Source organism: Pseudomonas fragi (genome assembly GCF_025426255.1).
GTDB classification, from domain to species: domain Bacteria; phylum Pseudomonadota; class Gammaproteobacteria; order Pseudomonadales; family Pseudomonadaceae; genus Aquipseudomonas; species Aquipseudomonas kulmbachensis.
The window spans coordinates 854,246-911,916 of record NZ_CP104861.1 but is presented as its reverse complement, the minus strand read 5'-3'; the positions used below and the strand labels follow the sequence as shown (position 1 = coordinate 911,916).

Sequence of the window (57,671 nt, the reverse complement as noted above, 5' to 3'; positions counted from 1 at the left end):
CACCGCTCCGGCAACCGTCAGCCCGGTAAGGATCATCGGATTGCGTGCCACCAGCCCGCCCACACCGGCGGCCACAATCAACGTGGCCAGCAAATGTCCGGAGAGCATGCCCGCCACCGCAGGCGTAACCAAGCGCCCGCGCATGCCCGCAGAGATCGCGTAAGCCCAATCTGCACCGGGTGTGATGATGAACAAAAACGACACCGCCCAAAAAGCGGCCAACACGCTGAGAGTCACAAGAATTTACCTTCTACGCTGGAACCTCGATGGCTTTTGAAGGGCACGACCCTTCACCTCTGTCACCGATAAAAGCGCCAGCAGGCAAAAGAAGAATAAGGAAATGCTGGTAGGATTATCTTTCGTTTATCCCAACCAGAAGCAATCACAAGGGAAGGTTCTTCCACGTGGATCGAATTGACAGAAAGATTCTTGCGCAGCTTCAAGCCGATGGCCGACTTTCGCTCACTGAACTGGCCGAACGCGTTGGCCTGAGCCTCTCGCCCTGTCATCGTCGCGTGCGTGCGCTGGAAGACTCTGGCGTGATCCTGGGCTACCGCGCCCTGCTGGCGCCGAGCGAGCTGGGGCTGAATTTTTCCGCGATGGTGTTCGTCACCTTGCGTGAAGTCACCCGCCAGGCGATTGCAGATTTTGAAGCAGCGGTGATCGAAACCTCGCAAATCGTCGACGCGCAAAGGCTGTTCGGTGACCCGGACTATCTGCTGCATGTTGTTGCAGCCGACCTTCCGGCCTTTCAGCAGCTTTACGATGAGCGCCTGACCTCACTGCCCAACGTTCAACGCCTCACCTCGACCCTCGTGATGAAGCGGGTTATTCAAGACAGAATGCTGCCGTTGTAAGGGCACATGGAAGTGGATAGCTGATTACCGCGGCTAAACGTGTAGGCGCTGACGAGTAGAACGAGGCTGCATTCGACTGCGTAGCCGTCGTAAATCCTGAGTACCGGATTTACGACGGCACACCGCCGTGTCTGAATTTAACGACGACTACGTCGCCGATCGCCGCCTCGCCGGAGCTCGACCGCGACTACAAAATCCAGCATGTTGCTGCGCTCACGCCAACTGCTGGCGCATTGCCAATTCAACCCCGCGGATCTCGGCCAGGCCCTTGAGGCGACCGATCAGCGAGTAACCAGGGTTGCTCTTGCGGTGCTGGTCATCCAACAACTGATGGCCGTGATCAGGACGCAACGGCAAACGTGGGCCGCCCTCGCGCTCACGTCGCAGGTCCTCGGCAACCAGCGCACCGATCACCCCGACCATATCCACATCGCCGCCCAGGTGGTGCGCCTCATGGAAGCTGCGCGGGTCTGCCTCGCGGCGGGTTGAGCGCAGGTGGGTGAAGTAAATGAATGGCGCAAATTGCTTGGCCATCGCCACCAGATCGTTGTCTTCACGCACGCCGTAGGAACCGGTGCAGAAGGTCAGACCGTTGGCCGGGCTGGGGGCTGCGTCCAGTAACCATTGCGCGTCGGCGGCGGTCGACAGAATACGCGGCAGGCCCAGCAGCGCCCGCGGTGGATCGTCCGGATGGATCGCCATGCGCACCCCTACTTCTTCTGCGACCGGGATGACCTCACGCAAAAAGTGCCCCAGATGCTCGCGTAACCTGGCTTCGTCGATATCGGCGTAGGTGCGCAACAAGGCGCGGAAATCGTCCAGACTGTAATGTTCTTCGGCACCAGGCAGACCGGCAATCAGGGTGTTGACCAGTTGCTCACTCTGCTCAGGTGTCAGGCTCTCAAAGTAAACCCTCGCCTGCTGGATATCGTCGGCGCTGTACTCGGCCTCAGCCCCCGGACGCTGCAGGATAAACAGATCGAAAGCGGCAAAAGCGGTCTGGTCAAAACGCAGCGCCCAACCACCGTCGTCCATTTCCCAGGCCAGGTCGGTACGGGTCCAGTCGAGCACTGGCATAAAGTTGTAGCAGACGATATCGATGCCGCAGCTCGCCAGGTTACGCACGCTTTGCTGGTAGTTGGCGATGTACTCGTCACGGCGGCCGCAACCACGCTTGATGTCTTCATGCACCGGGATGCTTTCCACAACCGACCAGGTCAGACCGGCGTTTTCAATCATCTGCTTGCGTGCCGCAATCGCTTCCACCGGCCAAACCTGGCCATTGGGGATTTCGTGCAACGCGGTGACAATTCCGGTCGCTCCGGTCTGGCGCACATCCGCCAGCGAAATCGGGTCCTGGGGGCCAAACCAACGCCAAGTCTGTTCCATGTCTATCTCCCTTTTTGTTAGTTGTGTGCCGCTAGAGTTTTTAAATGACTGGCCATACCGTTGCGCTCCAGTGCGCGATAAGCGCCCTGAACCGCATCGCGAAAATCTGCGCGCGCCGACAGTACGACCGGGAATACCTGCTCCAGATCGAGGAACGCATCTACCCGCTGGGCACCGTCAAAACGCCCGGCCAGGTCAGCGAAAGTTGCGCTCAGCGGATCGTCGACCACATGGGCATCTCTGCCGGGCAAGGGCTGTGTGCAGTAGCGAATCCAGGCCGCAATACCCAACGCAATGCAGTCCATGCCGTGCCCCGCATCGAGCAGTTCCTGCGCGCCTTGCAACCAGCGCTGCGGCAGTTTTTGCGAGCCATCCATGGCGATCTGACGCAGTCGATGTTGCAGGCTGTCGTTGGCAAAGCGCGCGCACAGGTCGCGGCCATAACCGGACACGTCGATCTGCGGCGGCATATCCAGAGTCGGCGCGGCCTCCTGGGCCATATAGCGCTGGATAAACCGCAGCAGATGAGGATCGCTGATTGCCTCGAATACCGTCTCGTGCCCCGCAAGCAAGCCAATATAGGCCAGCAGTGAATGGCTGCCGTTAAGCATGCGCAGCTTCATGGTTTCAAAGGGCCGCACGTCAGTCACCATCTGCACGCCCTCCACCTCCCAGTCGGGACGGCCCTGGGGGAAGTGATCCTCGATCACCCACTGGCTGAAGCTTTCACACACCACTGCCGCGGGGTCCTGGCAACCAAGTTGCTCCAGACCGCTGAATGCCTGCGCGTCCATGGCCGGAACGATGCGGTCGACCATGCAACCGGGAAAAGCCACGTGCTGCTCGATCCACTGCGCCAGCTCGCTGCCTTTAACCGTCAGCCCCATGACTGCCTGGCGGGTGCGCTGGCCGTTGTCCGGCATGTTGTCGCAGCACAACACGGTAAATGCCGGGATACCTGCCACATGACGCCGACGCAACGCCTCCAGCACAATCCCCGGAGCGGTGCGCGGCGTCTGGGGGTGGGCAAGGTCGTGGATAATCGCTGAATCCTGCAGGCGTAACTGGCCCGTGGCCGGGCTCAGGCAATAGCCCTTTTCGGTCACAGTCAGGGTGACGATCCGCGTGCGCGGGTCGGCCATGCGCTGCAACAACAGCTCCAGCTCATCACCGCCATCACCGGCATACAGCGCTTCACGCACCACTGTGATCTCACGCAACGTCACCTGTTCACGGTCACGATACTCGGCCACGGCATAGCGGCATTGTTGCGCGCGCAACTGCTCGACCAAAGCGCGATTGGAACGCAGGTTGGCACTGCACACCCCCCACTGGCTTTCACCGTGACGATTGAGGTTGCGCTGCAAATAGACCGCCTGGTGGGCGCGATGAAACGCCCCCAACCCCAGATGCACGATGCCGATTTCAGCCGCGGTTGGGGCTGAAGGAACGCGTTGAACGACAGACATCAACCTTCTCCTCAAGGGTGGCTCAGGGCCGAACGTGGCACGGTTGCTGGCGGCACGGACTCATCGATCACCGGCAGCGGTTTGACATAGCGCGCCACACACACGGCTCCGATGATGGTCAGCAGCCCCGCCAACAGGAAGGCACTGGTGAACGAGCCGCTGAACTGCACCAGAAAGCCGGTCAGGGTCGGGCCGATAATGCCCGAGGTATTGGCCAGCAAGTGCATGAAGCCACTGACACCACCGACGCGAGCAGCAGGCACCGTGTCCTGGATGATTGCCCAGTAGATCGCACCGGTGAGGTACAGAAAGAACACCGCCAGAGCCACCAGCGCGACCGCCGGATACAGGGTTTTGACGATCCCGGCAAAGCCGATGCACACCGCACACGCCAACAGACAGGTGACCAGCACCACTTTGCGCGAAAACATCATTCGCCCGGTTTTCTTGAACACAAAGTCGGAAATAAAGCCGCCCAGCGCCAGGCCAAGGAAGCCCAACACCCAGGGAATAACCGTGGCGATACTCATTTCTTTGACGTTCAGGCCGTGGGCCATGGTCAGGTAGCTGGGGAACCAGGTCAGGAAGAAGAACAGCGTGTAGTTGTACGAGAAGAACGCCAGCGAGGTGAACAACACTGTCGGTTGCTTGAGGTAGTAACGCAACGGATGAACCGGCTGAGCCGCCATCGCGCTCTGGCCTTCGCCCTGGGCAATTTCTTCGGCGACCTTACCGGTAGGCTTGTCCTTGACGAACTTGTACCAGACCGCAGCCCACACCAGGCCCACCAACATGATGATGACGAACGAGATTTTCCAACCGTAGCTGATAGCGATAAAGCCCACTACCGGCCCGGAAATTGCGCCACCCAATGGGGTGCCGGACATCGAGGTGCCCAGTGCCCGCGCCCTTTGTTTGGGGGTGTACCAGTTGTTGACCATCTTGCTCGTGGTCACGCTCAGTGGGCCTTCGCCCATGCCGAACAGGATGCGGATAAACACCAGCGACATGAAGCCGACGGTCAATACCGTCAGACCACTGAACAGCGACCACAGCACCATGGCCAACAGCAGCGTGGTTTTCGCGCCGTAGCGGTCGGCCGCCCAGCCGCCGATAAAGTTGAATGCCGCATAACCGACGAAGAAACTACTGAAAATCATGCCCATTTCACCCGTGGTCAGACCGTAGTCTTTCTGGATGAAGGGGGCTGCCACGGACAATGCCGAGCGATCCAGGTAGTTAATAACGCCTGCCAGGAACAGCATGATGATGACTAACGTACGACCTTGACCAAACATTGGAACCTCCCGCTTGTTGTTTTATTCGGTGAGGGTGCCCGCTGGGGCACGTGTATCTGTGTGCGGTACGCAAAACTCGTAGCAGCTGCCGAAGGCTGCGTCCGGCAGCGAAGCTGTCGTAAGGTCAGGCTCCTGGGTGTATCAGGCAAACCTGGAACTCTGGATTTACGATTGCTGCGCAACCGAACGTAGCCTGCGGCAACTGCTACGAAATCTCCTTGGCGCTCAGTTGCACCAGCACCTTGCGAGTCTGCTCGGGGTGGTTTTCGATCAACGCGATCGCCTCCGGCATTTCATCGAACTGGATGCGGTGGCTGATCATTTCCTGGACCTGCAACTTGCCACTGGCGATCAGCTCGATCACCCGCGCGAACTTGCGGTTGTTAAGGCGCGAACCGACCAACGTCAGTTCTTTCTTGATCATTTCCAGCTGCACCAGATCGGTTGGTGTGGTGCTGAAACCCAGTAAACCGATACGCCCGGCCGATGAGGCTATGCGCACCATTTGTGGCATCAGCGCCGGAATGCAGGCCGCATCGACAATCAGCGGCACGCCTTCGCCACCGGTCAGTTCGCGCATCGTCGCCTCAACGTCCACGTCCTTGCCGTTAAGGGTGCGGCTGGCGCCAAAGGCGCGGGCGGTTGCCAGGCGTTCGTCAATCACGTCGGTCACAGTAATGTCGGTCAGCCCCAACGCACGGGCCATTTGCACCAGGGTCAGGCCGATCACGCCAGCGCCGTAAATCAGCAGGCTGTCGCCGGGGTGCGGCTGCATGCGGTCAAGCACGTTCAGGGCGATGGAGTACGGTTCCACCAATGCGGCATGGCTGAGGGACATGCTCTGCGGCAGGCGATGGACATTGCTTGCTGGCACGCAGACCTGCTCACTGAAACCACCGTCGCGGTGTACGCCAATCACTTGCAGCTGGGTACAGACGTTGGGCCGATTGATGCGGCACGGGTAGCAGGTGCCGCAGCTGATCACCGGATCGATGCACACGCGGTCGCCGACCTTGATCTGCTCCACGTCCGCGCCGACGTCGCTGACCACGCCAGAGAACTCATGACCGGTTACCCGGGGGAAGCGCACAAAGGCGTTCTGCCCGTGAATGATATGCAGGTCCGAGCCGCAGATACCGGCATAGGCCACGTCAACCTTGACCTCATTGCGCGCCAGTTGCGGGGTATCAACCTGGGCCAGGCCGAACTCAAAGGGAGCTCTTACTTGAAACGCTTTCATCGGGTAACTCCTGCCAAGGCATGACGCCCAGTTTTTTATAGTTATTTAACAGTCGTGCTAAACGCTTTTAAGCCGTGCTTACCAGTGCCACAGCGTGCCGTCTTCGAGTCGATTGACCGGCAGGCTGGCGCGCTTGTAGGGGTATTTGGCGGCGAGTTCTTCATCGATATCCACGCCATGCCCCGGAGTTTCACCGGGAGTGAAATGACCGTCTTCAAAGCGATAGGCGTGAGGAAAAACCTCATCGGTCAGCGGGTCGTGAGGCATATGTTCCTGAATGCCAAAGTTGGGCACCCAGGTATCGAAATGCAGCGCCGCACCCATGGTGACCGGCGACAGATCGGTGGCGCCATGGAACCCGGTGCGAACCTGATAAAGCGCAGCAAAGTCGGCGATCCGGCGCACATGGGTAATGCCCCCGGCGTGGACCAGCGTGGCGCGGATATAGTCGATCAACTGTTCCTGAATCAGCTCGCGGCAGTCATGAATCGAGTTGAATATTTCACCCACGGCCAATGGCGTGGTGGTGTGCTGGCGAATCAGGCGGAAGGCTTCCTGGTTCTCGGCCGGGGTGCAGTCTTCGAGCCAGAACAGATTGAACGGTTCAACGGCCTTGCCCAAACGCCCGGCTTCAATTGGCGTCAGCCGATGGTGGACGTCATGCAGGATGTGCAAGTCATCGCCAAAGCGTTCGCGTACGGCGGCAAACAGCTTGGGCACATAGTTGAGGTATTTGGCGGTGTCCCACACATGCTCGGCGGGCAGATCGCTGTCGGCCGGTTCATAACGTTCGCCACTGCGCTTGGCGACGCCATAGGTGGTGGCGATGCCCGGAATCCCGCATTGCACGCGAACCGCCTTGTAACCCAGTTCAACATGGCGGGCGACTTCGGCCAGGCAACCTTCGATGTCCTTGCCCGTGGCATGCCCGTACACCATCACCCGCTCGCGGCTCTTGCCGCCGAGCAACTGGTACAAGGGCATATTGGCGGCCTTGGCCTTGATGTCCCACAACGCGACGTCAACGGCAGCAATCGCGGTCATTGTCACCGGGCCACGACGCCAGTAGGCACCGCGGTACAGGTATTGCCAGATGTCCTCGATACGCTGGGCATCACGCCCGATCAGCGCTGGTAGCACGTGCTCTTCGAGGTAGGCAACGACCGCCATTTCCCGGCCATTCAAAGTGGCATCGCCGATACCGTAGACACCGGAGTCAGTGACAATTTTAAGGGTAATCAGGTTGCGACCCGGGCAGGTGACGATCACGCGCGCTTCAACGATTTTCATGGGTTCAGGCCTCGGCGACAGAAGAAAATACAGGCATGTACAGGCTCGGCATGGCGGCTGCGGGGATCAGCGCACCGGGATGCTGCACCACCTCGGCGGCCAGCGTATGACCCCAGCGTGCAGCGTGCTGCGGCTCGCCGCCTTGCAAGCGACAAGCAAGGTAAGCCGCACTAAAGGAGTCGCCTGCCGCCGTGGTATCGACGATCTGACGCACCCGTTCTGCAGGCACCTCGAAACGACCTGCGGCACACTGGATCAAGCACGAATCCGGGCCACGCTTGAGGGCCACTTCACCTACTCCGAATTGTTCATAGGCGCTGAATAACGCCTCGTGATCGGCATAACCGAACAACGCGGCATCATCGTCCCAGGTGATCAGGGCCAGGTCGGTCAGGCGCAGCATGTCGCTGTAGGCCTGGCGCGCGGAAGCCGCATCGGGCCACAAATGGGGACGGTAGTTGTTGTCGAAGACAATGCGCGTGCCGCCCTCACGGGCCAGGCGCAGGGCCAACATCAGGCGTTCGCGGCCGCCGGGGGTGAGGATCGCCAGGCTGATGCCGCTCAGATACACATAGTCATAATCAGCCAGGGCGCGCAGTACTGCGTCCGCTTCAGGCCCGTCGAAAACCCGCCGGGCGGCGGCTTCGCCACGCCAGTAGGCAAAGCGACGCTCACCCTGGTCATCGGTCTGGATGAAATACAGCCCGGGCAGCGCATCCTTGATCACCCGCACATGCTGATCACCGACCCCTTCGTCGCGCCACAACTGGCGCATGGCGTCACTGAACGTGTCTGCGCCGATGGCGGTTACATAGTCGGCAACAATCCCGTTGCCTGCCCCCAGACGGGACAGATAGACCGCGGCGTTGAGCGTGTCGCCGCCGAACGTCTGGCTGAAAACCGCACCCGGCTGGCCGCGCATCTCAATCATGCACTCGCCCACCAGTGCCACCCGCAGGGGCTGGGTCAAATTGGCCTGTGGGCAATGCCCGAGGGTTACCGTCATCACTGCGCGCCTTGTTTTTATGGGTCGCTTTGCGTCAACGCAGGCACTGGATGGTGACCTTGCGTCGAGCTGTTTATTGTTTTCGGAACGGCGTTTCATTTTTTGCTTGAGGCCGAGTTTAATCAAATTCCTTACACCGTCAAGAAAAATGAAACAGCGTTTCGTTCTCCTACGGTATATCCTTGTTTTTTTTAAAATTGCGTTGGAGCCTTCATGGACAACAGCACCACTCAGAACAACGAACTGGTCTCCGCGGTCGGCCGGACCATGGCTGTACTTGAAGCCCTGGCCGAGCATCCCGAAGAAAGTGGCGTGTCAGAAATCGCGCAAAAACTGGACATGTCAAAAAGCACGGTTTACCGCTTTTTGCAGTCACTGAAAGCCCGTGGCTATGTGGTTCAGGATGCCGAAGATCGCTACCGGCTCAGCGTGCGACTGTTCGAACTGGGCGCCCAGGCCTTGCCTCATCTGGATATCGTGCGTGAAGCAGAACCGGGCATGCGCCGCATCAATGAACTGACAGGCGAAACCGTGCACCTGGGCATCCTCGACGAAGGCAGCATCGTCTACGTGCACAAGATCGACTCCAAATACAATCTGCGCATGTACTCGCGCATCGGCCGCCGCGCCCCGCTGTACTGCACCGGGATCGGCAAGGTGCTGATGGCCTGGCTGGAAGAAGATGAGTTGCTCGCGCACTTGCGCGAAGAAAGCTTCGAACGCCGCACCGCCAATACCCTCATCACGGTCGAGTCGTACCTGCAAGAACTGGCGGTGGTTCGTGAGCAAGGCTATGGCGAAGACCATGAAGAGTTCGAAGACAACATGCGTTGCCTGGCAGCTCCCATCCGCGACCGTTTCGGTCACGTCATTGGCGGCATGAGCGTGTCCTTCCCATGCTTTCGCTTTCGCGAAGAGCTGAAACAGGACTACGTCAAACAGCTGATGGAGGCTTCGCAGCAGGTGTCGAGCCAGCTGGGGTGGCATCCGGAGTAATCGCAGCCATCGTGATCGTGTAGTGGTGTTCACGATGGCCGCCCAAGCAAATACGAATAAAACGCATATGCGGTAACCACCTTGAATACGATAGACTTTCCGCTGCCAAAACATCGGCAACGGACCAGCCTCTCGTACAAGGATCGTCATGCTCAAACACACACTCCCCCTCGCTCTTGCCGCCTTGCTGCTCACAGGTTGCCAGTTCAACGCCAGTGCCCCCGACAAATCGCCCATACCCACTCCCGCCCAACAGAAGGAGCAGGCATTGCAACGTGGGGTGTATGAAAAGCTGGTCAGTAGGGTTCTTGCCCGAGAGGGCGACCTGGCCAATAGCCAAGGACGGGATGGCAGGTTCAACCTGATGATCACCCTCGATGACAAGAACCGCATCATCGGGTGCGACACTCAACCCAACAAGAAACTGGATGAGAGGTTCTACCCTTACAACCGCAAACTGGCCAGGAACCTGGTATCGATTTGCTGGACGGCTGTGTTCCCCGAACTGCCCTCGTCGCTGATCGACCCTAAAAGAAAGACTGCCAAGGTCGTAGCGCCAGTAGCGGTTTACCCACTGACCGGGCTGTCCGCCGAGGCACGCACACAGCGCGCAGCGGTGTTGCAGGACAAGGCGCAAAACGACTATCTGTTCAAGCAACTGCTCGCTCCGCTAGCCATCGACAGCATTGGCGTGGCCACGCTGATGATCATGGGCGACAGCACCGGCCGTGTGCAGGAATGCGCTGCCAGCCTGGATCCGCATGCTCTGCGACTCCAAGCGTTCAAACAGGATGACGCCTTGCTCGCCAGCCTGGTCCAACGCTGCAAACAACTGGACCTGAGCGCCATGCCGGGCTACGCGCCCAATGCCAAGGGCATGACCAGTTTATTCCATCGAATCGAATACACGCCCTGGAAAGCCGGTCTCAAAACCACTGCCAGAACTGCCGCTGAGTGATTTTAGCCGGGATAACAAAGGCGCGAGGCATCAGTCAGACTCAGGTGTGCCATCGCGGGCAAGCCCGGCTCCCACAGGCTCTATAGCGCTCACAAAAACTGATGAGAACCGTTTACTGAGCGTCGGCTTTTACACTGACAAATCCAGAGTCCAGCCCGAACACCTCAACCCCTTTGGCTGTCGACTGGCCAATCGTGACTTCACGCCGTACCACTGGCGCGTCAAAGCGCTCGCGGTGATGTACAAACATGCCGTCCTCAGCCTGCTCAACTGCAGCGTGAGGAATGATGAAGCTATTTTCATTGCGGTACGTCACGATCGTCATATGCACACTCATGCCCAGCCTGACGTCCTTGAAGTCACCGTTCTCGGGAGCATTCACGGTGATCGTGATCGGGAATCTTGCAGCACTGCCGGGGTTCTCATCCTGAACAGCCATCTGACTGATAGCGCTCACATAGCCGCTTAACTGCCGCCCCGAAAATCCGTCCCCGGATATTGCTACTTTCTGGTTCAGGGCGAATTTGTTCACATCCGACTCCGACACCTGAGTGACAATCTTGAGCCCTTTCATGTTGGCCAGCTTGATCAATTGTTGACCTTTGGCCAAAAGAGCGCCGGCATGAATCGCCTCGACTTCCCCCCTGTCGACTGTGGCACCCCAAGGGACAGCACAACACCCGAAAACGGCGCATGGAGCACCTTGAGTTCCAACAATGCGTTTAACTGTTCATGAGCGATGGATGCATTCTGGTACTCCATATCGGCAATGGCTTTGGCCTCACCCTTGCCGGCAGCCAACACACTCTTGAGCTGCACTTTGGCGGCCGTCAGCTCAAGCGATTGCAGGTAACGCTGCTGCTTCAAGGCATCGAGTTCATTGCGCGGAACAATACCTTTTTGATACAGCGCCTCGACTTGAGAAAACTCCAGGTCAAGCGTCTGCTTGGACAGTTCGGCCACTCTGAGCATCTGCTCCGCTTGCAGCACTTGCGGGTCGGTTGCCCAGGTACGGTAGATCTCAACGGTCTGCTGCATTTTCAACTGGTTGGCCAGGGCATCCCGCAGCTTGATTTCAAGCAACGCCGTATCAAGAGACAACAAGGCTTGCCCCTGTTCGACCTGCATGCCTGGGCTCAACTCATTGGCCAGGACTAAACCTTCAAAAGGTGCAGTGATAATCGAGGTTTCAATCGGTTCTATTTTGCCGACCAGGCCGATTTCATGCTCCAGTTTATGGCTACTGACAGCGACCCAGGAAACATCGTTGCCTGGGGCCGCAGGCAGGTACAACATCAGCCCCAAGGCCAACACCAGCCCGCCCACCGCAAGATACTTCCAGCGTCCTGTCATGGCTTTGATCCGGTCAAAAACCTTCAAGTGAAATCTCCCAGCTCTCCAGCATTACACCCAGCAGCAGATCCAGTTGAGCCCTGGCATCCAGGTATGAAATTTTCGCATTCAAGTTCGCATCTTCGGCCGCACGCAGGTCGGCTTCATAACTGATGATTTGAAAGTTGCTGGATCGGCCAGCGTTCAATTTGTCGTTCTCGATGGACAGCTTGCGCCTGGACAGTTCGATAATCCGCTGTGAGATTTCAAGCTGACGCCACAGGGTGTTCAAGCCTCTGACCGCATCGGTGATCTGCCGCTTCAAATCAATCCGAGCCTCTTCCTGAAGCAACTTCTGCTGTTCCACCATAGTCTGGGCATTGACCTTGCCTTGGCGGATGCCGAGATCACCAATGGGGATCTCCAGCTTCAGACCGGTGTAACTGTCCCACGCCCGATTGGCGCCGTTGATGCTGTGTTGGTCCCGCTGTTGGGTGACACCCGCCACCAATGACAAGTCCCAACGGGCCCTGTCTTGCGCGAGCAACAAGTTGATTGCTGTCTGTTCGCTCTGCAGCATTGTCGCCAAATATTGCGGCTGCTTGGCCTGCGCCACCTTCAATGCCGTCGCCTGATCAATATCAAGCCGGGTCACTTGCAGGGCGTCACTGGCGCGTACAGGCGTCGCCAGGTCGAGTGCCAGCAACTTGAGCATCATTAGGCGGCTCGCCTCCAACTGATTTTTCGCCTCTTCTACCGCTAACTCCTGTGTCGCGATATCCGCCTCGATCTGCACAACGTCAAACTCCGCCACTCGCCCTGCAGTAATCAGCAACTTATTGACCTTGAGCAACGAAACAGTCCGTTCAAGCGCATCCGTGGCAAGCGCCATTTGATTCTGGGATTTCATCAGCGTGCGATAGGCCGCGATGATTTCATACAGGGTTTGGGACACACTGGTTTTCAAATTCAACTGATTGACTTGCTCGGTCAATTTAGCAAGGCGCAAGGGAGCCGTCGTGACGTCTTGGCCTGCCCCCCTGAGTAACGGTTGAGTCACCGTCAGCCCCAGACCGTTACTGCTCAGGTCACCTGAATTTTTTGTGGCATTGAGCTGCTGGTTCCAGCTCAGATCAATGTTGGTGCCATACTCACCCAGCAGGCTCACCGAGGGCGCAATGCCGGTCGTGCGACTGCTGTCGGCGTTACCCTTGGATAGCCTGTGAGTACCACTGAGCTTCAATTTGGGATTGAACAGGTCATCGGCCACGAGCAGATCGAACTTCTCCCGCAAGCGTTGAAGCTTGAGGCTGCGAATGTTGTAGTTGCGGCGCAAGCCCAGCGACACGGCTTCGGCCAACGATAGATCGATCACGTGCTGGCTCAACAAGTCACTGCGCAACTCGCTGTGGTGCAGCACGCTGGCTTCGACTCGGGCCGGGGCTGCGGCCAGCTGTTTCGACAGGATCAAAACACAGCACGCTGCGCTTGTGGCAACGACTAGTTTAGTAATCACGCAGAGCCTCTACAGGGGTAAGCCGCGAAGCCGCGATTGCCGGTTTCAAGCCAAAGAAAACACCGACCAGTAAGGTGCTCGAAACGCCCAAAGGGATAGACAGCATCGCCAACTCAAATGCCCACCCCGATATCACGGCATACAGCCAGGCCAGCGCAATACCAACGCCCGCTCCCAACACGGCACCCAGCGTACTGAGCGCAAGCGCTTCGACCAGAAACAAATTGCGTATATCCTGGCGACGGGCGCCGATAGCCATCCGCAGACCAATTTCAATACGACGTTCAGAAACATTCATGTACATGACATTCATTACGGCAACGCCACCCCCCACCAACGTAATAATCCCCAGCGCTATCAAAAGATAATGGAAGGTTTTGTTCTGACGGCTCATGGCGTCAATCATTTGTTGCGCCACTACTATTTCGACAGTGCGTGTTTTAAACGCAGCACTCAAACGTTCCATTACTTGTGGAACGACAAGCTCGATTTTTTGTGCAGGGCCAACTCGCATAATGACATCAGTAATAGCCGCACCACTGTCTACCCGAGCCAAACCTTGAAGCGGCATAAATAGTGAATGATTCGTCAAGACTGGACTGAGCATTGATTCCATAGCGGGTTGCAAAATGCCGACAACCTTGAACAAATAGTTATTGATCTTGAGCCACTCACCCACTTGAATACCGAGGCCGTTGCTACTCAAAGAAGTCGCAACGGTGTGACCGAGCACAACGACGTTATCGTCACGATCAAACTCATGTAGAAAACGCCCACGACTGATTGACAGCTTTAGTACTTCAATCAAAGCCGGCTCCGTCCCGACAATTCTCACATCAATATAAAGACGATTGAAACCGGCCTTGCCCGACACCTCCGAAACGGGAGCAACCATCAAATGCTGCAAATCCAACCCGCGGATATTCGCGGCATCCATCCCGAGAAATGAATCTTTAAATCTCTGTTCATCATTCAGCTTGGCAAACAGCGTATCAACCCCCATACCCTGGAATATTTTCGCAGCCTCCTGGCTTGTGTTATGGCCAACATTAATAACCGCCACAATAGAACCACTGCCGATTACAATGCCTAACAACGCCAATACCGAGCGCTTGCCCATCGTACGAAAACTGTCGATGGCATCTTCAACTACCTGAGTCACCGCAGGGGTTATCAACCGGGTTAAAAAACTCATGCATTGAGTTCCACAACGACACCACCGCGCACTACCACCTGGCGCTGCATTAGCCGCGCAATACCCTGGTCGTGGGTCACAATCAATAACGTCACGTTCTTTTCTTTTTGTATCGACAGCAGCAGCTCCAGAATCTCACTGGCTGTCTGGTTATCCAGACTTCCTGTCGGTTCATCGGCCAATATCAAGGACGGCTCGCCTACCAGAGCACGCGCGATGGCCACTCTCTGCTTTTGCCCACCTGACAGGTCGGCGGGTTTATAACCGGCGCGCTGCGCCATACCCACCCTCTGCAACATGCACATTGCATGTTCAAGGGAGTGCGCTCGATCCATCCCGCGGTACCGAAGCGGCAATGCCACATTCTCGATAACTGTCAAACGGGGGATCAGATTGAAATTCTGAAAGACAAAGCCGATTTGCATTTTTCTAATGGCTGCCAACTCATCATTTTGAGCGTTTGCAACCGAGCGTCCCATAAACAGGTACTCACCCGCATCTGCAACATCCAGCAGACCTACAATATTCAACAGCGTACTTTTACCGGCCCCCGAAGGGCCGATAATGGCACAGGTTTCCCCCACCCCAACCTGAAAATCGACCTGACTGATAACCGGGTTCAACTTTCCAGCATGACGGTAACTTTTACTTACGCCTCTCATTGAAATGAAGTTTAAATCGTGCATAACAACCACATACCTTTGCGCAATAGAGACAGGGCATTAACTGCTGAAATACAACATTTAAACATCGTGACAAGCCATGCACTTAAACCGTACCCAGCACACTATACTGTGCACTCTTCCTTCCCGATGATGCACTGACAAGAAAGAGCACACAGCCCAACACTATAAACATCAGTGCAGGCAGGCACTACTTACTTAGAAGTAGACCGAGCTAGTGTGGCAACGTGGATCAGTCCCTGACTTATCGAATATAAACTCGACGACTAGCTCGCCTTTTTTGCTGGCAACCACGAAGTTACTGCGTGTCAAAGCCACACTATGCCACTTGCCGTCCTGAATCATACTGTCCCTAGAGGGGGCCCTGTGCTCATTGCGAATAAAGTTCGGCGCTGGGCTAGCGTAAAGATTCACATTAGCCTTGTTGCCGCCCTTCTGACCGTTAAGACGGGTGATTTTGTAGCTTGTAAGATGCACCCACCTACCCGCCTGAAAATGATTCCCCACCTTTCCTTGAGCAACACCGACAAAGTTGCCTGACTTGCAAGTCAGCGAGAAGGTTTTTTCCTGGCCTACGCCCACAGAAAGGGTTGTTGCAAAGCTGGCGGTTGCCGGCAAACATACGAGAGACATTACTACAGCGAGTTTCTTTAACGACAACTTGGACATGACGCGCTCCTGGTTAAATGTAGACAAAATTTCCTGGTGGAATTCAGCCTGAGCATTTGACCATTCGCACGCAGTTAGTAATGTAGGATTTTCCTTAACGCACTGAAGGGCAAGGGCCACATAAAAAACTCCAATAGAGAATATTATCCGCACATGTGAAATCTTCTTTCCAAGCCAGCGCTATCCAAATCCAGACTTGAATCGCAGCCATAAAAAAACCCCGCGCTTCTCTCGAAGGCGGGGTTTTTCAGTCTGGCTTTCTTAGTGTGCGTAAGTCAGCAGCAACTCGGCAGGCGCTTTGAAATCCAGAGACATCATGACGCTCAGGGCGGTGATGGTGAAGATCGAGAACACGAACAGCTTGCGTGCCCAGACCTTGTCGTCGACGGCCTTGTAGCCGGTCCACGCCATGTACAGCCAGTACATGCCCATCGCTGCTGCCACGGCCATGTAGCTCATGCCGGCGTAACCGCCGAGGGTGAGCATCAGGGTCGCGATCAGGAACGCGAGGATGTAGAGCAGGATGTGCTTCTTGGCAACCTTGATCCCGCGCTTCACTGGCAACACCGGAATCGATGCAGCCAGGTAATCGTTGAAGCGGAAGATCGCGATGGCGTAGGAATGCGGCATCTGCCACAGGCTGAACATCACCAGCAGGGTCAGTGCGGCCATGTCGAAGCTGTTGCTGACTGCGACGTAGCCGATAACCGGAGGCATCGCACCCGACAGACTGCCAATCAGCGTGCCGTGAACCGACTTGCGCTTGAAGTACAGGCTGTACAGACCAACGTAGATCACGAAGCCGATCGCAGCGAACAGAGCCGCCAGCGGGTTGGCCACGCGATACAGCAAGTAAAGGCCGGCGCCCCCCAGCAAGGTGGCGTAAATCAGCGCCACCTTGAGGGAGATCAGGCCTTGAACCAGTACGCGGTTCTTGGTGCGGTCCATCTTGATGTCGATATCGCGGTCAATGCAGTTGTTGAACACACAACCGGACGCGACTACCAAGGAGGTGCCGATTACCGCGGCCAGGAACAGGGCAAGATCGAAATGCCCCTTCGAGGCCAGGAAAAACCCACCTGCCACAGAAAGCACGTTACCGAAAATGATCCCCGGTTTGGTGATTTGGATAAAGTGCTTAAAGGACATCGGGTCTTACCTCACTTCGCCATCATTTCAGTGTGGATGCTGAACATGATCCACAGGGACAAGCCCACCAACAGCACAATAACCAGGGCTGCGAATATCAGCGCCGTGACGTTGTTGCGTTGTGCAGGCGAGCGGTCCAGGTGCAGGAAGTACACCAGGTGAACAACCACTTGCACCACGGCGAACAACAACACGATCGCCAGGGTGGTGAATTTGGGCAGCGATGGGTACATCACCAGCCCGAACGGAATAACGGTCAGGATCACCGACAGGATGAAGCCGATCGCGTAGGACTTCACGCTGCCGTGGTTGGCGCCGTCGGAATGTGCGTTAGCCATTACAAAGTCCCCATCAGGTAAACAACGGTGAATACGCAGATCCACACCACGTCCAGGAAGTGCCAGAACAGGCTCAGGCAGCTCAGACGGGTCTTGTTGGTCGAAGTCAGGCCGTTTTTCTGCACCTGATACATCATGATCGCCATCCAGATCAGACCGCTGGTCACGTGCAGACCGTGGGTACCGACCAAGGTGAAGAACCCGGACAGGAAGCCCGAACGGCTAGGGCCGTAGCCTTCGGAGATCAACAGGTGGAACTCGTTGATTTCCATGGCGATGAAGCCTGCACCGAGCAGGAACGTCATGCCCAGCCAGAACAGCACCTGCTGCTTTTTACCCTTGAACAACGCCAGCATGGCGAAGCCGTAGGTGATCGAACTGAACAGCAACAGGGCAGTTTCACCCAGTACGTATGGCAGTTCGAAGATGTCGTGGCCCGACGGGCCACCCGCTACGTTGTTAACCAGAACTGCATATACCGCGAAGATCGACGCGAACAAAATGCAGTCGGTCATCAGGTAGAGCCAGAAACCAAAAATGGTTGTCTCGCCCGCGTCGTGGTGTTCCTCGTGCTCATGGTCGTGACCATGAGCGTGTCCAGCAGTGGTCGCTAAGTTCGACATGGTTTAAGCCTGTTCCAACTTGGTTTCAACACGGGAAGCCGGGATTGCTTTTGCGGCTACCAGACGCTTGTGCTGCTCAGCCTCGATACGCTCGATGGTCTCAACCGGCACCATGTAGCCTTGGTCATCACGGGCAGCGTGGGCAACGAAGACCACGACAGTGCCAACCAGACCAACGATGGCCAGCCACCAGATATGCCAGATCATTGCGAAACCGAACACGGTCAGCAAAGCACCCATGTACACACCGGTAGCGGTGTTGTTAGGCATGTGAATCGGCGAGTACTTGGCCGGGGCCTGGTACGCAGTACCGTTTTCCTTGGCTTCGGTGAACGCGTCGATGGTGTCGACTTTTGGCACTACAGCGAAGTTGTAGAACGGAGGTGGCGACGAAGTCGACCATTCCAGGGTGTGGCCATTCCACGGATCGCCATGCTCGCAGGCGTTCTCTGGCAGCTTGCGGTCACGAATACTGACGTACAGCTGGATCAGTTGGCAGGCGATACCGATAGCGATCAGTGCCGCGCCGAACAGAGCAACGTACAGGTAAGGCACCCACTCAGGGTTGGTGCTGGCGTTCAGACGACGGGTCATGCCCATGAAGCCCAGCGCGTAGAGCGGCATGAAGGCAACGAAGAAGCCGACGCACCAGAACCAGAACGCTGCCTTGCCCCACTTCTCGTTCAGTTTGAAGCCGAACGCTTTAGGGAAGTAGAAGCTGAAGCCTGCGATGTAACCGAATACCGCGCCGCCGATGATCACGTTATGGAAGTGAGCAATTACGAACAGGCTGTTGTGCAGTACGAAGTCAGCACCCGGGATGGCCAGCAGTACGCCGGTCATGCCGCCAATGGCGAAAGTCACCATAAAGCCCAGGGTCCACAGAACCTGGCTGGTGAAGCGCAGACGGCCCTGGTAGATGGTGAACAGCCAGTTGAATAGCTTGACCCCCGTCGGGATCGAAATCAGCATCGTCGCCAGACCGAAGAAGGCGTTGACGCTTGCACCCGAACCCATGGTGAAGAAGTGGTGCAGCCAAACCATGAAGCCCAGCACCGAGATCGCGCCGGAGGCGTAGACCATCGAGTGGTGACCGAACAGACGCTTGCCGGTGAACGTGGAGATAACTTCGGAGAAGATACCGAACGCCGGCAGAATGAGGATGTATACCTCAGGGTGACCCCACGCCCAGAACAGGTTGACGTACATCATTGGATTGCCACCAAGTTCATTGGTGAAAATGTGGAAATCCATGTAACGGTCAAGTGTCAGCAGTGCCAGGGTAGCGGTCAGGATCGGGAACGAAGCCACGATCAGAACGTTTGCCCAGGTGCAGGTCCAGGTGAAGATCGGCATGTCCATCAGTTTCATGCCAGGAGCACGCATCTTCAGGACCGTCGCCAGGAAGTTAACCCCGGTTAACGTCGTACCTAGCCCCGATAGCTGGAGCGCCCAGATGTAGTAATCCATCCCCACGCCCGGGCTGTACTGCAGGCCCGACAGCGGCGGATAGGCAACCCAGCCGGTCTTGGCGAACTCGCCGACGCCCAGCGACAGGTTAACCAGCACAACGCCGGATACCAGCAGCCAGAAGCTCAGGGAGTTCAGGAACGGGTAAGCCACGTCACGGGCGCCGATCTGCAGCGGCACTGCAAGGTTCATCAGGCCGGTGAAGAATGGCATCGCCATGAAGATGATCATGATCACACCGTGAGCGGTGAAGATCTGGTCATAGTGTTCAGGTGGCAGGTAGCCAGGCGAACCCTCGGTGGCCATGGCCAACTGGGTACGCATCATGACGGCGTCGGCAAAGCCGCGCAGCAGCATGACCATGGCGACGATGATGTACATCACGCCGATTTTCTTGTGGTCGACTGACGTTAGCCATTCGGTCCACAGGTAAGTCCACTTCTTGAAGTAGGTGATTGCCGCAAACAGCGCCAGACCACCGAGCGCGATCATGGCAATGGTGACCATGACAATCGGCTCGTGGAACGGGACCGCTTCCCAACTTAATTTACCAAACATCGTTTACTCCTCTGCCCCGGCAGCTGAATGCGAACTCATGTCCACCACATCGGTCCCGGCAACTTCTTTCTTCTCGTGCTTCACCGGCTTGCCTGGCTTCATACCTTCGTACTTGTCGACGATTTTCTGAAACAGGTTCGGTGTGTACGCGGAGAACAGTTCAACGGGGTTGTTCTGGCTTGCTTTGGACAAAGCAGCGTATTCAGCTTCATCAAGCTGTTTAGGTGACGCTTTGACTTCACTTACCCAGGCATCAAAGTCAGCCTGAGATGTCGAGATCGCTTTGAATTTCATGCCAGTGAAACCAGCACCGCTGTAGTTGGCAGAGATGCCTTCCATTTCAGCGTTGCGGTTGGCAATCAGGTGCAGCTTGGTCTGCATACCGGCCATGGCGTAGATCTGACCGCCCAGGCCCGGAATGAAGAACGAGTTCATGACCGTGTCAGAGGTGATACGGAAATTGACCGGGGTGTTAGCCGGGAACACGATCTTGTTGACGGTGGCGATACCCTGTTCCGGGTAGATGAACAGCCACTTCCAATCCATTGCCACCACTTCGATGGTAATCGGCTTGACGTCAGATTCGAGCGGACGATACGGGTCCAGCGCGTGGGTCGACTTGTAGGTGATCACGCCCAGGGCGATGATGATCAGAATTGGCACAGTCCAGATCACAACTTCGATCTTGGTGGAGTGAGACCACTTTGGTGTATAGGTAGCGCTGGTGTTCGACGCGCGATATTTCCACGCGAAGACGAGGGTCATAATGATGACCGGCACCACGACCAGAAGCATCAGCAGTGTTGCAGTGATGATCAGATTCCGCTCTTCGATCCCGACCTGCCCCACCGGATCGAGCAATGTCATATTGCAACCTCCCAGCAGCAACGTGCCGAAAAGTGGCAATAAGCCAAGGAGTCTGGGGTACCTTTTTTTAGTCATCTCACGACCTCTAAAACAGCTTGCACAATGCAGTTGGTTTTTTTCGCCAACACTTCGCCCTGCCAAGGGTTGGCTCTTTTCCGGAATTGAATAAAAGCCTGCTCTATCACCATCAGGCGAACGGGCAAATTCCGGGTTAGCAGTGATTTCTTATTCGATACGTGGTCAATGGCCTTGTTACAGACCAATTCCATTTGGTGCGGAACTTAGAAGGGTTGCCAGTACCTGGGAGTCGCATGGGACGCCTGTCATGAACCGCCCAGTCGCCCTTCAACTTCCCGCTTGGGCTCAGGGATGAGCAGGCTGGACGTTCAGTGCGGGCGATTGTAGATAGGTAGCTCTCTATAAACCATGTCTCATCCAGAAATAATTCTTCTCGGCTGTGGTAACAATCCCTACCTATTATTACCCGCTGCGCTTGGACACACCTCTAATCCCGTGCTGTAGCACACCATTAGCCCTGCATTTCAATGCCCCTTTTTAGCGCATCAATGGCCACCCCCTACCCCGCTTGAACGCCCAAATAAAAAGGGCTACAGCCGATTTTCATTGAGTCTCGAATCGCGCTTTTCAAGCCCTGCATCCGTTTTAAAATGCCTTGCCGGAGTTACATAAAGTCATACGTTTGAAAGACCGCTTGTCAGACCAAAACAGGCCCTGCGGCATTTTCTCCGTGACAATATGTCGCAGTGCCGCACACCCTTTTTCGGCGTCGAATGACATGCCCTTTACATTTGCGCGCAGACAAAAAAACGCCCCGCTTCTCCAGAGGAGGAACGAGGCTGTTCATGCAGGATTTAACCCTTGGCTCAGCTTGATTTGCTGCGGTTGCGGTAAATACCCAGCGGCACCAGCACGGCAGTCATCACAAACGCCGCCAGCGCCCACTGCGCCAGCGAAAGGCCCAGTACGGGCGGGTACGGGGTTGAACAAAACCCGTCGACCTGAAACCCCAAAGGGAAGATGGCAGCCAGCGGCAAGCCGTCGACAATCGGCTGCAACGCATCAAGACCGCAGCTCACCGCAGGGTTAGCCAGAATGTAGACATGGCGCCCGGCAGCGACGATTCCACCAATGGCGCTCAGTACCACCAGCACTTCAAGCACCGTAAGACTGCGCCTGGTGGGCATCGCCGCACCAATAAAGGCGAAAATCGCGATCAGCAGCAGGGCATAGCGTTGCAGAATACACAACGGGCAAGGCGCCTCGCCGAGCACGATCTGCATATAGAGCGCACCGCCAATCAGTGCCAGGCAGATCAGCCCAAGCAGGACCAGGAAACGCTTCTCCCGGCCCAATTGCATCATGTCTTCCGTCATCCCGCGTCCCTTTGCCTGATTGTCTGTAAACGCGCAGTTTACACCCAGACCCTCGGCTTGGATGTATCTGAACATTACAGGGAAAGTGTCGCAGGGGGATTAATGGGGGATTAAGGCCCAGCTTTTGTAGCCGCTGCCGCAGGCTGCGATGGGTTGCGCAGCGATCCAGCTTTGCAAGATCCTGCGGCCCTTATCGCAGCCTGCGGCAGCGGCTACAGCTTTTAACCTGTATTGGCGGTTATTTCAGCTCGGCAGCCGGGCCGAAGAACTCATAGCGGCTTTGCTTTTCAGGCACGCCCAGCGCTTTCAGATGACGCTTGACCGCTCCCATAAAGCCTTTTGGACCCAGGAAGTAAGCATCCAGATCACGCTCCTGTGGCAACCACTGGGCCAGCACTTCTTCAGTCAGCAGTCCTACATGATCTACAGACTCGTCCTGCTCGTCGTAGCAGTAAAAACGCTGCAATTGCGGATGCTGTTCGGCCAAATCATCGACCCAAGTGCGGAACGCGTGTACATCGGCATTGCGCGCGCAGTGGATAAAGTGAATCGGACGCTGGGTGGCCAGTGCGGCTTCGAGCATGGTCAGGGTTGGTGTAATGCCTACACCACCACTGATCAGCACCAGCGGCTTTTGGCTGTCAGTCAGGGTGAACTCGCCCGCTGGCGGGAACAGCTCCAGCGTGTCACCCACGCTCAGGCGGTCATGCAGGAAGTTCGAGACCACCCCGCCGCTTTCGCGCTTGACGCTGATGCGGTAGCGACCGACCTGGGCCAGCGCCGACAATGAATAGTTACGACGCACCTCTTCGCCATCGATGATCAGCTTCAGGCCAATGTATTGGCCGGGGGTAAAATCGAGGATCGGCTGCTGGTCAGTCGGGCTGAAGTAAAACGAGGTGATCTCTGCGCTTTCCTGGATTTTGGCCGCCAGTTTGAACTCGCGCCCGCCACGCCAGCCGCCGGGTGCAGCAGCTTTTTCATCGTAGATGGCAGCTTCGGCACCGATCAGGATATCGGCCAGCTGGTTGTAGGCCGCGCCCCAGGCGCTCAGCACTTGCGGGGTGGCAATGTCGCTGCCCAGAACTTCCTCAATTGCCCGCAATAAGCAGCTGCCGACAATAGGGTAATGCTCCGGAAGGATTTGCAGTGCAACATGTTTGTTGATGATTTTGGCCACCAGATCGCCCAACTGATCGAGCTGGTCGATGTGCCGCGCATACATCAGTACACCGTTGGCCAGCGCCCGCGGCTGGTCGCCACTGGCCTGGTTGGCCTGATTGAACAGCGAGCGCACCTGCGGGTACTCCGACAGCATCATGCGATAGAAATGAGTGATCAGCCCCTCTCCGCCGCTCTCCAGCAGTGGCACGGTGGATTTAACGATGGCACGATCTTGAGCAGTAAGCATAAGGGTGACTCCTGAGCACGTAGGCTTTAGCAATTACCCTTTACTTATCAGTTTTCGTGCCAACAATTAAATCCTTTAAAATCAATACCTTAATACATATATAGTCATTTTGACTCACACTGCTTTATAGTCATACAGACTACACGAGGTCAAAATGACTGCAAAACTGCTGCTTACCACTCTATTGCCGCTTGTGGCTGACCTGTCCCGCGACCTGCCCGAAAGCGAACGCTATCGACGCTTGCTGCAAGCCCTGCGTGCCCTGCTCCCATGCGACGCCGCGGCTCTGTTGCGGCTGGACGGCGAATGGCTGGTGCCACTGGCGGTCGATGGTTTAAGCCTCGATACATTGGGGCGGCGCTTCAAGGTCAGTGAGCACCCGCGCTTCGAAGCGCTGCTCGCCAGCCCCGGTCCAACACGCTTCCCCAGCAATTGCGAACTGCCCGACCCGTATGACGGGCTGGTCGACGGGCTGGCTGAGCACCTCGAAGTACACGACTGCATGGGCTGCCCGCTGTTTGTCGAGGAGCGCCCCTGGGGGCTGCTGACCCTCGACGCACTGGACCCAAAACGTTTTGAGCCGATCGAACTGGACGACCTGCAAGCCTTTGCCAGCTTGGCCGCTGCCACGGTCAATGTTGCCCAGCGCATCGAGCGCCTGGCGTTGCGGGTAGAGGATGAGCAGCGCAAAGCCGAACTCTATCGACAGGCCAATGGTTCACCCAACAAGGAGCTGATCGGCCAGAGCAAGGTCCACAAACACCTGCTTGAAGAAATTGCCCTAGTGGGCGGCAGTGATCTGACGGTCCTGATCACCGGCGAAACCGGTGTCGGCAAGGAGTTGGTAGCCCAGGCCATTCACGCGGCCTCGCCACGGGCGGATAAACCACTGATTAGCCTTAACTGCGCCGCCTTGCCCGACACGCTGGTTGAAAGCGAGCTGTTCGGCCATGTGCGCGGCGCCTTTACCGGGGCAATGAATGACCGGCGCGGAAAGTTTGAACTGGCCAATGGCGGCACCCTGTTTTTGGATGAAGTGGGGGAGCTGTCGCTAACCGTACAGGCCAAATTGCTGCGGGTACTGCAAAGCGGGCAGTTGCAGCGTTTGGGCTCGGATCAGGAGCATCAGGTCGACGTGCGGCTGATCGCGGCAACCAACCGCGACCTGGCCGAGGAAGTTCGCAGCGGTCGCTATCGCGCCGACTTTTATCATCGCTTGAGCGTTTACCCGCTCAAGGTGCCCGCCTTACGTGAACGCGGGCGCGATGTGCTGCTGTTGAGCGGTTTTTTTCTGGAACAAAACCGTTCGCGTATGGGCCTAGGCAGCCTGCGCTTGAGCCCTGATGCGCAAGCCGCGCTGGTGCAGTATTCATGGCCTGGCAATGTGCGCGAACTGGAGCACTTGATTGGTCGCAGCGCCCTGAAAGCCCTGGGTAATTGCAGCACACGGCCGCGTATTTTGACCCTTACGGCAGCGGATCTGGATTTGCCGACGACCAGCGCAAGCGCCGCGCTGATTGAACCCGAAAGCGTGCCGGATGCCGTCGGCGACTTGCGCCTGGCTACCGAGAACTACCAGCGCCAGCTGATTAGCGCCTGCCTTGAACGTCATCAGCACAACTGGGCCAGCGCGGCGCGAGAGCTGGGGCTGGACCGGGCAAACCTGGGCAGGATGGCCAAGCGCCTGGGCTTGAAATAACCAGACTCCTGTAGCCGCTGGCGAGGTACGAGGCTGCGATGTGGGTCGCAGGCCCACCGCTTGGGGCCAATGCGCTGCCCATCGCAGCCTCGTACCTCGTCAGCGGCTACAGGAAAATGTATTCATGTCGATAACCCTGTATCGCTCCCACAACAGAAGGTTTTTATGTCATCGAACAATGCCCGCGCAGATTCACTTTCGCTTCTGCTGTTCACTCTGCGCAGCGGCAAGTTGTTGGCGATCAACCTGCTCAAGGTCAGTGAGATCATTCCCTGCCCACCCCTGACCAAAATGCCCGAGTCGCACCCCAATGTGAAAGGCATCGCGGTGTTACGCGGCACAGCGCTGTCGGTGATTGACCTGAGCCGCGCCATCGGTGAGCAACCGCTGCTCGACCCTGACGGCGGCTGCCTGATCGTGACTGATGTCAGCCGCTCAAAGCAGGGGTTGCATGTGCAGGCGGTGAGCAAAATCGTGCACTGCCTGAGCACCGACATTCGCCCGCCACCCTACGGCTCCGGTAAACGCTCGTACATAACCGGCGTCACTCAGGTCGACGGCGTGCTGGTGCAGGTATTGGACATCGAAAAAGTGATCCACGGTATCGCCCCGACAAGAGTGGAAAAAGCCAGCGAGAGCCTCAGCAAGGAAGAGTCAAAACTGCTGGCCAACGCGCGAATACTGGTGGTTGATGACAGTCAGGTGGCACTGCAACAGTCGGTAATTACCCTGCGCAACCTGGGCCTGCATTGCCACACAGCGCGCAGTGCCAAGGAGGCCATCGAACGCCTGCTGGAACTGCAAGGCACACCGGATCAAATCAACGTGCTGGTATCGGACATCGAAATGTCCGAGATGGACGGCTACGCCTTTACCCGTACCGTGCGCGAAACTCCGGACTTTGCCCACCTGTACGTGCTCCTGCACACCTCGTTGAACAGCTCGATGAACAGCGAAAAGGCACGCTTGGCAGGGGCCAATGCGGTGCTGACCAAGTTCTCTTCACCCGAGCTGACACAGTGCCTGATCCTGGCTGCGCGCACGGTTGCCGAGCAAGGTTATTGAGCGACATGAGCGAGTACTGCCTGCTGCTGCGCAAAGACCTGACAGGCCCGCCGGCAACAGCTCACTGGCCTGCAGATGTAAGCCTGGTGGCCCTCGACGAGAATCTGATGCAACCGGTGCATGCCTTGCTCAGCCAGGGCTACAGCGATGGCAGTGGCAATATTGATTCGTTCGAGAAGTGGCACCACAGCCTGCTGCACGACGCCGAATATGACCCGCAGTTATGCTTGATCGCAATGCGTTCAGGGGTAGTGGTGGGGGTTGCGCAAGGCTGGACCAGCGCTTATCTAAAAGATTTGGTGGTGCATGCCGGACATCAAGGGCAAGGCATTGGCCAGGCGCTGCTGGCGCGGATGTTTGCGGTCTACGCACAACGCGGTGAGCCCTGCGTTGACCTGAAGGTCATGGAGGACAACACCAAGGCCCGCCGTTTATACGAACGGGCCGGGATGGTTCAGGTGAAGCGCATCGAGCTCTGAATCAGCGCTTGCCCATGGTTTTACGTGTGCCGTGTGGCGGTGCGCCAGGGGTTGTGTCGTGGCCGCCGAGACCGCTTTTCTGGTAGTACGCCTTGCCTTGGGACTTGGCCTTGGCAAACTCGGAAGGTTTGAAAGGGAACGTGAACGCAGGAATTACCGGTTTTTTCGGGGCCTCCAGCTCGGTTGTATTTTCAACCAGGTCAGTGCCCACGGCATCAGGAGCCGTCGATTGGGTAGGGGTAGTCATGAAAGCTCCGAAATACGGTAAAAATTCAGGCCAAGTGGCGCAATGCCGCGCAGTATACCTGCGCGCCCCCTGTGCGTTGCACTCACTGGTCGTAAAAATCATCAAGATCTCGATGTTGCGCTGTCAATCAATGGCGTAGCAGCTGACGAAGGAACGAGGCTGCGTTCGATTGCGAAGCGATCGTGGAACCTGAGCCCACGGTTTGGCTGATATACCGCGAGTTCAGGTTTTACGACGACTTCGTCGCCGAACGCAGCCTCGTTCCTTCGGCAGCTGCTACGAATTTCCAAACTGTCAGTAATGTCAGTTAGCCGTCACTGTACTGACCGGGTCCACGCGCTATAACTCTTTAATAAGCCCCCAATCCACGTATACGGCGTCTATCCAGCATGCCCACCCCAACCAGAAAAATCTTGCTGGGCACGTTAGTGATTGCCCTGATCGGTGGCGGCATCTGGTGGCTCAATCGCCCCGCAGCCAATAAGTCCACAGGTAGCGCAGCGGTGCCGGTGCGAGTTGTCCAAGTGCTGCAGCAAGATGTGCCGAGCTATACCCACGGAATTGGCGCGGTGTTGTCGTTGCACAGTGTGATGATCCGCCCGCAAATCGACGGCATCCTCACCGAGATACGGGTCAACGAAGGCCAGACGGTCAAGACTGGCGATCTACTGGCGACCCTGGATGACCGCTCGATCAAGGCCAGCCTCGATCTGGCCAAGGCCCAACTGGGACAGAATCAGGCGCAACTGCAAGTCGCATTGATCGACCTCAAACGCTACCAGTTATTAAGCGTGGACAACGGCGTGTCCAGGCAAACACTCGATCAGCAACAAGCCTTGGTCAATCAACTCAAGGCCTCGGCACAGGGCAATCAGGCGACGATTGCAGCGGCGCAGGTGCAGTTGTCGTATACGCAGATCCACTCGCCGGTCACCGGGCGCGTGGGCATTCGCACTGTAGATGCGGGTAATTTCCTGCGAGTCAGCGATACCCAGGGACTGTTTTCCGTTACCCAGATCGACCCCATCGCGGTGGAGTTCTCCCTCCCCCAACAACAATTGCCTATGCTGCACGACTTGCTCGCAGCCAAGGATCCGGCCCGGGTCAAAGCCTTTATCGGCAACGCTGACAGCAGCGGCACGCAACTGGGCGAAGGTCGTTTGAGCCTGATTGATAATCAGGTCTCGGCAACCACCGGCACGATCAAGGTCAAGGCCCAGTTCGACAACCCCAAACAAACGCTGTGGCCCGGCCAACTGGTCAATGTCGAGATCCAGACCGGACTGGTACAGAACGCGCTAGTGGTGCCGCCGCAGGTGGTGCAACGCGGGCTGGACAACTATTTCGTGTACCGGGTCAGCGGTGACACAGTAGAAACAGTCCCCGTGCAGCTTGTTTTCCAGGACACCGAGCTGAGCATCATCACTGGCGTCAGCCCCGGCGACACGCTGGTCAGCGATGGTCAATCGCGACTCAAACCGGGCTCTCGGGTTGAAGTGCTAAGTGAGCCGACCGCCGTTCAGGTGCAGCCATGACCCAAAGCCGCTCGCTGTCGGCCTGGTGTGTCGATCACCCGGTCGCCACCGTATTGCTGACCTTCGCCCTGGTACTGGTGGGGCTGATTGCTTTTCCGCGACTGCCCATCGCGCCCTTGCCCGAGGCTGAATTCCCGACCATTCAGGTATCAGCCCAACTGCCCGGCGCCAGCCCGGACACCATGGCGTCATCGGTAGCCACGCCGCTGGAGGTGCAATTCAGCGCCATCCCCGGCATGACCCAAATGACCTCCAGCAGCGCACTGGGCTCGACCAGTCTGACCCTGCAATTCACCCTGAACAAAAGCATCGACACCGCCGCCCAGGAAGTGCAGGCCGCGATCAACACCGCGTCCGGCAAATTACCCAAGGACATGCCGACCCTGCCGACCTGGAAGAAGGTCAACCCGGCCGACAGCCCGGTGTTGATCCTGAGCATCAGTTCCTTGCAGATGCCCGGCACCGAACTCAGCGATTACGTCGAAACCCTGCTGGCCCGGCAGATCAGCCAGATCGACGGTGTAGGCCTGATCAACATCACCGGCCAGCAGCGCCCGGCAATCCGGGTCCAGGCCTCGGCCGACAAGCTGGCCGCCATCGGACTGACCCTGGCCGACATTCGCCTGGCAATCCAGCAAACCAGTCTCAACCTTGCCAAGGGCGCGCTGTACGGCCCATCGAGCATTTCCACACTGTCAACCAACGACCAGCTGTTTGACGCGGATGAATACGGCCAATTGATCGTCTCTTACAAGGACGGCGCCCCCGTGCAATTGCGCGATGTGGCGCGAGTGGTCAACGGGGCCGAGAATGATTATGTACAAGCCTGGTCCGGGCATCAGCCAGGACTGAACCTGGTGATTTCGCGTCAGCCGGGGGCCAATATCGTTGAGACCGTGGACCGCATTCAGGCCGCCCTGCCCGGCTTGCAAGCCATGCTCCCGGCGTCAGTTGAAGTGACCGTACTCAGTGACCGGACCAAAACCATCCGCGCCTCCCTGCATGAAGTGGAAATCACCCTGCTGATTGCCGTACTGCTGGTGGTTGCAGTGATGGCGCTGTTTTTGCGTCAGTGGTCAGCCACCCTGATTGTGTCAGCGGTGCTCGGCGTGTCACTGATCGCCAGCTTTGCCTTGATGTATGTACTGGGGTTCAGCCTCAACAACCTGACACTGGTGGCGATTGTGGTGGCCGTGGGGTTTGTGGTCGACGATGCGATTGTGGTGGTGGAGAACATTCACCGTCACCTCGAAGCGGGCGAGAGCATGCGCGACGCAGCGATCAAAGGCTCCAGCGAGATCGGCTTTACCGTGGTATCCATCAGTTTCTCGCTGGTGGCGGCATTTATTCCGTTGCTGTTTATGGGGGGCGTGGTCGGACGACTGTTCAAGGAATTCGCCCTGACCGCGACCTCAACCATCATGATTTCAGTGGTCGTGTCGCTGACCCTCGCCCCGACGCTGGCCGCGCTTTTTATGCGTTCCCCGGTGCACAAGCCCGACGCCAAACCGGGCTTTGGCGAGCGCTTGCTGGCCTGGTACGAAAAGGGCTTGAAACGGGCCCTGGCGCACCAGCGGTTAATGCTGGGGATTTTCGGCGTGACGCTGGCCATGGCCATCGCCGGCTATGTACTGATCCCCAAAGGTTTCTTCCCGGTTCAAGACACCGGCTTTGTACTCGGAACCAGTGAAGCGGCGTCCGACATTTCATTTCCGGACATGATGCAAAAACATCTAGCCTTGGCCAACATCATCGGTAACGACCCGGCCGTGCAGGCGTTTTCACACTCAGTGGGCGTGACCGGCAGCAACCAGACCATCGCCAACGGCCGCTTCTGGATTGCCCTCAAGGACCGCGGGGAGCGCAATGTATCGGCCAGCGAGTTTATCGACCGCATTCGCCCGCAACTGGCCAAGGTGCCGGGGATTGTGCTGTATCTGCGCGCAGGTCAGGACATCAACCTCAGCTCGGGGCCAAGCCGCAGCCAATATCAATATGTACTCAAGAGCAACGATGGGCCGACGCTCACCACCTGGACCCAACGCCTGACTGAAAAACTGCGCGCCAACCCGGCCTTTCGCGACTTGTCCAACGACCTGCAACTGGGCGGCAGCATCACCCATATCAGCATCGATCGGAACGCCGCAGCTCGCTTCGGCCTCACCGCCACCGATGTCGATGAGGCGCTGTACGACGCTTTTGGTCAGCGTCAGGTCAATGAGTTCCAGACCGAGACCAACCAGTACAACGTGATCCTGGAAGTTGACGCGCAGCAGCGCGGCAAGGCCGAGAGCCTGAATTACTTCTACCTGCGCTCCCCGCTGACCGGGGAAATGGTGCCGCTGTCGGCCGTGGCCAAGGTCGATGCCCCCACCAGCGGGCCGCTTTCAATCAGCCATGACGGCATGTTCCCGGCCGCCAATCTGTCGTTCAACCTCGCCCCCGGCGTGGCCTTGGGCGATGCGGTGCTAATGCTCAACCAGGCGAAAAACCAAATCGGCATGCCGAGCACCATCAGCGGCAACTTCCAGGGTGCCGCCCAGGCATTCCAGAGTTCGCTGGCTAGCCAGCCTTGGTTGATTCTTGCGGCGCTGGTGGCGGTGTACATCATTTTGGGGGTGCTGTACGAAAGCTTCGTGCATCCGTTGACGATCATTTCGACCCTGCCTTCGGCCGGGCTCGGGGCGCTGCTGATGTTGTGGATCTGCGGCCAGGACTTTTCAATCATGGCGCTGATCGGGCTGGTATTGCTGATCGGTATCGTCAAGAAAAACGGCATCCTGATGATCGACTTTGCCCTGGATGCCCAGCGCAATCGCGGCCTGAGCCCCGAAGATGCGATCTATCAAGCCTGCATCACGCGGTTCCGGCCGATCATCATGACCACCCTCGCCGCCTTGCTCGGCGCCCTGCCGCTGATGCTCGGCTACGGCACCGGCGCCGAACTGCGCCAGCCGCTGGGGATTGCCGTGGTTGGCGGGTTGCTGGTGAGCCAAGCGCTGACGCTGTTTACCACGCCAGTCATATACTTGTGGCTTGAACGGTTATTCCATCGTTCCAAACCCGTCAGTGTGCTGACGACGAATCACTGAGGCGGGTTATGCGCGTTCTGATTATTGAAGATGAAGAAAAAACCGCCGATTACTTGCACCGCGGTTTGACCGAGCAAGGTTACACAGTGGATGTGGCCCGAGACGGCATCGAAGGCCTGCACCTGGCCATGGAGAGCGATTACGCAGTGATCGTGCTCGATGTGATGCTGCCGGGTCTCGACGGCTTTGGCGTGTTGCGTGCATTACGGGCGCGCAAGCAAACCCCGGTGATCATGCTTACCGCCCGCGAGCGGGTCGAAGATCGGGTCCGCGGTTTGCGCGAAGGCGCAGACGATTACCTGGGCAAGCCATTTTCGTTTCTGGAGCTGGTTGCCCGCCTGCAAGCCTTGACCCGCCGCAGTGGTGGTGGTCACGAGCCGGTGCAGGTGACTGTCGATGACCTGTGGATAGATTTGATCAGCCGCAAGGCTACACGCGCGGGTACCCGTCTTGACCTGACCGCCAAGGAATTCTCGCTGCTCAGCGTGCTGGCGCGACGTCAGGGCCAGATCCTGTCCAAGACATCGATTGCCGAGATGGTCTGGGACATTAACTTTGACAGTGACGCCAACGTGGTCGAAGTCGCGATCAAGCGCTTGCGGGCCAAGCTCGACGGGCCGTTCGAACACAAGTTGCTGCATACCATCCGCGGCATGGGTTACGTGCTGGAGCGGCGCAGTGTTTAAGCCGCCCACTGCTATGAACTCCATCGCCATGCGCTTGAGTGCGATGTTTGCCCTGGTGGCCCTGCTGGTCTTTGTATTGATCGGCGGAGCGCTCTACCAGCAGGTCGAAAAAAGTATCGGGCGCCTGCCCGAAGCAGAGCTGGATGCGCGTTACAGCGTGCTCGAATCATCAATCAATCGTTACGGCAATCTCGATCACTGGGCCAAGATGAGCGCCAAGCTCAAGCTGCTCAGCGAAGAGGACAAACGCATCCGCTTCTGGACTATCAGTTCTGACCCAACCTATGAATACGGCAACCCCGACGCGGCGGTGCGCGAATTTGCCCAAGGCCCGACCGGGGTAAGAGACTTGCGGCTGCCCGGCCAGGCCTACCCCTTCAAGGTGCTGATCAGCCAGATCCCGGCCAAGGAACAGCGCCCGGCGCTGCGCTTTTTGATTGGCATCGATACTCAGACCTTTCGCCAGACCCAGCACCACTTGCTGATCGCACTGATCAGCCTGGCAACGATTGGCGTACTGCTGGCCTCGCTGCTTGGCTATTGGGTGGCGCGGATCGGCCTAAAACCGTTGGACAAGCTGTCTGAAGAAGCGCAAAAGCTGGCACCGCCGCGCCTGTCCGGGCGCTTGCACCTTGCGCCGCTGGCACCGGAACTGGATCAACTGGTCAGTGCCTTCAACGCCACCCTGGACCGGGTCGAGCAAGCCTATACCCGGCTGGAATCATTCAATGCCGACGTGGCCCATGAACTGCGTTCGCCCCTGACCAACCTGATTGGCCAGACCCAGGTTGCACTGACCCGGGGGCGGTCGGCCGAGCATTACTTTGAAGTATTGCAATCCAACCTCGAAGAACTGGAACGGCTGCGCAGCATCATCAATGACATGCTGTTCCTGGCCAGCGCCGATCAAGGCAGCAAGGCCAGCAAACTGACCCGCGCTTTCCTTGCGGACGAAGTGGCAACGACCCTGGATTATCTGGAATTCATCCTTGAAGATGCGCGGGTTGACGTTCGGGTCAGCGGCGATGCCCAGGTCAACATCGAAAAAGCCCACCTGCGCCGCGCGCTGATCAACTTGCTGAGCAACGCCGTGCAGCACACCGAGGCCGGACAGGTGATCGAGGTGTTGATCGAGCAAACCGCGGGCCGGGTCACGATCAGCATCAGCAACCCTGGCCAGCCGATTGCCGCAGAGCACTTGGCGCGGTTATTCGAGCGTTTCTACCGGGTGGACGCCGCCCGTCACAACAGCGGCGGCAACCACGGGCTGGGGCTGGCCATCGTCAAGGCGATAGCGCAGATGCATGGCGGCGAAGTATTTGTGCGCAGCGGTGGAGGGCGCAATACATTCGGGTTGTATCTACCTATCTGATGCGAAGCTCTGTAGCCGCTGCCGAGGAACGAAGGCTGCGATCGACTGCAGGCAGCCGTAAACCCCAGAACCCCATAGATTTGCGACTGCTGCGCAGCCGATCGCAGCCTCGCTGGCGCTCCTCAGCGGTACATCACAACTCAAGATTATCGTGATCGCTCTAGCTCGCACCTCCAAGCATTTGTTACCTAAAACGCAAAGGTCCTTGTACTCACCTGCTCTTTTTCGCCCCGCCCAATAGCTATATTTTGATCGTACCAAACAGAACTTGCACCGCAAGAAGGTCTTTGAAATGTCCAGCAGTATGGGTATGGCTAGCGTTTTCGTTTTGTCGTCTTTGTTGTTGTCGCCCCTGGCCATGGCGGAAGAATCGCCTGCATTCGTCGCACAAAATGCGGCACGCGCAGCTACTTTTGAACAGCACCAGGCAGAGCTGACAGCACACCAGCAAGACGCCGCCAAGCCTCAACAAACACAGGCTGAAACCAGTATTTCAGATGAAGCAAAAGACAGCTGATTAGACGCCTGCAGACTTCCCGACCCAGTCAGTCGCACGCCACATATGTGACTGACTGTTTCAAAAGCCGCTATCATAGCGGCTTTTTTTTGTTCTAAAAAATGTGCACCGCTGCGCTAACTGTTTTCAAACAGGAACAGATTTTTTAAACAGAATAAAAACTGCCGCCACTTTCAAGGAGCAACATTCTGGTGAAGTACTCACTTAAACTCAGTCCGTTATTCATTGCCCTGGCCGCAACGATTCCCACTTTCGCTCACGCTGAGGACGCAACATCCAAAGACGGTTTTGTTGAAGGTTCCAGCCTCAAAATCAACACCCGCAATTACTACATGAACCACGATATCCGCAGCCCCCGCGCCGATGACAGCAAAGAATGGGGCCAGGGGTTTATCGGCAAGTTTCAGTCCGGGTTCACACAGGGTACGGTCGGCTTCGGTCTGGATGCCTACGCCATGCTCGGGCTCAAGCTCGACGGCGGTGGCGGCACCGATGGCAGCAGTATCTTGCCGGTCAGTGATGGTAACGGTAAAGCGCCAACCAGCTTCTCGTCCGCTGGTGCGGCGCTAAAAATGCGGGCGTTCGACACCGAGCTCAAGGCCGGCGATCTGTTCCTGACCAACCCGGTGATTGCCGGTGGCGAAAGCCGCATGCTGCCGCAGACCTTTCGCGGCGTCAGCCTGACCAATCACAGCTTCGAGGGCTGGATGCTCGAAGGTGGCCAGGTCAGCTTTGACAAACCGTACAACCAGAGCGGCATGCGCCGCCTGACCACTACCTACGGCGACCTCGCCGATCAGAGCAGCAAGCACATCACCTGGGCCGGAGCCTCCTGGAGCGGCGTGCCAGAGATCACCAGCAACCTGTACGCAGCCCAGTTGCAGGACATCTGGAACCAGTACTACTACGACCTGGATTACACCTATGCGCTGACAGAGAGCATCAGCCTCAATCCCGGTCTGCATTTCTACCACACCCAGGACACCGGCAAGGCGCTGCTGGGCGATATCGATAACAACACCTTCAGCCTGCATTTTGCGGTAGCCGTGGACGGGCACAAGGTGACGGCCGTTTACCAGCGGGTCAACGGCAACACGCCCTTTGACTATATCTATCAGGGCGACAGTGTTTACCTCGACAACTCGCAGCAGTATTCGGATTTCAACGGTCCGAACGAGCGCTCCTGGAAACTGCAATACGAGTATGACTTTGCCGGGCTCGGCATCGCCGGCCTGACGGCCAGTGCTTCGTACTCGCGCGGTGAACTGGATCTGACCAAGGCCGACCCCAACAGCATCGGCTACAGCAACTGGTACAACCCCGAAGGCAAGAATGCCCATCACTGGGAACGTGACCTGGGGCTGAAATACGTGATCCAGGAAGGCAAGGCCAAGGATCTGTCGGTGGGCCTGCGCTGGGCGACCAACCGCGGCAACAGCGCTTACCAGAGCGTGGACAACGATGTTGATGAGTACCGGGTGATCGTCGACTATCCTATTGATGTGTTCTAATCTGTGACCATAAGGCCAGCTTGAAAGCTGGCCTTATCTCTACAGGCCGACACCTTATGGCTGGGCACGATTTGTATCTGTGAGGGTAAGGCCATTCAATTTTCCCAGCGTTCACACGTCATCACTCGGCGCATGCTGATCGGGGCCAGCGCCCTCTCGGTGCTTGCAATCCTCAGTATTGTTGGCTATTTGCTGGTCAGGGAGTACCGCAACACCGAAGAAGACGCCGCACGCTCAGCGCTGAATATCGTGCAGCTGATCAGCCGGGATATTCAAAATACGCTGTCGATTTATGACTCCTCCCTCAGCAACCTGATCGACTTGCTGCAAAGCCAGGCACTCTCCTCGCTCGCACCGCAGATTCAACAGTCGCTGCTTTTCGACAAAGCCACCGAGGCACCGTCCAATGCCGGCTTTTTTGTCCTGGATGCTGAAGGAAAACTGATAGCCAGCTCCAAGCCGGCCGGGCCCTTGTTAAACAATGCCAGTCAACAGCTCTGGTTCAAGACCCATATCAAGGAGCAGAAGGACGGGCTTTTCATTAGCACCCCCATGCTCGTCAGTGAAAGCCCCAACGAGTGGAACCTGATCCTGAGCCGTCGAATTACCGCCCCGGACGGCAAGTTTGGTGGAGTTGCCGTGGCTCAGATGAAAATCAGCTACTTCCAGGGCCTGTTTCGCGGCCTAGACCTTGGACCTACCGGCAACATCAGCTTGATCAGCACCGACGGCATCCTGCTCATCCGGTATCCGGAGACAGACAAGTTCTATACCGGTCAGGACGTGGGCCAGGCTCCAATTTTTTTGCGCTTCATCAATGAGCGCTATGGCAGCTTTACCGCCATGTCAAAGGTCTTCCAGCTGGAACGCCTTTACAACTTCGCTCAAGTTGGCGATCTACCGTTGGTGGTTGTGGTTGCATTGTCGACCGAACATATCTTCAGCAATTGGCGACACACCGCCTCCCTGATCGGCAGCGCAACCCTGCTGCTGTGCCTGGGCTTGTTATGGCTCACCTGGCTGCTGACTCGCGAACTGCGCCTGCGCCAGCACGCCGAACACGAACTCGCCGCACTGGCTTCTACCGATCCGCTGACCGGGTTGGCCAATCGGCGCATGCTGGATAAAACCCTGGATCTGGAATGGCGCCGCGCCCAGCGCGCGGGCACGCCACTGTCACTGATCATGATTGATATCGACCATTTCAAGGCTTTCAATGACAGTTACGGCCATCAGGCCGGGGATGAAGCCCTGCGCCAGGTAGCGCAAGCCATAAAGGTTAATGTACGCCGCCCCGCCGATCTGGCAGCGCGCTATGGAGGGGAAGAGTTCGCGGTGGTGCTGGTAGATACCGACGCGGCAGGCACTCGCCTGCTGGCCGAAAAGATTCGTTTGGCGGTCGAGCAGATGGAACCCGCCCACCAGGCGAACACGCTCACTGTCAGCCTGGGCGCGTGCACCCGCTACGCCAAGCCCGGTGATGATCAGCAGGAGCTGCTCAACACTGCCGACAAAGCCCTCTATCAAGCCAAGAAGCGTGGGCGAAATCGCGTGATGGATATCAACGAAACCGGGCTCAACGCACCGAAACCAACAAATCCTCTATAAAAAAAGGCCACCCGAGGGTGGCCTTCAAAAACTAGAGAAGGAAGTTTTACTTAAACTGCCGCGACCGGACGCATGTACGAGATCGGTGCTGTGCTGGCATCTTCAAAGGTCACGACTTCCCACGCATCGGTCTGCTCAAGCAGCTTACGAATCAGCTGGTTGTTCAGTGCATGGCCAGACTTGAAGCCCTTGAACTCACCAATCAGGCTATTGCCCAACAGGTAGAGGTCGCCAATAGCGTCGAGGATCTTGTGCTTCACGAATTCGTCTTCATAGCGAAGGCCGTCTTCGTTCAGTACACCATCCGCGTCGACCACGATGGCGTTTTCAACGCTACCGCCGAGTGCGAGGTTGTGCTTGCGCAGGTACTCGATATCACTCATGAAACCAAAGGTACGCGCGCGGCTGACTTCTTTTACAAACGAAGTGCTCGAGAAATCCACGGTTGCGCTTTGGGTGCGATTACGGAAAACCGGGTGATCGAAATCGATCTCGAAGCTCACCTTGAACCCTTCGAAAGGGACGAAAGTGGCGCGCTTGTCGCCATCTTCCACTGTCACTTCACGCAGGATACGGATGAACTTCTTCGGCGCGTCCTGTTCTTCCAGGCCGGCAGATTGAATCAGAAACACGAAAGGTCCAGCGCTACCGTCCATAATCGGGACTTCAGACGCGGAGAGTTCGACGTAGGCGTTATCGATCCCCAGGCCAGCCATGGCCGAGAGCAGGTGCTCTACCGTGTCTACTTTTACATCGCCGTTGACCAACGTGGTCGACATCGTTGTCTCGCCGACGTTTTCCGCGCGCGCAGGGATCTGCACAACAGGGTCAAGGTCTGCACGACAAAACACGATGCCGGTATCCACAGGCGCTGGCTTGAGGGTCAGGTAGACCTTCTCACCAGAGTGCAGGCCGACACCTGTGGCACGGATAATATTTTTCAGGGTGCGTTGTTTAATCATGGCATTGGCCGCTTCAGCGCAAATTGCGAACTGGTATCAACAAAGGCTGGCGATAATAGCAGACCGAGCCTTTGCTGAACACCAATCACCTTAATCGCCCTGATTGATTTCATTAATCAGCCTGTCGACGCAGGAAAGCCGGGATATCCAGGTAATCCAGATCGTCTTGAGGATTGAGCTTGGCAGCGGTTGTCGCGCCTTGCTGGGCCTGGTTACGCATCACAGTCGGGCGGTCCAGGTCACGGTAGTTGACCATCGGTTGCTCCTGACGCTCGGTACGGGCTTCCTGGCGAACCGGGGCGCTGTGTGCCGAAGAAGCTGCGTACGAAGTTTGAACACCGTTGTCGACAACCTTGACCGGCTTCTCGATTTTTGCGCCCAGACCGGTGGCAACCACGGTTACATGCAGTTCGTCGCGCATGTCCGGATCGATAACCGTACCGACTTTGACCATCGCGTGCTCGGAAGCAAAGGCCTCGATGATGCTACCCACGTCGGAGTACTCACCCAGAGACAGGTCAGGACCGGCAGTGATGTTCACCAGGATGCCGCGAGCGCCTTCCAGGTTCACGTCTTCAAGCAACGGGTTGCGGATAGCCGCTTCGGTCGCTTCACGCGCACGGTTCGGACCAGTGGCGCAGCCAGTGCCCATCATCGCCATGCCCATTTCGCTCATCACGGTACGCACGTCAGCAAAGTCGACGTTGATCATGCCCGGACGCTTGATGATATCGGAAATACCGCGAACGGCACCGGCCAGAACGTCATCGGCCTTGGCGAAAGCCGACAGCAGGCTTGCGTCTTTACCCAGGATGGTCAGCAGTTTTTCGTTTGGAATCGTGATCAACGAATCGACGCTTTCGGACAGCAGACGAATACCTTCGTCAGCGATCTGCATGCGCTTGCGACCTTCGAACGGGAACGGACGAGTCACCACCGCAACGGTGAGAATCCCCATTTCCTTGGCCACTTCGGCAATGATCGGCGCAGCACCAGTACCGGTACCACCGCCCATGCCCGTGGTGATGAACACCATGTTGGTGCCCTGCAACACCTCGGCAATGCGCTCACGGTCTTCCAGAGCGGCCTGACGACCAACCTCAGGATTTGCGCCGGCACCCAGGCCCTTGGTCACGCTGGTGCCCAATTGCAGGATGGTACGTGCGCCAATGCTTTTCAGCGCTTGCGCGTCGGTGTTGGCGCAGATGAATTCCACGCCTTCAATGTTGCTCTTAACCATATGGTTAACAGCATTGCCACCGCCACCACCAACACCGATAACCTTAATTACCGGGCTCTGCGGGATGTTATCTACGAGTTCAAACATGGTCCCTCTCCTTTCAGTTCTCTAGTTTTTTTCGCCTACTTCTACTGCTTTGAATCTTTTGGAGCCCAAGCTTTAAAAGTTGCCCTGAACCCAGCGCTTAAGGCGCTCAAACACAGGGGCTTTTTGTTCGTCACTGCTGTAGTTGTCGCGGTTGCTGATACCCGATATGGAGATACCGTCTGACTGCTTTTGCAGTCCGTACAGCAACAAGCCCACAGCGGTGGAGTAAATCGGATTGCGCACAACGTCGGTCAAGCCTCTGAAGCTGTGCGGCACGCCCAGACGGACCGGCATGTGGAAGATCTCTTCGGCAAGTTCCACCGCGCCTTCCATCTTTGAAGTACCACCGGTCAACACAATGCCCGCCGGGATCAAGTCTTCGTAGCCGCTGCGACGCAGCTCAGCCTGAATCAGGGTGAACAGTTCGTCATAACGCGGCTCGACCACTTCGGCCAAGGCCTGACGGGACAACTCACGCGGTGGGCGATCGCCCACGCTTGGCACCTTGATCGTTTCGCCCGCGCCAGCCAGTTTGGCCAGTGCACAGGCGTAACGAATCTTGATTTCTTCGGCGTACTGGGTCGGTGTACGCAACGCCATTGCGATGTCGTTGGTCACCTGGTCACCGGCTATCGGGATCACTGCCGTGTGGCGGATAGCGCCTTCGGTGAAGATCGCGATATCGGTAGTACCGCCGCCGATGTCGACCAGGCAAACGCCCAGCTCTTTTTCGTCGTCGGTCAGTACCGAGTAAGCCGATGCCAGTTGCTCAAGGATGATGTCATCTACCTCAAGACCACAGCGGCGTACGCATTTCTCGATGTTCTGGGCCGCATTCACCGCACACGTCACTACGTGTACCTTGGCTTCCAGACGTACGCCCGACATGCCCAGTGGCTCACGAACGCCTTCCTGGTTATCGATTACGTAGTCCTGCGCCAGGGTATGCAGCACGCGCTGGTCAGCCGGGATCGCAACGGCCTGGGCGGCGTCGAGGACGCGTTCAAGGTCGGCGGTGCTGACTTCACGGTCGCGGATCGCAACGATGCCGTGGGAGTTCAGGCTGCGTATGTGATTACCGGCAACGCCGACAAACGCCGAGTGAATCCGGCAACCGGCCATCAGCTGCGCTTCTTCGATAGCGCGCTGGATCGATTGCACGGTGGACTCGATGTTCACCACCACGCCCTTCTTCAGGCCACGGGACGGATGCGTGCCAATACCGACGATTTCGATCGTGCCGTCATCTGCGACCTCGCCCACCAGCGCCACCACCTTGGAGGTGCCGATATCGAGACCGACGATCATTTTTCCGCTTTGCACGTTTGCCATGGGTCCTGCCTCTTCTTAATTCTTCGCGACAGCGGGTTGGGCTATCGTCGGTGCCACAGGTTCCCGCCAGCCGACGGCCAATCCGTTGGCATAACGCAAATCGATGCGCGCTATGTTTGTAATCTGTTCTTTCAGCGTTTTTTCATAGATGGCTATGAAGCGACGCATTTTTTCTACCAGATGATCGCGCCCCAACAGCAACTCGATTCCGGGCCCTGCACTGCCAGCTCCGGTGGTCAGGAACCAGCTACCGCGCTCACGCAACTCCAGCCGGACTATGGAAAAGCCCATCGGACGCAGCATCTGGCTCAGCACCTGATACTGCTGCATTACTTGCTGCTGGGCCCGTTGAGGGCCAAACAGCTGCGGCAAATGTTCGTAATTGGCCAGCTCACGCGGAGTGAACGCTTGCCCCTGGTTGTTGAGCAGTGCTTCATCACCCCAGCGGGCGACCGGCAGTTGCTCTTCAAGGCGAATCACCACCTGGTCCGGCCATACTCGGCGTACCTCGGCGTGGGCGATCCAGGGCATTTGCTCAAGCTCGGTGCGCATGCCTGCCAGGTCGACCGTGAAGAAGCTCGCCGCCACATACGGGGCGATGCGCTGCTGCACGGCTTGCTGGCTGATGTAAGTCAAATCACCCTGCACGTTGATATTGGTGATCGGGCGGTCCGCATACGGCATCAGGCGCTGTGCACCTTCGTAAGTGCCATAACCCAACGCCACCAGCAGCACCGGCCAGAACAAGGCTTTCAAAAAGCCGAAATTGGCTTTTGGCAAACGCACCGACATCGGCTCTTTCGCCACCATCCGGCTGGCGCCACGCGGCACCGGCTTGCGGCCGGGAGCGGGTGGTTGATGACGAAGCGATGCACCTTGCATGGACTTAACCCCGCGCCTCTAAGCTTGCTGCCAGAATCGACAACACCAACTGTTGGAAATCCAGACCCGCAGCCTTGGCCGCCATCGGCACCAGGCTGTGATCGGTCATGCCCGGAGCGGTGTTGACTTCCAGCAGCCAGAATTGGCCCGCTGTGTCCTGCATCACGTCCAGACGGCCCCAACCGGCAATACCGATCGCCTCACAGGCTTTCGCCGTGAGGTCCATGAGCTCTTGTTCCTTGGCACTGTCGAGGCCGCACGGGATCCGATACTGGGTATCGTTGGCCACGTACTTGGCGTCGTAGTCATAAAAGGTATGCGGAGTGCCCAGGGCAATTGGAGGCAACACCTGGTCACGCAGGGTGGCGATGGTGAACTCGGGACCGGTGATCCATTGCTCAACCAACACTTGCGAGTCGTACTTGCTGGCATCGGCCCACGCGACGATCAACTCGTCAACGTTACTCACTTTGGCCATACCGATACTTGAACCTTCATGTGCCGGTTTGACGATCAAAGGGAAGCTCAGTTCCTTCGCTGCACAAATACAGTCCGCTTCACTGCTCAACACTGCGTGACGCGGGGTCGGAATGCCCAGGCTGTGCCACACCTGTTTGGTGCGCAGCTTGTCCATGGCCAAGGCCGACGCGAGGATTCCGCTACCGGTGTAAGGAATGCCCAGGCATTCCAGCAGGCCTTGCATGCTGCCGTCTTCACCGCCACGGCCGTGAAGAATGATGAACGCGCGGTCGATTTTTTCGCTGGTGATGCGGGTGATGAAGTCATCCCCCACATCGATCCCGAAAGCATCCACACCGGCGCTTTGCAGTGCACCGAGTACGGCATTGCCGGACTTCAGCGAGACTTCACGCTCAGCGCTTTTGCCGCCGAACAGCACAGCCACGCGACCGAAGTCGGCAGGGGCAATGGTCGAGAACAGATTGGCGTAAGCAGCAGTCATTTCAACTTTCCTTTACTGGTAGCGGCAACAACAGCACCGCTGAACAGCGGGCTCTTTATAAGTTGCGGTGCCAGACGGCCGATATCGCCCGCCCCTTGGCACAACAGAATGTCGCCAGCACGCAGCAACGGCTTGACGATCGGCGCCAGCTCAACGCCGCGCTCGATGTAGATCGGGTCCAACTGACCGCGCTGGCGGATGCTGTGGCACAGCTGGCGGCTGTCAGCGCCCGGAATCGGCTCTTCACCAGCCGGGTAGACTTCCATCAGCAACAGCACATTGGCGTCGGCCAGCACCTGGACGAAATCGTCGTAAAGGTCACGGGTACGACTGAAGCGGTGCGGCTGGTAAACCATCACCAGACGGCGCTCCGGCCAACCACCGCGTACGGCCTTGATCACCGCCGCAACTTCGGTCGGGTGGTGACCGTAGTCATCGACCAGCATCACGCTGCCGCCTTCAACTGGCAGCTCGCCATAAACCTGGAAGCGTCGACCCACACCCTCAAAGCCCGACAGGCCCTGAACGATGGCCTCATCGCTGATGCCCTCATCCGAAGCAATGCAGATGGTGGCCAAGGCATTGAGCACGTTGTGGTTGCCCGGCATGTTTACCGACACATCCAGTGGCTCGCGATCAGGGCGCAACACGGTGAAGAAGGTTTGCATGCCTTGCTGGCGAACATTGATTGCGCGCACGTCAGCGTTTTCGCTAAAGCCGTAAGTTACGGTCGGACGCTTGACCAGCGGCAGGATTTCGCGCACGACCGGATCGTCCAGGCACAGCACAGCCAAGCCGTAGAACGGCAGGTTGTGCAGAAACTCGACGAAGGTTTTCTTCAGCTTGTTGAAGTCGCCTTCGTACGTCGCCATATGGTCGGCGTCGATATTGGTGACCACTGCAACCATTGGCTGCAGGTGCAGGAAGCTGGCATCGCTTTCGTCAGCTTCGGCAATCAGGTAACGGCTAGTGCCCAGCTGTGCATTAGTACCTGCTGCATTCAGGCGACCACCGATCACGAACGTCGGGTCCAGGCCACCGGCCGCAAACACCGAGGCCAACAAGCTGGTGGTGGTGGTTTTGCCATGGGTGCCTGCTACGGCGATACCGTGGCGATAGCGCATCAGCTCAGCCAGCATCTCGGCCCGTGGCACCACTGGAATACGACGCTCCAGCGCATGTGCTACTTCGGGGTTGGAGGTATTAACAGCGCTCGACACCACCAGTACATCAGCATTGGCAGCGTTTTCGGCACGGTGGCCGATAAAGATGTGCGCGCCGAATGATTCGAGACGTTCGGTCACAGACGATGCGTTCAAGTCCGAACCCGACACTTCATAGCCCAGGTTCAGCAACACTTCGGCGATACCGCACATGCCCACGCCGCCGATACCGACGAAGTGGATGCGACGGATACGGCGCATCTCGGGTTGTGGCATAGCTTTTTGATTCTCAACCATTGGCCACCTCCAGGCAGATATCTACAACGTTGCGGGTCGCATCAGGTTTGGCCAGGCGGCGAGCATTGGCCGCCATGCTGTTGAGTCGTTCCGGTTGCATCAAAACCTCTGTCAGGCGTGCAGCCAGCTCGGCTGCGCCAGTTGTCGCTTGCGGCATCAGGAAAGCAGCGCCTTCGCGAGCCAAAAAGTCGGCATTGCGGCTCTGATGGTCGTCAATCGCGTGGGGCAATGGCACCAGCAGCGAAGGCAGACCGGCCGCAGCCAGTTCACTGACGGTCAGCGCGCCTGCGCGACAAACCACCAGGTCGGCCCAGCCATAGGCTTGGGCCATGTCTTTGATAAAAGGCTGTACTTGAGCCTCGACACCGACCGCCGTATAGCGCTCGGCAGTAATCTGGTCGTGCTGTTTGCCTGCCTGATGAAACACGTCAGGGCGTACGTCGGCCGGTACTTTGGCCAACGCTTCAGGCAGCAATTTGTTCAACGGCTCGGCCCCCAGGCTGCCCCCCAACACCAGCAAGCGCGCCTTGCGCCCTTCGAGTGCGGCGCGCGGCGCCAGGGTGAACAGTTCAGGCCGCACCGGGTTGCCGGTACTGAGCAATTTGTCCGAGGCGGCGAAGGTTCCAGGGAATGCTTCACAGACACGAGTGGTCATTGGCACCAGCAAACGGTTAGCCGTACCGGCTACCGCGTTTTGCTCGTGAATGATCACCGGCACACCACAGGTTTTCGCCGCCAGACCGCCAGGCCCGGTCACGTAACCACCGAAACCAAGCACGCAGACCGGCTTGAGTTGGCGAATGATTTTGCGCGCCTGGAACAATGCCTTGAGCAACACAAACGGTGCCTTGAGCAGCGACAGCTTGCTCTTGCCACGCAGACCGGCAACGTTGATCAGGTGCAGCTTGAAGCCCGCAGGTTCGACCAGTTCGTTCTCGATGCCACGCGGCGTGCCGAGCCAGTGAACCGTGTAGCCACGGGCCTGGAACTCGCGCGCACAGGCCAGTGCCGGGAACACATGGCCACCGGTGCCGCCCGCCATGATCAGCACATTAGCGCCCATGGGTCGGCTCCTCTGCGAAGTCGCTTTCTTTGAAATCGGTCTCTTCGCTGCCCAGGTGGGTTCGACTCTCCCACTCGATGCGCAGCAACAGGCCCATACACACACAGCAAATCACCAGCGAGCTGCCACCGTAGCTAAGGAACGGCAGGGTCAGCCCTTTGGTTGGCAGCAGGCCGACGTTTACCCCGATATTGATCAGGAACTGGCCGATCCACAGGAACGACAGGCCGTACGCCATATAAGCCGAGAAATACTGTTTGGCGCGCTCGGCCCACATGCCGATGTACATGCCGCGCACACACACGAACACGAACAGGGCCACGGTCAGTAGCGAGCCGACAACGCCCAGCTCTTCAGCCAGTACCGAGAACACGAAGTCGGTGTGGGCTTCAGGCAGGTAGAACTGCTTCTGTACGCTGTTGCCAAGGCCTACGCCGAACCACTCGCCGCGCCCGAATGCGATCAGGGCCTGGGTCAGCTGGTAGCCGGAACCGAACTGGTCGGACCATGGGTCGGTAAAGGTGATCAGACGCGCCATCCGGTAAGGCTGTGCCTGTACCAGAACAAACACCGCCCCCACCGCCAGCGCCACCATCAGGGCGAAGCGAAACAGCCCCACACCACCGAGGAACAACATGGCCGCCGCAGCGCCCATCATTACCACGGTGGCACCGAAGTCCGGTTCCATCAGCAGCAGACCTGCCATTGGCAGCAGCACGATAAATGGCTTGAAGAAGCCCATCCAGCTTTCGCGTACTTCCTTCTGCTGGCGCACCAGATAGCCCGCCAGGTAGATCACCACAAAAACCTTGGCGATCTCCGAGGGCTGCACGTTGAAGAAACTGAAACCGATCCAGCGCATCGAGCCGTTTACCTCACGACCAATGCCTGGGATCAATACTGCCACCAGCAAACCGAATGCACCGATCAGCAACATGAAGCCCATACGCTGCCAGGTCGCAATCGGCACCATCATCGTCATGATGCACGCGCCCAGACCGAGCACGATGTAAAACAGGTGGCGGATCATGTGGTACAGGGTATTGCCCGACTGCAAGGCGGCGACTTCGGACGATGCCGACGTAATCATCACCAACCCCAGACCCAGCAAGGCAAGGCAACCGGCCAGCAACGGGAAGTCGAGGTCGATGCCACGGCCGGTGACCAGCGGCGAAGGATAAGGCTTGAGGATGCCGAAGATCATGCCAGCACCTCCACAGCACGGGCGAATAACTGGCCGCGCTCTTCATAGTTCTTGAACATGTCAAAACTGGCGCAAGCGGGCGACAGCAATACCGCATCACCCGGCAAGGCCAACGAGCGGCTTTGTGCAATGGCTTCGTCCAACGAACCGACACGCACTTGCGGCACGGCATCGCCCAAGGCATCGGCGATCAAGCCTGCGTCACGACCCATCAGCACCACGGCGCGGCAATACTTGGCCACAGAATCACGCAGGCCGCTGAAGTCGGCGCCTTTGCCGTCACCACCAGCGATCAGGATCAGTTTGCCGTCCATGTCCATGCCCAAGCCATTGATGGCAGCCAGTGCTGCACCGACGTTGGTAGCCTTGGAGTCGTTGTAGTAACTCACGCCATCCAGCTCGCGTACCCACTGGCAGCGGTGCTCAAGGCCGGTGAAGTTACGCAGGCTGGCCAGCATGGCGTCGAACGGCAAGCCAACGGCATGCCCCAGCGCCAGTGCCGCAAGGGCATTGGCCTGATTGTGGGCACCGCGAACTTTGAGCTCGCGTACCGGCATCAGGTTTTGAAATTCGAAGGCGAGGTATTTTTCGCCGTTTTCTTCGCGCAGGCCAAAGGCCTTGAAGTCCGGAGCGCTCAAGCCGAAGGTCCAGCACGGCTGGCCCTCGCTCATCAGCGGACGGGTCAAGGCATCCTGACGATTGACCACCACTTGCCTGGCACCACGGAAAATCCGGTGTTTGGCCAGATGGTACGCCGGCAGGCCGCTATAGCGGTCCATGTGGTCTTCGCTGACGTTGAGTACGGTGGCGACTTCGGCACCCAGGTGATTGGTGGTTTCCAGCTGGAAGCTCGACAGTTCCATCACGTACAGTTCAACGTCATCGCTGAGCAGGTCCAGCGCTGGCGTACCGAGGTTGCCACCGACCGCCACACGCTTGCCCGCAGCCACAGCCATTTCACCGACCAGCGTGGTAACGGTGCTTTTGGCGTTGGAACCACTGATTGCAACGATCGGTGCCTTCGCGTTACGCGCGAACAGATCGATATCACCCGACAACTTCACGCCGCGTGCCGCTGCTGCTTGCAGGGCCGGCGTCGCCAGGGCCAGGCCGGGGCTCACGTAAAGTTCGTCGGCACGGCACAGGAATTCGACATCCAGCTCGCCACAACGCACTTCCACTTGCGGGTAGTCACGGCGCAGCGTGGCCAGCTCCGGTGGATTTTCCCGCGTGTCCGCCACGGCGAACGACACGCCCCGCTGCGCGAGAAAGCGCACCAGGGACATGCCGCTCTTGCCGAGGCCGACAACGATGCGGAAGTGGTCAGAAGCGATCAGAGACACAGGTTCTACCTCAGCTTCAGCGTGGCAAGGCCGACCAATACGAGGATCACGGTGATAATCCAGAAACGGACGATCACTCGTGGCTCGGGCCAACCTTTAAGTTCAAAGTGGTGATGAATCGGCGCCATGCGGAACACCCGCTTGCCGGTCAACTTGAAAGACGCTACCTGGATCACCACGGACAGGGTTTCCATCACGAACACACCGCCCATGATGAACAGCACGATTTCCTGACGCACGATCACCGCGATAGTGCCCAGGGCAGCGCCCAGCGCCAGTGCGCCGACATCACCCATGAAGACTTGTGCCGGGTAAGTGTTGAACCACAAGAACCCGAGACCGGCGCCTATCAATGCGCCACAGAACACAATCAACTCACCTGCGCCCGGCACATACGGGATCAGCAGGTAGTCGGCGAATTTCACGTTACCCGACAGGTAGCAGAAGATCCCCAGCGCGCCGCCGACCATTACGGTAGGCATGATCGCCAGGCCATCGAGGCCGTCAGTCAGGTTGACCGCGTTGCTCGAACCGACGATCACGAAGTAGGTCAGTACCACAAAGCCGATACCCAACGGGATGCTGGCATCTTTGAGGATTGGCAGGATCAGCGTGGTTTCAACCGCGCTTGGCGCCGTCATGTACAAGAAGATCGCTGCACCCAGACCGAACACCGACTGCCAGAAGTACTTCCAGCGACTCGGAAGGCCACGGGAGTTTTTCTCGATTACCTTGCGGTAGTCGTCAACCCAGCCGATGGCGCCGAACAGCAGGGTCACGATCATCACGACCCACACATAACGGTTGCTCAAGTCAGCCCACAACAGCGTGCTGATAGTGATCGCCGACAGAATCAGTGCACCACCCATGGTCGGGGTGCCGGATTTGGACAAATGCGATTGCGGGCCGTCATTACGTACCGATTGGCCGATCTGACGGTTTTGCAGGGTGCGGATCATCCACGGCCCCAGGCACAGCGACAAGGTTAACGCGGTCAGTACCCCGAGAATCCCGCGCAGGGACAGGTACTGGAAGACCCCGAAGCCTTTGTAGAACTGTTGCAGATACTCCGCTAGCAGCAGCAGCATTAATGTTTCTCCCCGCTGGAACCGCACAAAGCCGCAACGACGTTTTCCATCGCTGCGCTGCGCGAGCCCTTGATCAAAATAGTGGTGTTTGTTTCGTGCTCAGCGCGAAGCGCCTTGATCAGGTCAGCCTGATTGGCGAAGTGACGAGCCTGGTGTCCAAATGCTGTGACGGCATGAGCCATCATGGGTCCCACCGCATAGAGCGCTGAAACTTTGTCGGCGGCATAAGCGCCTACTTCACGATGTCCTTGCTCCGCCCACTCACCCAGTTCGCCAATATCTCCGAGCACCAGGACGGTGCGGCCGGAAAAGGCGGCGAGTATATCAACGGCAGCACACATTGAGGTGGGGTTTGCGTTGTAAGTGTCATCAATAATTCGCAGACCTGTGCCAGTCATTTGCGCGACCGCACGGCCCTTGACCGGCAACACAGCTTCAAGACCGGTTTTGATGCCAAACAACGAGACACCCAAGGCATGTGCGGCTGCCGCCGCAGCCAATGCATTAGCCACATTATGGTTGCCCAGCAGGTTCAGTTGAACCGGTTCGGCACCCAGCGGGCTGTGCAATGTGAAACCTGGGCAACCCCGTGCATCGCGGGTCAGATCGCTGGCATAAAAGTCAGCCTGAGGGTTGGCGAGTGCGAAGCTGAGCACCTTGCGCCCGGCAGCCCGGTTGTTCCAGATGGCGAATGCCTTGTCATCCAGATTCAGAACCGCGATGCCATCAGCATCCAGCCCTTCAATAATCTCGCCCTTGGCCTCGACGATTTTTTCCGGCCCGCCGAACTCGCCCACATGAGCGGTGCCAGCATTATTGAGCACGGCAACATGCGGCTTGGTCATGGCGACGGTATAAGCGATCTCGCCAACACGCGAAGCACCCAACTCGATTACCGCAGCCGTGTGCTCCGATGTCAGTTCGAGCAGCGTCAGCGGCACGCCCAGATCATTGTTCAAATTGCCTTTGGTCGCCAGCACCGGGCCACGGGTACGCAGAATGCAGGCAAGCATTTCCTTGACGGTGGTCTTGCCACTGGAACCGGTAATGGCCGCAACCGGCTTGTCATAACCGGCACGATTGAGCGCACCCAATCGGCCCAGGGCTTCGCGGGTATCCTTGACCACCAGTTGTGGCAACGTCGACTCGGGCACTTCGCGCTCGACCAAGGCCGCAACAGCGCCCTTGGCTGCAACTTCATTCAGGTAATCGTGGCCATCAAAGCGCGGACCGGTCAGTGCAATAAACAACTGCCCCTTGGTGATCGCCCGGCTGTCGATACTGACGCCATTGAAGCGGCAGTCCGCCTCAACCACACGCCCCTGCAGGGCAACGGCAACTTCACTCAACAACAGAGGCTTAAGCATGAGCCGCCTCCCAGCTATTGAGCGCTTTTTCGGCTTCGACCAGATCAGAGAAGTCGTGGCGTTCGCCGTTGATTTCCTGATAGTCCTCGTGACCTTTACCTGCCAGCACGATCACGTCTTCGACGCTGGCACCGGCAATGATTTGAGCGATGGCATCACCGCGACCTGCCAAAAACGTGACGTTCTGCGGCGCAACAAAGCCAACACGGATGTCATCAAAAATTTGCGCAGGGGCTTCTGAACGTGGGTTGTCGTCAGTGACCAGAACCCCGTCAGCCAAACGCTCAACCACTTGCGCCATCAACGGACGCTTGCCGCGATCACGGTCGCCGCCACAGCCGAACAGGCACAGCAGCTTGCCTTTGGCATGAGGGCGCAGCGCCAGCAATACTTTTTCCAGCGCGTCCGGGGTGTGGGCATAGTCGACCACCACCAGCGGTTTGCTGCCGCCGCCCAGACGCTGCATGCGGCCGACCGGACCTTCCAGCCTTGGCAGCACGGCGAGAATTTCGTCCAGTGCGTAATCCAACCCCAACAAGGCGCCAACAGCGGCCAGCACGTTGCTCAGGTTGAAGCGTCCGAGCAAGGCGCTACGCAGAAGGTGCTCACCTTGGGCAGTCACCACCGTGGCGCGCACGCCGTCGTCATCGAAAGTCGCATCGCGGCAATACAACGTAGCGCTGCTGTCTTCAAGGCTGTAGCTGATCAAGCGCGAGTCGTGCTTTTCAGAGGCCAGTTGGCGACCGAACTGGTCGTCCAGATTCAGCACCCGGCAACGCAAATCCGGCCAGGCAAACAGCTTGGCTTTGGCGGCGGCGTAAGCCTCCATCGTGCCGTGGTAATCCAGGTGGTCGCGGGACAGGTTGGTCAGCACCGCGACGTCGAACGCCAATGCACTGACCCGGCCCTGATCCAGACCATGGGAGGAAACCTCCATGGCAACCGCCTTGGCCCCGGCCTTTTTCAGGTCGGCCAACATGGCCTGAACAGCAATTGGGTCCGGCGTGGTATGGCGACCGCTTTGCAGCGCACCATAAAAGCCAGTGCCCAATGTGCCGACGATGCCGCAGTGCTGACCCAGCAGGTCAAGCGCTTGCGCCACCAGCTGAGTGACGCTGGTCTTGCCGTTGGTGCCGGTCACGCCAACCAGATTGAGGTGACGGCTTGGCTCGCCATAAAAACGCCCGGCAATATCCGACAACTGGGCCGCCAGGCCTTTTACCGGAATCAGCGGAACTGCCGAGATAGGCAGTACATCAGCACCGTCCACTTCATAGGCCACCGCAGCAGCGCCGCGCTTCAAAGCATCAGCTATATGTTCACGGCCATCGAGCTTGCCGCCGGGCACCGCAAGGAACAAATCACCTGCGCGCACGTTGCGACTGTCGAGGGTCAACTCACGAATAAGCAGATCGTGACCGGCGTGAGGGAAAATCTTGTTCAGACTCAGGGACATTAGCCGCGCCCTCCTTTGGCTGCTGCAGCGGTTGCCGCTGCTTGTTGCTCCGCTGCCGTTGGCAGGTTATCCGGGGACACGTTCATCAGACGCAGAGTGCCGGACATGACTTTACTGAATACCGGAGCGGAGACCAGACCACCGAAGTAGCCCGCCTTGCTCGGCTCATCGATAACCACAACGATTGCGTAACGCGGGTCGCTCATCGGGCCGAAGCCAGCGAACAGCGAACGGTAAGAGTTCACCGCGTAGCCTTTGACGCCACCGGACGATGTTTTACGCGCCGTACCTGACTTGCCGCCGACGTGATACGCCGGAACCTTGGCACGCCATACACCACGCGGGTTTTCGATAACTTCCTGGAGCATGCCCTGAACTGTCTTCGCTACTTTTTCAGGCATGACCTGTACGGACTGTGGCGGCTTGTCGGTTTTAAGCAGCGTTAACGGGGCAAGCTTGCCGTTGTTGGCCAATGCCGAGAAAGCGTGAACCAACTGGATCGCGGTGACGGACACGCCGTAGCCGTAAGACAGGGTCGCGGTTTCTGCCTTGCGCCACTCGCGGTAGTTGGGCAGGTTGCCGACACGTTCACCCGGGAAGCCCAGGCCGGTGTCTTGTCCCAGGCCCATCTTGGCCATTTGGCGGAAGATCGCTTCGCCACCAATATCGAAGGCTACCTTGCTCATGCCCACGTTACTGGAGTTGATCAGAATACCGGTCAGGTCGAGGACCGGACCTTCGGTACGGGATACGTCACGAATGGTGTATTTGCCCAACTGCAACGTGCCCGGATAAACCTCAACCTTGTCGGTCGGCTTCCAGCGCCCGGTTTCCAGTGCAGCACTCATCGAAATCGGTTTTACCGTGGAGCCCGGCTCAAACACGTCGATCATGGCGCGGTTACGCATCATCGCCGGTTGCAGGTTGCGACGGTTGTTGGGGTTGTAGGTGGGCTGGTTGACCATGGCCAGAATTTCGCCGGTCTTCACGTCCATGATCACCAGGCTGCCAGCCTTGGCACCGTTCTCGACCAGCGCGTTGCGCAGTTCGCGGTTGGCCAGGTATTGCAGGCGCAGGTCAATCGATAACGCCAAGGTCTTCCCTGCCTTGGCGTTTTTGGTCACTTGCACGTCTTTGATCAGACGCCCGCGTCGGTCCTTGATCACTTGCCGCTTGCCTGGAACCCCGGCCAGCCACTCGTCATAGGCCAGTTCGACACCTTCACGACCTTTGTCATCGATGTCGGTAAAGCCGACCATGTGCGCCGTCACTTCACCCGCAGGGTAAAAGCGGCGGAACTCTTCAATGCCATAAACGCCCGGCACTTTGAGGTCGAGCACGACTTGGCCCTGTTCAGGAGTCAGGCCCCGGACCAGGTAGATAAATTCTTTGTTGGCTTGCTGCTCCAGCCGCGCTGTCAGCACTTTAGGGTCTTGCCCAAGCGCGTGCGCCAAGGCTGGCCAACGGTCCTTGGCTACCTGCATTTCCTTGGCATTGGCCCACAGGGTGGTCACCGGCGTACTCACGGCCAGCGGTTCGCCATTGCGGTCAGTAATCAGGCCACGGTGCGCAGGAATCGGGATATGACGCAAGCTGCGTGCATCGCCCTGGCCCTTGAGGAAGTCGTGGTCGATCACTTGCAGATAAACGATTTGGCACGCGATAGCGCTTACCAGCAGTGCCAGCAATCCCAGCACCACACGAAAACGCCACGGATAGAGTGCGCCCTCGAGTTTGATCATGGCGCCACCATTCGAACTTCTGCTGCGCCCGGAATGCGCATTTTCAGTTGTTCGCTGGCCAGTGTTTCGATACGGCTATGGGCCGTCCAGGTGCTCTGCTCGAGAATCAAACGGCCCCACTCTGCTTGCGCCTTGTCACGCACGCTCAACTCCCCGTACAGGGTGTTGAGCAGTTGGCGGTTCCAGTGGGCGCTGTAAGAAACGCCCACAGCCGAAACCAGCACGCCAATAAATAGCAGCAGCATGAAAAAACTTCCGCCGGGAAGTGGTTTGGCGAAGAGCTTGTTCAACGAAGCTTCTCCGCGACGCGCATTACAGCGCTGCGCGAGCGCGGGTTGGCTTTGAGTTCTGCGTCAGAGGCAGTCTGGGCCTTGCCATGAATTTTGATTTTCGGCACAAACGCGACGTGCTGAACCGGCAAGCCACGCGGCAGGTTGTCAGGTTCGCCCTTGACCAACTTGCGCATGAACAATTTGACGATGCGATCTTCAAGGGAGTGGAAGCTGATCACGACCAGACGGCCGCCGATTGCCAGAGACTCCAATGCAGCCTCAAGGCCTGCTTCAAGGTCGCCCAGCTCGTTGTTTACGTGAATGCGCAAACCCTGGAAGGTGCGGGTTGCCGGGTGCTTGCCTTTTTCCCAGGCCGGATTGGCCACTTTCAGGACTTCAGCAAGGTCACCAGTGCGCTCAAAGGGCTTGATAACGCGACGCTCTACAACAGCACGCGCCATGCGCCCGGAAAAGCGCTCTTCGCCATATTCCTTGAATACGCGGGCAATTTCTTCCTGGGATGCACTGTTGACGAACTCGGCAGCGCTGATCCCGCGATCCGGGTCCATGCGCATATCCAGCGGGCCGTCATTCATAAAACTGAAGCCGCGTTCAGGATCGTCAAGCTGCGGCGAAGACACGCCCAGATCGAGCAGGATACCGTCTACTTTGCCGGCCAGACCGCGATCGGCAATTTCGGATCCCATTTCAGCAAAGCTGCGCTGCACAATAACAAAGCGGCCGTCTTCGGCCGCTAGCGCTTGCCCGGTGGCAATTGCCTGTGGATCTTTATCAAACCCGAGCAGTTGCCCCTCGGGACCAAGCTTCTGGAGAATCAGGCGGCTATGTCCGCCGCGACCGAAGGTGCCATCCAGATAGCATCCATCAGGACGTACGGCGAGAGCCTCTACGGCTTCGTCGAGCAGTACGGTGATGTGGTTGAAGCCGCTATCTATAGTCACAGAATTAAATCACGCAGTTCGTCAGGCATGGCGCCCGGTTGTTGAATGGCTGCAAGGTCAGCGGCAGAAACAGCTTCCCAGGCATCCTCGTCCCACAGTTGAAACTTGTTTAACTGCCCCACCAACATCGCGCGCTTATCCAACTTGGCATATTCACGCAAACGCGGCGGCACCAGAAAACGACCACTGCCATCGAGCTCAAGATCGACGGCATTACCAATCAACAGACGTTGCAAACGGCGGTTTTCTTCACGCAACGAAGGCAACGCCCGCAGCTTGGTTTCAATCAGTTCCCACTCATCAAGTGGATACACACATAAGCAGGGATCGACCGCATCTATGGTCACGATCAGTTGTCCGGAACTACGCGAAATCAACTCGTCGCGGTACCGGCTCGGCATTGCGAGACGGCCCTTGGCATCGAGACTGATTGCGTTGGCTCCGCGAAACATTGATCGCTTCTCCAAATATTAGCGTTTTACGTCTAAAAAACCCACTTTATGCCACTTTCCACCACTTATGCACACTATAGGAATGCGCCCACCACACCGTCAAGGAGCGGCCCACAGGAAAACCCTTACATTACTGAGATTTAGGAGGGGAAATAGACGTGGAGCAGTAAGCGGGAGGGTTTTTTGACGAGCTACGCGCAACAAATTCAATGCTCTAGTCTTCAAACTTAAAGTAGTTTGTTAAGAGTAAGAACTTTTTGGCATTACGTCGGGAATGTTCTTGTAAAAGATTGCGAGGGGATTAAGCGATTGCGGGTGTAGCAATCTGCCTGCATGGCAAGCAGAAGAGAAAAAGGTGGAGAGTCGATCTGTAAGCCGGGTTCTGTCGTGAACAGTCATTCGTCTACGATGGCCATCACTGGACATCTTTAGCAACCTACCCGGTTCCAGCGCGGGCCACGCCTTGGAACCCTATTTGGTCTTGCTCCAAGTGGGGTTTACCTAGCCACGAACTGTTGCCAGTCGTGCGGTGCGCTCTTACCGCACCTTTTCACCCTTACCGGTGCCGAAGCACTTAGGCGGTTATTTTCTGTGGCACTTTCCGTAGGCTCACGCCTCCCAGGCATTACCTGGCACTTCGCCCTATGGAGCCCGGACTTTCCTCCCCCCTCTAATTTTCATAGAAGGCAGCGACTGTCCAATCGACTCTCCGGCGCGAAGGTTAACTGTACAGAGCGTATAGAACAAGCGTTAAAAGCCGCAAGACTGCTTCATTTACCCGACTCGCAGCCTTTAACAGCAGGTTCAAACACACAAAGACATCAAAATGCCATCACTTACTACTAGTCATTACTCAACTTTTTGCTTTTCCAACGCAACTTGATACAGCACATTTTTGCGCTCACCCGTTATTTCAGCCGCAAGTGCCGCCGCACGCTTGAGTGGCATCTCTTTAAGCAACAGATCGAGAATACGCATGGCTTCACTGCTGACCACTTCGTCCGTTTCAGGTGCAGTCCAGCCTGCAACCAGCACAACACACTCACCGCGCTGCTGATTACTGTCGCCTTCAACAAATGCGCGCAACTCGGACAGCGGCAACCCCTTGAGTGTTTCGAAGGTTTTGGTCAGCTCACGCGCCAGCAACGCCGGACGGTCAGGGCCAAATACCAGCTCAAGATCTTGCAGACATTCAAGAATACGGTGCGGCGCCTCATAAAAAATCAGCGTGCGCGGTTCTTCTTTCAGTAATTCCAGGCGCGAGCGACGCCCAACAGCCTTGGCAGGCAAGAACCCTTCAAAGATAAAGCGATCAGAAGGCAATCCCGCCGCAGACAGGGCGGCAATCAAGGCGCAGGCACCCGGCACAGGCACAACCCTGACCCCGGCAGCGCGCGCCTGACGCACGAGGTGATAACCCGGATCGGAGATCAACGGCGTACCGGCATCGGAGATCAGTGCAACATCTTCACCCGCCAGCAAACGCTGAATGAAGCGGCTACCCTCATCACGCTCGTTGTGCTCGTGACAGGCACCCAGCGGCGTGGAAATGCCGAAATGTTGCAGCAAGCGCAAGGAGTGGCGCGTGTCTTCGGCCGCAATCAGCGACACGTCACGCAGCACCTTGAGGGCACGCGCACTGATGTCGTCCAGGTTACCGATGGGCGTGGCCACCACATAAAGTGAGCCAAGAACGGAATTCAAATCACCTGGAGCAGTCAAAACGCACACCTCATAAGAGTTAAAGGCGCCATTGTAGCGCGTAGAGCCCTCATGAACGCACCCACCCTGCAGGCTACAAAGCGCCAACCGGGTAAACTTTCACCGTTACAACGTACAGAACTCATCTAAATTCAGGCTTTATTGCCGGTAACATCGCGCCCCGGCCAACGCTTGGGTACACTTCTCCACTCATTTGATCGAGTATCAGGAACACTACATGATCGCTTGCCTGCGGCTGTTCACTGCCCTCTGCCTTGCTGCCCTGTTGGCGGCTTGCGCCAGCTCGCCCTCGTCCAGCCTTGGCGAACTTCCACGGACCCCGGACGCCAGCCTTGAGCAACTGCTCCAGCAGGCATCCGAGAGCACAAATCCGGAGAAGGCCGCGCTGCTGCGCTTGTCAGCTGCCGACCTTGCTCTGCGCCAGCAGAACAATACCCGCGCCACACAGATTTTGGCCCTGGTTCCGCTGGATCAGCTCAAACCCGCCCAGCAAGTATTTGCCAGCACGCTGACAGCTGAGCTGGCAATGAGCCGCAACGACCCCAAGGCCGCGCTGA

General features: G+C 57.6%; 52 protein-coding genes and 1 other RNA gene (2 of these 53 running past the window's edge). 14 read left to right on the top strand and 39 right to left on the bottom strand.

Annotated elements, in window-relative coordinates; translation table 11 throughout:
* Window positions 1–237, bottom strand: the start of a protein-coding gene (locus tag N7D90_RS04365; protein ID WP_261741041.1) for a LysE family translocator. The gene continues 381 nt to the left of window position 1, outside the view; the window shows 237 of its 618 coding nt (coding positions 1–237); its start codon is at window positions 235–237; the stop codon falls past the left edge of the window.
* 167 nt (window positions 238–404) lie between these two features.
* Between N7D90_RS04365 and N7D90_RS04360 the strand changes: the two genes are divergently transcribed.
* Window positions 405–857, top strand: coding sequence for an Lrp/AsnC family transcriptional regulator (locus N7D90_RS04360; RefSeq protein ID WP_261741040.1), 453 nt, complete (start codon window positions 405–407; stop codon window positions 855–857).
* A gap of 213 nt (window positions 858–1,070) precedes the next feature.
* Here the strand turns inward: N7D90_RS04360 and uxuA are convergent, their stop codons facing one another.
* The 6 genes from uxuA to N7D90_RS04330 all read right to left on the bottom strand — a co-directional run bounded on the left by uxuA (window position 1,071) and on the right by N7D90_RS04330 (window position 8,549).
* Window positions 1,071–2,246, bottom strand: a complete 1,176-nt coding sequence (uxuA, locus tag N7D90_RS04355; protein ID WP_261741039.1) for a mannonate dehydratase — start codon at window positions 2,244–2,246, stop codon at window positions 1,071–1,073.
* A gap of 17 nt (window positions 2,247–2,263) precedes the next feature.
* Complete coding sequence (locus N7D90_RS04350; protein WP_261741038.1) at window positions 2,264–3,715, bottom strand: mannitol dehydrogenase family protein; 1,452 nt, start codon at window positions 3,713–3,715, stop codon at window positions 2,264–2,266.
* Between the two features lie 11 nt (window positions 3,716–3,726).
* Window positions 3,727–5,013 carry an MFS transporter gene (locus N7D90_RS04345; RefSeq protein WP_261741037.1) on the bottom strand — a complete coding sequence of 429 codons (1,287 nt, stop codon included), beginning with the start codon at window positions 5,011–5,013 and terminating at the stop codon, window positions 3,727–3,729.
* A 205-nt stretch (window positions 5,014–5,218) separates the two neighbouring features.
* Window positions 5,219–6,253, bottom strand: a complete 1,035-nt coding sequence (locus N7D90_RS04340; protein WP_261741036.1) for a Zn-dependent oxidoreductase — start codon at window positions 6,251–6,253, stop codon at window positions 5,219–5,221.
* A gap of 78 nt (window positions 6,254–6,331) precedes the next feature.
* On the bottom strand, window positions 6,332–7,543 hold the full coding sequence (gene manD / locus N7D90_RS04335; protein WP_261741035.1) for a D-mannonate dehydratase ManD: 1,212 nt from the start codon (window positions 7,541–7,543) through the stop codon (window positions 6,332–6,334).
* Between the two features lie 4 nt (window positions 7,544–7,547).
* A complete protein-coding gene (locus N7D90_RS04330) occupies window positions 7,548–8,549 on the bottom strand; it encodes a sugar kinase (protein ID WP_261741034.1) in 1,002 nt (333 codons plus the stop codon).
* 213 nt (window positions 8,550–8,762) lie between these two features.
* On the opposite strand from N7D90_RS04330, the gene kdgR reads away from it, so the two are divergent.
* Window positions 8,763–9,545, top strand: a complete 783-nt coding sequence (gene kdgR / locus N7D90_RS04325; protein ID WP_261741033.1) for a DNA-binding transcriptional regulator KdgR — start codon at window positions 8,763–8,765, stop codon at window positions 9,543–9,545.
* Window positions 9,546–9,693: 148 nt separating this feature from the next.
* Window positions 9,694–10,503, top strand: coding sequence for a hypothetical protein (locus tag N7D90_RS04320; protein ID WP_261741032.1), 810 nt, complete (start codon window positions 9,694–9,696; stop codon window positions 10,501–10,503).
* Window positions 10,504–10,615: 112 nt separating this feature from the next.
* On the opposite strand, the gene N7D90_RS04315 is transcribed toward N7D90_RS04320, so the two are convergent.
* The 13 genes from N7D90_RS04315 to hmpA form a co-directional block, all read right to left on the bottom strand.
* Window positions 10,616–11,095 carry a hypothetical protein gene (locus N7D90_RS04315; RefSeq protein ID WP_261741031.1) on the bottom strand — a complete coding sequence of 160 codons (480 nt, stop codon included), beginning with the start codon at window positions 11,093–11,095 and terminating at the stop codon, window positions 10,616–10,618.
* Entirely contained in the window at window positions 11,092–11,883 is a 792-nt protein-coding gene (locus tag N7D90_RS04310; RefSeq protein ID WP_261741030.1) for an HlyD family secretion protein, read from the bottom strand. The genes N7D90_RS04315 and N7D90_RS04310 overlap by 4 nt, the downstream gene beginning before the upstream one ends.
* On the bottom strand, window positions 11,870–13,348 hold the full coding sequence (locus N7D90_RS04305; RefSeq protein WP_395246893.1) for a TolC family protein: 1,479 nt from the start codon (window positions 13,346–13,348) through the stop codon (window positions 11,870–11,872). Before N7D90_RS04305 ends, N7D90_RS04310 begins: the two co-directional genes overlap by 14 nt.
* Complete coding sequence (locus N7D90_RS04300) at window positions 13,341–14,546, bottom strand: ABC transporter permease (RefSeq protein WP_261741028.1); 1,206 nt, start codon at window positions 14,544–14,546, stop codon at window positions 13,341–13,343. Before N7D90_RS04300 ends, N7D90_RS04305 begins: the two co-directional genes overlap by 8 nt.
* Window positions 14,543–15,232, bottom strand: coding sequence for an ABC transporter ATP-binding protein (locus tag N7D90_RS04295; protein ID WP_261741027.1), 690 nt, complete (start codon window positions 15,230–15,232; stop codon window positions 14,543–14,545). The genes N7D90_RS04300 and N7D90_RS04295 overlap by 4 nt, the downstream gene beginning before the upstream one ends.
* A 195-nt stretch (window positions 15,233–15,427) precedes the next feature.
* On the bottom strand, window positions 15,428–15,898 hold the full coding sequence (locus tag N7D90_RS04290; protein ID WP_261741026.1) for a hypothetical protein: 471 nt from the start codon (window positions 15,896–15,898) through the stop codon (window positions 15,428–15,430).
* 261 nt (window positions 15,899–16,159) lie between these two features.
* Entirely contained in the window at window positions 16,160–17,047 is an 888-nt protein-coding gene (gene cyoE / locus N7D90_RS04285) for a heme o synthase (RefSeq protein WP_261741025.1), read from the bottom strand.
* 11 nt (window positions 17,048–17,058) lie between these two features.
* Window positions 17,059–17,385 (bottom strand): cytochrome o ubiquinol oxidase subunit IV, encoded by a 327-nt coding sequence (gene cyoD / locus N7D90_RS04280; RefSeq protein WP_261741024.1) that lies wholly within the window; start codon window positions 17,383–17,385, stop codon window positions 17,059–17,061.
* Entirely contained in the window at window positions 17,385–18,008 is a 624-nt protein-coding gene (locus tag N7D90_RS04275; RefSeq protein WP_037031938.1) for a cytochrome o ubiquinol oxidase subunit III, read from the bottom strand. Before N7D90_RS04275 ends, cyoD begins: the two co-directional genes overlap by 1 nt.
* A 3-nt stretch (window positions 18,009–18,011) precedes the next feature.
* Window positions 18,012–20,036 (bottom strand): cytochrome o ubiquinol oxidase subunit I, encoded by a 2,025-nt coding sequence (gene cyoB / locus N7D90_RS04270; RefSeq protein WP_261741023.1) that lies wholly within the window; start codon window positions 20,034–20,036, stop codon window positions 18,012–18,014.
* 3 nt (window positions 20,037–20,039) lie between these two features.
* Window positions 20,040–20,978: a ubiquinol oxidase subunit II gene (gene cyoA, locus N7D90_RS04265; protein WP_261742375.1), complete on the bottom strand. Its 939-nt coding sequence runs from the start codon at window positions 20,976–20,978 to the stop codon at window positions 20,040–20,042.
* 809 nt (window positions 20,979–21,787) lie between these two features.
* Window positions 21,788–22,297: a disulfide bond formation protein B gene (locus N7D90_RS04260; RefSeq protein WP_261741022.1), complete on the bottom strand. Its 510-nt coding sequence runs from the start codon at window positions 22,295–22,297 to the stop codon at window positions 21,788–21,790.
* A gap of 238 nt (window positions 22,298–22,535) precedes the next feature.
* The gene (gene hmpA, locus N7D90_RS04255; protein ID WP_261741021.1) at window positions 22,536–23,708 is read right to left on the bottom strand and encodes an NO-inducible flavohemoprotein; all 1,173 of its coding nucleotides are present in this window, start codon (window positions 23,706–23,708) and stop codon (window positions 22,536–22,538) included.
* Between the two features lie 154 nt (window positions 23,709–23,862).
* Here hmpA and norR point away from each other — a divergent pair, with 154 nt between their 5' ends.
* The 3 genes from norR (at window position 23,863) to N7D90_RS04240 (ending at window position 26,951) form a co-directional block, all read left to right on the top strand.
* On the top strand, window positions 23,863–25,407 hold the full coding sequence (norR, locus tag N7D90_RS04250; protein WP_261741020.1) for a nitric oxide reductase transcriptional regulator NorR: 1,545 nt from the start codon (window positions 23,863–23,865) through the stop codon (window positions 25,405–25,407).
* A gap of 165 nt (window positions 25,408–25,572) precedes the next feature.
* Window positions 25,573–26,472, top strand: a complete 900-nt coding sequence (locus N7D90_RS04245) for a chemotaxis protein (RefSeq protein WP_261741019.1) — start codon at window positions 25,573–25,575, stop codon at window positions 26,470–26,472.
* A 5-nt stretch (window positions 26,473–26,477) separates the two neighbouring features.
* On the top strand, window positions 26,478–26,951 hold the full coding sequence (locus N7D90_RS04240; protein ID WP_261741018.1) for a GNAT family N-acetyltransferase: 474 nt from the start codon (window positions 26,478–26,480) through the stop codon (window positions 26,949–26,951).
* A gap of 1 nt (window position 26,952) precedes the next feature.
* Here N7D90_RS04240 and N7D90_RS04235 read toward each other — a convergent pair whose 3' ends face one another.
* Complete coding sequence (locus N7D90_RS04235; RefSeq protein ID WP_261741017.1) at window positions 26,953–27,198, bottom strand: hypothetical protein; 246 nt, start codon at window positions 27,196–27,198, stop codon at window positions 26,953–26,955.
* A 389-nt stretch (window positions 27,199–27,587) separates the two neighbouring features.
* On the opposite strand from N7D90_RS04235, the gene N7D90_RS04230 reads away from it, so the two are divergent.
* From N7D90_RS04230 to N7D90_RS04200, 7 genes are all read left to right on the top strand, one after another.
* Complete coding sequence (locus N7D90_RS04230) at window positions 27,588–28,733, top strand: efflux RND transporter periplasmic adaptor subunit (RefSeq protein ID WP_261741016.1); 1,146 nt, start codon at window positions 27,588–27,590, stop codon at window positions 28,731–28,733.
* Window positions 28,730–31,825: a multidrug efflux RND transporter permease subunit gene (locus N7D90_RS04225; RefSeq protein WP_261741015.1), complete on the top strand. Its 3,096-nt coding sequence runs from the start codon at window positions 28,730–28,732 to the stop codon at window positions 31,823–31,825. The genes N7D90_RS04230 and N7D90_RS04225 overlap by 4 nt, the downstream gene beginning before the upstream one ends.
* A gap of 8 nt (window positions 31,826–31,833) precedes the next feature.
* Window positions 31,834–32,511, top strand: a complete 678-nt coding sequence (locus N7D90_RS04220) for a heavy metal response regulator transcription factor (RefSeq protein WP_261741014.1) — start codon at window positions 31,834–31,836, stop codon at window positions 32,509–32,511.
* Between the two features lie 13 nt (window positions 32,512–32,524).
* Window positions 32,525–33,883 (top strand): heavy metal sensor histidine kinase, encoded by a 1,359-nt coding sequence (locus N7D90_RS04215; protein ID WP_261742374.1) that lies wholly within the window; start codon window positions 32,525–32,527, stop codon window positions 33,881–33,883.
* A gap of 292 nt (window positions 33,884–34,175) precedes the next feature.
* Window positions 34,176–34,400 carry a hypothetical protein gene (locus tag N7D90_RS04210; RefSeq protein ID WP_261741013.1) on the top strand — a complete coding sequence of 75 codons (225 nt, stop codon included), beginning with the start codon at window positions 34,176–34,178 and terminating at the stop codon, window positions 34,398–34,400.
* Between the two features lie 191 nt (window positions 34,401–34,591).
* The gene (locus N7D90_RS04205) at window positions 34,592–35,911 is read left to right on the top strand and encodes an OprD family porin (protein WP_261741012.1); all 1,320 of its coding nucleotides are present in this window, start codon (window positions 34,592–34,594) and stop codon (window positions 35,909–35,911) included.
* Between the two features lie 132 nt (window positions 35,912–36,043).
* Window positions 36,044–37,519, top strand: a complete 1,476-nt coding sequence (locus N7D90_RS04200; protein WP_261741011.1) for a GGDEF domain-containing protein — start codon at window positions 36,044–36,046, stop codon at window positions 37,517–37,519.
* Between the two features lie 50 nt (window positions 37,520–37,569).
* On the opposite strand, the gene lpxC is transcribed toward N7D90_RS04200, so the two are convergent.
* The 18 genes from lpxC to rsmI form a co-directional block, all read right to left on the bottom strand.
* Complete coding sequence (gene lpxC, locus N7D90_RS04195) at window positions 37,570–38,481, bottom strand: UDP-3-O-acyl-N-acetylglucosamine deacetylase (protein ID WP_019823785.1); 912 nt, start codon at window positions 38,479–38,481, stop codon at window positions 37,570–37,572.
* A gap of 112 nt (window positions 38,482–38,593) precedes the next feature.
* Window positions 38,594–39,808 carry a cell division protein FtsZ gene (ftsZ, locus tag N7D90_RS04190; protein WP_261741010.1) on the bottom strand — a complete coding sequence of 405 codons (1,215 nt, stop codon included), beginning with the start codon at window positions 39,806–39,808 and terminating at the stop codon, window positions 38,594–38,596.
* A gap of 72 nt (window positions 39,809–39,880) precedes the next feature.
* Entirely contained in the window at window positions 39,881–41,140 is a 1,260-nt protein-coding gene (gene ftsA, locus N7D90_RS04185) for a cell division protein FtsA (protein WP_261741009.1), read from the bottom strand.
* A gap of 15 nt (window positions 41,141–41,155) precedes the next feature.
* Window positions 41,156–42,022 carry a cell division protein FtsQ/DivIB gene (locus N7D90_RS04180; RefSeq protein WP_261741008.1) on the bottom strand — a complete coding sequence of 289 codons (867 nt, stop codon included), beginning with the start codon at window positions 42,020–42,022 and terminating at the stop codon, window positions 41,156–41,158.
* Between the two features lie 4 nt (window positions 42,023–42,026).
* A complete protein-coding gene (locus N7D90_RS04175) occupies window positions 42,027–42,983 on the bottom strand; it encodes a D-alanine--D-alanine ligase (RefSeq protein WP_261741007.1) in 957 nt (318 codons plus the stop codon).
* The gene (murC, locus tag N7D90_RS04170; RefSeq protein WP_261741006.1) at window positions 42,980–44,443 is read right to left on the bottom strand and encodes a UDP-N-acetylmuramate--L-alanine ligase; all 1,464 of its coding nucleotides are present in this window, start codon (window positions 44,441–44,443) and stop codon (window positions 42,980–42,982) included. Before murC ends, N7D90_RS04175 begins: the two co-directional genes overlap by 4 nt.
* The gene (gene murG, locus N7D90_RS04165) at window positions 44,436–45,506 is read right to left on the bottom strand and encodes an undecaprenyldiphospho-muramoylpentapeptide beta-N-acetylglucosaminyltransferase (RefSeq protein WP_261741005.1); all 1,071 of its coding nucleotides are present in this window, start codon (window positions 45,504–45,506) and stop codon (window positions 44,436–44,438) included. Before murG ends, murC begins: the two co-directional genes overlap by 8 nt.
* Window positions 45,496–46,710 carry a putative lipid II flippase FtsW gene (gene ftsW / locus N7D90_RS04160; protein WP_016779528.1) on the bottom strand — a complete coding sequence of 405 codons (1,215 nt, stop codon included), beginning with the start codon at window positions 46,708–46,710 and terminating at the stop codon, window positions 45,496–45,498. The genes murG and ftsW overlap by 11 nt, the downstream gene beginning before the upstream one ends.
* A complete protein-coding gene (murD, locus tag N7D90_RS04155; protein WP_261741004.1) occupies window positions 46,707–48,053 on the bottom strand; it encodes a UDP-N-acetylmuramoyl-L-alanine--D-glutamate ligase in 1,347 nt (448 codons plus the stop codon). The genes ftsW and murD overlap by 4 nt, the downstream gene beginning before the upstream one ends.
* Before the next feature lie 5 nt (window positions 48,054–48,058).
* Entirely contained in the window at window positions 48,059–49,141 is a 1,083-nt protein-coding gene (mraY, locus tag N7D90_RS04150; RefSeq protein WP_261741003.1) for a phospho-N-acetylmuramoyl-pentapeptide-transferase, read from the bottom strand.
* Window positions 49,141–50,508: a UDP-N-acetylmuramoyl-tripeptide--D-alanyl-D-alanine ligase gene (gene murF, locus N7D90_RS04145; RefSeq protein ID WP_261741002.1), complete on the bottom strand. Its 1,368-nt coding sequence runs from the start codon at window positions 50,506–50,508 to the stop codon at window positions 49,141–49,143. Before murF ends, mraY begins: the two co-directional genes overlap by 1 nt.
* The gene (locus tag N7D90_RS04140; protein WP_261741001.1) at window positions 50,501–51,964 is read right to left on the bottom strand and encodes a UDP-N-acetylmuramoyl-L-alanyl-D-glutamate--2,6-diaminopimelate ligase; all 1,464 of its coding nucleotides are present in this window, start codon (window positions 51,962–51,964) and stop codon (window positions 50,501–50,503) included. The genes murF and N7D90_RS04140 overlap by 8 nt, the downstream gene beginning before the upstream one ends.
* Entirely contained in the window at window positions 51,964–53,706 is a 1,743-nt protein-coding gene (locus tag N7D90_RS04135) for a peptidoglycan D,D-transpeptidase FtsI family protein (protein ID WP_395246656.1), read from the bottom strand. The genes N7D90_RS04140 and N7D90_RS04135 overlap by 1 nt, the downstream gene beginning before the upstream one ends.
* Window positions 53,703–53,996: a cell division protein FtsL gene (gene ftsL, locus N7D90_RS04130; RefSeq protein ID WP_019823808.1), complete on the bottom strand. Its 294-nt coding sequence runs from the start codon at window positions 53,994–53,996 to the stop codon at window positions 53,703–53,705. The genes N7D90_RS04135 and ftsL overlap by 4 nt, the downstream gene beginning before the upstream one ends.
* The gene (rsmH, locus tag N7D90_RS04125; RefSeq protein WP_410012060.1) at window positions 53,993–54,940 is read right to left on the bottom strand and encodes a 16S rRNA (cytosine(1402)-N(4))-methyltransferase RsmH; all 948 of its coding nucleotides are present in this window, start codon (window positions 54,938–54,940) and stop codon (window positions 53,993–53,995) included. Before rsmH ends, ftsL begins: the two co-directional genes overlap by 4 nt.
* The gene (mraZ, locus tag N7D90_RS04120; protein ID WP_019408593.1) at window positions 54,937–55,392 is read right to left on the bottom strand and encodes a division/cell wall cluster transcriptional repressor MraZ; all 456 of its coding nucleotides are present in this window, start codon (window positions 55,390–55,392) and stop codon (window positions 54,937–54,939) included. The genes rsmH and mraZ overlap by 4 nt, the downstream gene beginning before the upstream one ends.
* Window positions 55,393–55,747: 355 nt before the next feature.
* Window positions 55,748–56,101: RNase P RNA component class A (rnpB, locus tag N7D90_RS04115), an RNA gene on the bottom strand.
* Between the two features lie 140 nt (window positions 56,102–56,241).
* A complete protein-coding gene (rsmI, locus tag N7D90_RS04110; RefSeq protein WP_261742371.1) occupies window positions 56,242–57,096 on the bottom strand; it encodes a 16S rRNA (cytidine(1402)-2'-O)-methyltransferase in 855 nt (284 codons plus the stop codon).
* A 235-nt stretch (window positions 57,097–57,331) separates the two neighbouring features.
* On the opposite strand from rsmI, the gene N7D90_RS04105 reads away from it, so the two are divergent.
* Window positions 57,332–57,671: the 5' end (the start) of a penicillin-binding protein activator gene (locus N7D90_RS04105; protein WP_261741000.1), read on the top strand. Its footprint extends 1,436 nt past the window's final position; the window shows 340 of its 1,776 coding nt (coding positions 1–340); its start codon is at window positions 57,332–57,334; its stop codon lies off the right edge, out of view.

What these genes read in the sequence shown, in the direction of transcription:
- uxuA (WP_261741039.1), bottom strand. Translation starts at nt 2,246, where the DNA reads ATGGAACAGACTTGGCGTTGGTTTGGCCCCCAGGACCCGATTTCGCTG.
- N7D90_RS04350 (WP_261741038.1), bottom strand. Translation starts at nt 3,715, where the DNA reads ATGTCTGTCGTTCAACGCGTTCCTTCAGCCCCAACCGCGGCTGAAATC.
- N7D90_RS04345 (WP_261741037.1), bottom strand. Translation starts at nt 5,013, where the DNA reads ATGTTTGGTCAAGGTCGTACGTTAGTCATCATCATGCTGTTCCTGGCA.
- N7D90_RS04340 (WP_261741036.1), bottom strand. Translation starts at nt 6,253, where the DNA reads ATGAAAGCGTTTCAAGTAAGAGCTCCCTTTGAGTTCGGCCTGGCCCAG.
- manD (WP_261741035.1), bottom strand. Translation starts at nt 7,543, where the DNA reads ATGAAAATCGTTGAAGCGCGCGTGATCGTCACCTGCCCGGGTCGCAAC.
- N7D90_RS04330 (WP_261741034.1), bottom strand. Translation starts at nt 8,549, where the DNA reads ATGACGGTAACCCTCGGGCATTGCCCACAGGCCAATTTGACCCAGCCC.
- kdgR (WP_261741033.1), top strand. Translation starts at nt 8,763, where the DNA reads ATGGACAACAGCACCACTCAGAACAACGAACTGGTCTCCGCGGTCGGC.
- N7D90_RS04320 (WP_261741032.1), top strand. Translation starts at nt 9,694, where the DNA reads ATGCTCAAACACACACTCCCCCTCGCTCTTGCCGCCTTGCTGCTCACA.
- N7D90_RS04300 (WP_261741028.1), bottom strand. Translation starts at nt 14,546, where the DNA reads ATGAGTTTTTTAACCCGGTTGATAACCCCTGCGGTGACTCAGGTAGTT.
- N7D90_RS04295 (WP_261741027.1), bottom strand. Translation starts at nt 15,232, where the DNA reads ATGCACGATTTAAACTTCATTTCAATGAGAGGCGTAAGTAAAAGTTAC.
- N7D90_RS04290 (WP_261741026.1), bottom strand. Translation starts at nt 15,898, where the DNA reads ATGTCCAAGTTGTCGTTAAAGAAACTCGCTGTAGTAATGTCTCTCGTA.
- cyoE (WP_261741025.1), bottom strand. Translation starts at nt 17,047, where the DNA reads ATGTCCTTTAAGCACTTTATCCAAATCACCAAACCGGGGATCATTTTC.
- cyoD (WP_261741024.1), bottom strand. Translation starts at nt 17,385, where the DNA reads ATGGCTAACGCACATTCCGACGGCGCCAACCACGGCAGCGTGAAGTCC.
- N7D90_RS04275 (WP_037031938.1), bottom strand. Translation starts at nt 18,008, where the DNA reads ATGTCGAACTTAGCGACCACTGCTGGACACGCTCATGGTCACGACCAT.
- cyoB (WP_261741023.1), bottom strand. Translation starts at nt 20,036, where the DNA reads ATGTTTGGTAAATTAAGTTGGGAAGCGGTCCCGTTCCACGAGCCGATT.
- cyoA (WP_261742375.1), bottom strand. Translation starts at nt 20,978, where the DNA reads ATGACTAAAAAAAGGTACCCCAGACTCCTTGGCTTATTGCCACTTTTC.
- N7D90_RS04260 (WP_261741022.1), bottom strand. Translation starts at nt 22,297, where the DNA reads ATGACGGAAGACATGATGCAATTGGGCCGGGAGAAGCGTTTCCTGGTC.
- hmpA (WP_261741021.1), bottom strand. Translation starts at nt 23,708, where the DNA reads ATGCTTACTGCTCAAGATCGTGCCATCGTTAAATCCACCGTGCCACTG.
- norR (WP_261741020.1), top strand. Translation starts at nt 23,863, where the DNA reads ATGACTGCAAAACTGCTGCTTACCACTCTATTGCCGCTTGTGGCTGAC.
- N7D90_RS04245 (WP_261741019.1), top strand. Translation starts at nt 25,573, where the DNA reads ATGTCATCGAACAATGCCCGCGCAGATTCACTTTCGCTTCTGCTGTTC.
- N7D90_RS04240 (WP_261741018.1), top strand. Translation starts at nt 26,478, where the DNA reads ATGAGCGAGTACTGCCTGCTGCTGCGCAAAGACCTGACAGGCCCGCCG.
- N7D90_RS04235 (WP_261741017.1), bottom strand. Translation starts at nt 27,198, where the DNA reads ATGACTACCCCTACCCAATCGACGGCTCCTGATGCCGTGGGCACTGAC.
- N7D90_RS04230 (WP_261741016.1), top strand. Translation starts at nt 27,588, where the DNA reads ATGCCCACCCCAACCAGAAAAATCTTGCTGGGCACGTTAGTGATTGCC.
- N7D90_RS04225 (WP_261741015.1), top strand. Translation starts at nt 28,730, where the DNA reads ATGACCCAAAGCCGCTCGCTGTCGGCCTGGTGTGTCGATCACCCGGTC.
- N7D90_RS04220 (WP_261741014.1), top strand. Translation starts at nt 31,834, where the DNA reads ATGCGCGTTCTGATTATTGAAGATGAAGAAAAAACCGCCGATTACTTG.
- N7D90_RS04215 (WP_261742374.1), top strand. Translation starts at nt 32,525, where the DNA reads ATGAACTCCATCGCCATGCGCTTGAGTGCGATGTTTGCCCTGGTGGCC.
- N7D90_RS04210 (WP_261741013.1), top strand. Translation starts at nt 34,176, where the DNA reads ATGTCCAGCAGTATGGGTATGGCTAGCGTTTTCGTTTTGTCGTCTTTG.
- N7D90_RS04200 (WP_261741011.1), top strand. Translation starts at nt 36,044, where the DNA reads ATGCTGATCGGGGCCAGCGCCCTCTCGGTGCTTGCAATCCTCAGTATT.
- lpxC (WP_019823785.1), bottom strand. Translation starts at nt 38,481, where the DNA reads ATGATTAAACAACGCACCCTGAAAAATATTATCCGTGCCACAGGTGTC.
- ftsZ (WP_261741010.1), bottom strand. Translation starts at nt 39,808, where the DNA reads ATGTTTGAACTCGTAGATAACATCCCGCAGAGCCCGGTAATTAAGGTT.
- ftsA (WP_261741009.1), bottom strand. Translation starts at nt 41,140, where the DNA reads ATGGCAAACGTGCAAAGCGGAAAAATGATCGTCGGTCTCGATATCGGC.
- N7D90_RS04180 (WP_261741008.1), bottom strand. Translation starts at nt 42,022, where the DNA reads ATGCAAGGTGCATCGCTTCGTCATCAACCACCCGCTCCCGGCCGCAAG.
- N7D90_RS04175 (WP_261741007.1), bottom strand. Translation starts at nt 42,983, where the DNA reads ATGACTGCTGCTTACGCCAATCTGTTCTCGACCATTGCCCCTGCCGAC.
- murC (WP_261741006.1), bottom strand. Translation starts at nt 44,443, where the DNA reads ATGGTTGAGAATCAAAAAGCTATGCCACAACCCGAGATGCGCCGTATC.
- murG (WP_261741005.1), bottom strand. Translation starts at nt 45,506, where the DNA reads ATGGGCGCTAATGTGCTGATCATGGCGGGCGGCACCGGTGGCCATGTG.
- ftsW (WP_016779528.1), bottom strand. Translation starts at nt 46,710, where the DNA reads ATGATCTTCGGCATCCTCAAGCCTTATCCTTCGCCGCTGGTCACCGGC.
- mraY (WP_261741003.1), bottom strand. Translation starts at nt 49,141, where the DNA reads ATGCTGCTGCTGCTAGCGGAGTATCTGCAACAGTTCTACAAAGGCTTC.
- murF (WP_261741002.1), bottom strand. Translation starts at nt 50,508, where the DNA reads ATGCTTAAGCCTCTGTTGTTGAGTGAAGTTGCCGTTGCCCTGCAGGGG.
- N7D90_RS04140 (WP_261741001.1), bottom strand. Translation starts at nt 51,964, where the DNA reads ATGTCCCTGAGTCTGAACAAGATTTTCCCTCACGCCGGTCACGATCTG.
- N7D90_RS04135 (WP_395246656.1), bottom strand. Translation starts at nt 53,706, where the DNA reads ATGATCAAACTCGAGGGCGCACTCTATCCGTGGCGTTTTCGTGTGGTG.
- mraZ (WP_019408593.1), bottom strand. Translation starts at nt 55,392, where the DNA reads ATGTTTCGCGGAGCCAACGCAATCAGTCTCGATGCCAAGGGCCGTCTC.